52 protein-coding genes and 1 pseudogene (2 of these 53 only partly in view) are annotated in these 55752 nt (G+C 69.7%); 33 read left to right on the top strand and 20 right to left on the bottom strand.

Annotated features, from left to right (window positions below; all coding sequences use genetic code 11):
- The 3 genes and pseudogenes from ACZ5WE_RS19280 to ACZ5WE_RS19290 all read left to right on the top strand — a co-directional run.
- Positions 1-34, top strand: a pseudogene (locus ACZ5WE_RS19280) (GNAT family N-acetyltransferase); it begins 313 nt to the left of the window's first position.
- Positions 35-199: 165 nt separating this feature from the next.
- A complete protein-coding gene (locus ACZ5WE_RS19285; protein ID WP_467694569.1) occupies positions 200-400 on the top strand; it encodes a hypothetical protein in 201 nt (66 codons plus the stop codon).
- Positions 401-608: 208 nt separating this feature from the next.
- Positions 609-1508, top strand: a complete 900-nt coding sequence (locus ACZ5WE_RS19290) for a LysR family transcriptional regulator (protein WP_467693945.1) — start codon at positions 609-611, stop codon at positions 1506-1508.
- A gap of 90 nt (positions 1509-1598) precedes the next feature.
- On the opposite strand, the gene ACZ5WE_RS19295 is transcribed toward ACZ5WE_RS19290, so the two are convergent.
- A complete protein-coding gene (locus ACZ5WE_RS19295) occupies positions 1599-2369 on the bottom strand; it encodes an oxidoreductase (RefSeq protein ID WP_467693943.1) in 771 nt (256 codons plus the stop codon).
- 186 nt (positions 2370-2555) lie between these two features.
- Positions 2556-3125 carry a TetR/AcrR family transcriptional regulator gene (locus ACZ5WE_RS19300; protein WP_467693942.1) on the bottom strand — a complete coding sequence of 190 codons (570 nt, stop codon included), beginning with the start codon at positions 3123-3125 and terminating at the stop codon, positions 2556-2558.
- 70 nt (positions 3126-3195) lie between these two features.
- Between ACZ5WE_RS19300 and ACZ5WE_RS19305 the strand changes: the two genes are divergently transcribed.
- Complete coding sequence (locus ACZ5WE_RS19305) at positions 3196-4134, top strand: NADP-dependent oxidoreductase (RefSeq protein WP_467693940.1); 939 nt, start codon at positions 3196-3198, stop codon at positions 4132-4134.
- Between the two features lie 455 nt (positions 4135-4589).
- Here the strand turns inward: ACZ5WE_RS19305 and ACZ5WE_RS19310 are convergent, their stop codons facing one another.
- Positions 4590-5474: an NAD(P)-dependent oxidoreductase gene (locus tag ACZ5WE_RS19310; RefSeq protein ID WP_467693938.1), complete on the bottom strand. Its 885-nt coding sequence runs from the start codon at positions 5472-5474 to the stop codon at positions 4590-4592.
- Between the two features lie 228 nt (positions 5475-5702).
- Between ACZ5WE_RS19310 and ACZ5WE_RS19315 the strand changes: the two genes are divergently transcribed.
- The 7 genes from ACZ5WE_RS19315 to ACZ5WE_RS19345 all read left to right on the top strand — a co-directional run bounded on the left by ACZ5WE_RS19315 (position 5703) and on the right by ACZ5WE_RS19345 (position 14515).
- A complete protein-coding gene (locus ACZ5WE_RS19315; RefSeq protein WP_467693936.1) occupies positions 5703-6305 on the top strand; it encodes an LmrA/YxaF family transcription factor in 603 nt (200 codons plus the stop codon).
- 243 nt (positions 6306-6548) lie between these two features.
- Positions 6549-7661, top strand: a complete 1113-nt coding sequence (locus ACZ5WE_RS19320) for a LacI family DNA-binding transcriptional regulator (RefSeq protein ID WP_467693935.1) — start codon at positions 6549-6551, stop codon at positions 7659-7661.
- A gap of 77 nt (positions 7662-7738) precedes the next feature.
- Complete coding sequence (locus ACZ5WE_RS19325; RefSeq protein ID WP_467693933.1) at positions 7739-9349, top strand: FAD-dependent oxidoreductase; 1611 nt, start codon at positions 7739-7741, stop codon at positions 9347-9349.
- Positions 9350-9435: 86 nt separating this feature from the next.
- On the top strand, positions 9436-11565 hold the full coding sequence (locus ACZ5WE_RS19330) for a hydantoinase/oxoprolinase family protein (RefSeq protein WP_467693932.1): 2130 nt from the start codon (positions 9436-9438) through the stop codon (positions 11563-11565).
- The gene (locus ACZ5WE_RS19335; RefSeq protein WP_467693931.1) at positions 11562-12170 is read left to right on the top strand and encodes a hypothetical protein; all 609 of its coding nucleotides are present in this window, start codon (positions 11562-11564) and stop codon (positions 12168-12170) included. Before ACZ5WE_RS19330 ends, ACZ5WE_RS19335 begins: the two co-directional genes overlap by 4 nt.
- Before the next feature lie 4 nt (positions 12171-12174).
- A complete protein-coding gene (locus ACZ5WE_RS19340; RefSeq protein WP_467693929.1) occupies positions 12175-13455 on the top strand; it encodes a TRAP transporter large permease subunit in 1281 nt (426 codons plus the stop codon).
- A gap of 28 nt (positions 13456-13483) precedes the next feature.
- Entirely contained in the window at positions 13484-14515 is a 1032-nt protein-coding gene (locus ACZ5WE_RS19345; RefSeq protein ID WP_467693927.1) for a hypothetical protein, read from the top strand.
- Positions 14516-14609: 94 nt separating this feature from the next.
- Here ACZ5WE_RS19345 and ACZ5WE_RS19350 read toward each other — a convergent pair whose 3' ends face one another.
- From ACZ5WE_RS19350 to ACZ5WE_RS19365, 4 genes are all read right to left on the bottom strand, one after another.
- Positions 14610-14765, bottom strand: coding sequence for a hypothetical protein (locus tag ACZ5WE_RS19350; RefSeq protein ID WP_467693925.1), 156 nt, complete (start codon positions 14763-14765; stop codon positions 14610-14612).
- Between the two features lie 112 nt (positions 14766-14877).
- Positions 14878-15318 (bottom strand): STAS domain-containing protein, encoded by a 441-nt coding sequence (locus ACZ5WE_RS19355; RefSeq protein WP_467693924.1) that lies wholly within the window; start codon positions 15316-15318, stop codon positions 14878-14880.
- Positions 15319-15404: 86 nt separating this feature from the next.
- Positions 15405-15986: a dihydrofolate reductase family protein gene (locus ACZ5WE_RS19360; RefSeq protein ID WP_467693922.1), complete on the bottom strand. Its 582-nt coding sequence runs from the start codon at positions 15984-15986 to the stop codon at positions 15405-15407.
- 123 nt (positions 15987-16109) lie between these two features.
- A complete protein-coding gene (locus ACZ5WE_RS19365; protein ID WP_467693920.1) occupies positions 16110-16781 on the bottom strand; it encodes an enoyl-CoA hydratase-related protein in 672 nt (223 codons plus the stop codon).
- A gap of 179 nt (positions 16782-16960) precedes the next feature.
- Between ACZ5WE_RS19365 and ACZ5WE_RS19370 the strand changes: the two genes are divergently transcribed.
- From ACZ5WE_RS19370 to ACZ5WE_RS19380, 3 genes are all read left to right on the top strand, one after another.
- Positions 16961-17260, top strand: coding sequence for a DUF6506 family protein (locus ACZ5WE_RS19370; RefSeq protein ID WP_467693919.1), 300 nt, complete (start codon positions 16961-16963; stop codon positions 17258-17260).
- Positions 17261-17518: 258 nt separating this feature from the next.
- The gene (locus ACZ5WE_RS19375; protein ID WP_467693918.1) at positions 17519-18040 is read left to right on the top strand and encodes a GNAT family N-acetyltransferase; all 522 of its coding nucleotides are present in this window, start codon (positions 17519-17521) and stop codon (positions 18038-18040) included.
- Positions 18041-18129: 89 nt separating this feature from the next.
- On the top strand, positions 18130-19089 hold the full coding sequence (locus ACZ5WE_RS19380; RefSeq protein ID WP_467693916.1) for a GNAT family N-acetyltransferase: 960 nt from the start codon (positions 18130-18132) through the stop codon (positions 19087-19089).
- A gap of 29 nt (positions 19090-19118) precedes the next feature.
- Here ACZ5WE_RS19380 and ACZ5WE_RS19385 read toward each other — a convergent pair whose 3' ends face one another.
- Positions 19119-20057, bottom strand: coding sequence for an oxidoreductase (locus ACZ5WE_RS19385; protein ID WP_467693915.1), 939 nt, complete (start codon positions 20055-20057; stop codon positions 19119-19121).
- A 105-nt stretch (positions 20058-20162) separates the two neighbouring features.
- Here ACZ5WE_RS19385 and ACZ5WE_RS19390 point away from each other — a divergent pair, with 105 nt between their 5' ends.
- Both ACZ5WE_RS19390 and ACZ5WE_RS19395 read left to right on the top strand, forming a co-directional pair.
- Positions 20163-20750, top strand: a complete 588-nt coding sequence (locus ACZ5WE_RS19390; RefSeq protein ID WP_467693972.1) for an acyl-CoA-like ligand-binding transcription factor — start codon at positions 20163-20165, stop codon at positions 20748-20750.
- Between the two features lie 67 nt (positions 20751-20817).
- A complete protein-coding gene (locus ACZ5WE_RS19395) occupies positions 20818-21504 on the top strand; it encodes a ribonuclease H family protein (RefSeq protein ID WP_467693914.1) in 687 nt (228 codons plus the stop codon).
- Positions 21505-21574: 70 nt separating this feature from the next.
- On the opposite strand, the gene bla is transcribed toward ACZ5WE_RS19395, so the two are convergent.
- Complete coding sequence (bla, locus tag ACZ5WE_RS19400) at positions 21575-22519, bottom strand: class A beta-lactamase (RefSeq protein WP_467693913.1); 945 nt, start codon at positions 22517-22519, stop codon at positions 21575-21577.
- A 169-nt stretch (positions 22520-22688) separates the two neighbouring features.
- Between bla and ACZ5WE_RS19405 the strand changes: the two genes are divergently transcribed.
- From ACZ5WE_RS19405 to ACZ5WE_RS19415, 3 genes are all read left to right on the top strand, one after another.
- Positions 22689-23591 (top strand): LysR family transcriptional regulator, encoded by a 903-nt coding sequence (locus ACZ5WE_RS19405; RefSeq protein ID WP_467693912.1) that lies wholly within the window; start codon positions 22689-22691, stop codon positions 23589-23591.
- 83 nt (positions 23592-23674) lie between these two features.
- Positions 23675-24577, top strand: coding sequence for a serine hydrolase (locus ACZ5WE_RS19410; RefSeq protein WP_467693970.1), 903 nt, complete (start codon positions 23675-23677; stop codon positions 24575-24577).
- 185 nt (positions 24578-24762) lie between these two features.
- Complete coding sequence (locus ACZ5WE_RS19415; protein WP_467693911.1) at positions 24763-25548, top strand: SAM-dependent methyltransferase; 786 nt, start codon at positions 24763-24765, stop codon at positions 25546-25548.
- 64 nt (positions 25549-25612) lie between these two features.
- On the opposite strand, the gene ACZ5WE_RS19420 is transcribed toward ACZ5WE_RS19415, so the two are convergent.
- Entirely contained in the window at positions 25613-25960 is a 348-nt protein-coding gene (locus ACZ5WE_RS19420; RefSeq protein WP_467693909.1) for a hypothetical protein, read from the bottom strand.
- Positions 25961-26236: 276 nt separating this feature from the next.
- On the opposite strand from ACZ5WE_RS19420, the gene ACZ5WE_RS19425 reads away from it, so the two are divergent.
- The 6 genes from ACZ5WE_RS19425 to ACZ5WE_RS19450 all read left to right on the top strand — a co-directional run bounded on the left by ACZ5WE_RS19425 (position 26237) and on the right by ACZ5WE_RS19450 (position 34744).
- The gene (locus ACZ5WE_RS19425; RefSeq protein ID WP_467693908.1) at positions 26237-27247 is read left to right on the top strand and encodes a LacI family DNA-binding transcriptional regulator; all 1011 of its coding nucleotides are present in this window, start codon (positions 26237-26239) and stop codon (positions 27245-27247) included.
- A 246-nt stretch (positions 27248-27493) separates the two neighbouring features.
- Entirely contained in the window at positions 27494-28930 is a 1437-nt protein-coding gene (locus ACZ5WE_RS19430) for an extracellular solute-binding protein (protein ID WP_467693968.1), read from the top strand.
- The gene (locus tag ACZ5WE_RS19435) at positions 28930-29889 is read left to right on the top strand and encodes a carbohydrate ABC transporter permease (RefSeq protein ID WP_467693906.1); all 960 of its coding nucleotides are present in this window, start codon (positions 28930-28932) and stop codon (positions 29887-29889) included. Before ACZ5WE_RS19430 ends, ACZ5WE_RS19435 begins: the two co-directional genes overlap by 1 nt.
- 18 nt (positions 29890-29907) lie before the next feature.
- On the top strand, positions 29908-30783 hold the full coding sequence (locus tag ACZ5WE_RS19440; RefSeq protein ID WP_467693904.1) for a carbohydrate ABC transporter permease: 876 nt from the start codon (positions 29908-29910) through the stop codon (positions 30781-30783).
- Between the two features lie 81 nt (positions 30784-30864).
- A complete protein-coding gene (locus ACZ5WE_RS19445) occupies positions 30865-32472 on the top strand; it encodes a glycoside hydrolase family 13 protein (protein WP_467693902.1) in 1608 nt (535 codons plus the stop codon).
- Between the two features lie 64 nt (positions 32473-32536).
- Complete coding sequence (locus ACZ5WE_RS19450; RefSeq protein WP_467693900.1) at positions 32537-34744, top strand: discoidin domain-containing protein; 2208 nt, start codon at positions 32537-32539, stop codon at positions 34742-34744.
- A gap of 88 nt (positions 34745-34832) precedes the next feature.
- On the opposite strand, the gene ACZ5WE_RS19455 is transcribed toward ACZ5WE_RS19450, so the two are convergent.
- Positions 34833-37064 (bottom strand): MMPL family transporter, encoded by a 2232-nt coding sequence (locus ACZ5WE_RS19455; protein WP_467693899.1) that lies wholly within the window; start codon positions 37062-37064, stop codon positions 34833-34835.
- 234 nt (positions 37065-37298) lie between these two features.
- Here ACZ5WE_RS19455 and ACZ5WE_RS19460 point away from each other — a divergent pair, with 234 nt between their 5' ends.
- From ACZ5WE_RS19460 to ACZ5WE_RS19480, 5 genes are all read left to right on the top strand, one after another.
- A complete protein-coding gene (locus ACZ5WE_RS19460) occupies positions 37299-38015 on the top strand; it encodes a TetR/AcrR family transcriptional regulator (protein ID WP_467693897.1) in 717 nt (238 codons plus the stop codon).
- A 277-nt stretch (positions 38016-38292) separates the two neighbouring features.
- Complete coding sequence (locus tag ACZ5WE_RS19465) at positions 38293-39705, top strand: family 2B encapsulin nanocompartment shell protein (RefSeq protein WP_467693896.1); 1413 nt, start codon at positions 38293-38295, stop codon at positions 39703-39705.
- Between the two features lie 31 nt (positions 39706-39736).
- Positions 39737-41014, top strand: a complete 1278-nt coding sequence (locus tag ACZ5WE_RS19470; RefSeq protein ID WP_467693966.1) for a family 2 encapsulin nanocompartment cargo protein terpene cyclase — start codon at positions 39737-39739, stop codon at positions 41012-41014.
- 14 nt (positions 41015-41028) lie between these two features.
- Entirely contained in the window at positions 41029-41913 is an 885-nt protein-coding gene (locus tag ACZ5WE_RS19475) for a geranyl diphosphate 2-C-methyltransferase (protein ID WP_467693894.1), read from the top strand.
- A gap of 193 nt (positions 41914-42106) precedes the next feature.
- Entirely contained in the window at positions 42107-43408 is a 1302-nt protein-coding gene (locus tag ACZ5WE_RS19480) for a cytochrome P450 (protein ID WP_467693892.1), read from the top strand.
- Here ACZ5WE_RS19480 and ACZ5WE_RS19485 read toward each other — a convergent pair.
- Positions 43333-43779 (bottom strand): tautomerase family protein, encoded by a 447-nt coding sequence (locus tag ACZ5WE_RS19485; RefSeq protein WP_467693890.1) that lies wholly within the window; start codon positions 43777-43779, stop codon positions 43333-43335. The two genes, ACZ5WE_RS19480 and ACZ5WE_RS19485, sit on opposite strands and share 76 nt — an antisense overlap.
- Before the next feature lie 118 nt (positions 43780-43897).
- Here ACZ5WE_RS19485 and ACZ5WE_RS19490 point away from each other — a divergent pair, with 118 nt between their 5' ends.
- Positions 43898-44773, top strand: a complete 876-nt coding sequence (locus ACZ5WE_RS19490; RefSeq protein ID WP_467693888.1) for a LysR family transcriptional regulator — start codon at positions 43898-43900, stop codon at positions 44771-44773.
- A 221-nt stretch (positions 44774-44994) separates the two neighbouring features.
- Here ACZ5WE_RS19490 and ACZ5WE_RS19495 read toward each other — a convergent pair whose 3' ends face one another.
- A complete protein-coding gene (locus ACZ5WE_RS19495) occupies positions 44995-45624 on the bottom strand; it encodes an alpha-ketoglutarate-dependent dioxygenase AlkB (protein ID WP_467693886.1) in 630 nt (209 codons plus the stop codon).
- An 81-nt stretch (positions 45625-45705) separates the two neighbouring features.
- On the bottom strand, positions 45706-45972 hold the full coding sequence (locus ACZ5WE_RS19500) for a GlsB/YeaQ/YmgE family stress response membrane protein (protein WP_467693884.1): 267 nt from the start codon (positions 45970-45972) through the stop codon (positions 45706-45708).
- A 231-nt stretch (positions 45973-46203) separates the two neighbouring features.
- Between ACZ5WE_RS19500 and ACZ5WE_RS19505 the strand changes: the two genes are divergently transcribed.
- Positions 46204-46401: a hypothetical protein gene (locus ACZ5WE_RS19505; protein WP_467693882.1), complete on the top strand. Its 198-nt coding sequence runs from the start codon at positions 46204-46206 to the stop codon at positions 46399-46401.
- A 96-nt stretch (positions 46402-46497) separates the two neighbouring features.
- On the opposite strand, the gene ACZ5WE_RS19510 is transcribed toward ACZ5WE_RS19505, so the two are convergent.
- Together ACZ5WE_RS19510 and ACZ5WE_RS19515 are read right to left on the bottom strand one after the other, a co-directional pair.
- Entirely contained in the window at positions 46498-46929 is a 432-nt protein-coding gene (locus ACZ5WE_RS19510; RefSeq protein ID WP_467693880.1) for an SRPBCC family protein, read from the bottom strand.
- A gap of 116 nt (positions 46930-47045) precedes the next feature.
- A complete protein-coding gene (locus ACZ5WE_RS19515) occupies positions 47046-47801 on the bottom strand; it encodes a hypothetical protein (RefSeq protein WP_467693878.1) in 756 nt (251 codons plus the stop codon).
- Between the two features lie 194 nt (positions 47802-47995).
- Between ACZ5WE_RS19515 and ACZ5WE_RS19520 the strand changes: the two genes are divergently transcribed.
- Positions 47996-50041: a SpoIIE family protein phosphatase gene (locus ACZ5WE_RS19520; RefSeq protein ID WP_467693876.1), complete on the top strand. Its 2046-nt coding sequence runs from the start codon at positions 47996-47998 to the stop codon at positions 50039-50041.
- Between the two features lie 103 nt (positions 50042-50144).
- Here ACZ5WE_RS19520 and ACZ5WE_RS19525 read toward each other — a convergent pair whose 3' ends face one another.
- The 4 genes from ACZ5WE_RS19525 to ACZ5WE_RS19540 all read right to left on the bottom strand — a co-directional run.
- Complete coding sequence (locus tag ACZ5WE_RS19525) at positions 50145-51668, bottom strand: catalase (RefSeq protein WP_467693874.1); 1524 nt, start codon at positions 51666-51668, stop codon at positions 50145-50147.
- 280 nt (positions 51669-51948) lie between these two features.
- A complete protein-coding gene (locus ACZ5WE_RS19530; RefSeq protein WP_467693873.1) occupies positions 51949-53679 on the bottom strand; it encodes a thiamine pyrophosphate-dependent enzyme in 1731 nt (576 codons plus the stop codon).
- A 76-nt stretch (positions 53680-53755) separates the two neighbouring features.
- On the bottom strand, positions 53756-55339 hold the full coding sequence (locus ACZ5WE_RS19535) for an FMN-binding glutamate synthase family protein (protein WP_467693871.1): 1584 nt from the start codon (positions 55337-55339) through the stop codon (positions 53756-53758).
- 68 nt (positions 55340-55407) lie between these two features.
- Positions 55408-55752: the 3' portion of an alpha/beta fold hydrolase gene (locus ACZ5WE_RS19540; RefSeq protein ID WP_467693869.1), read on the bottom strand. It continues 483 nt past the right edge of the window; 345 of the gene's 828 nt are visible here — the last part of the coding sequence; its start codon lies off the right edge, out of view; it ends in the stop codon at positions 55408-55410.

Genomic DNA, 55752 nt, shown 5'->3' on the forward strand with positions numbered 1-55752 from the left:
AGACCAGACGGTGGGCACGCTGGAGCTGGACTGAGAGAAGCCGCCAAGAACCAAACCCGCGACAAGAGATGAACCGATGGTTCGGTCCTGGTGCGTGGATCCAGCCAAGTTCGGTTCTGATCCGGCAAGTTGCTGCCCATCGTTGCCCCTCACACCTATGGTGGTGGGGAATCGACTGGGTGTCTGGGGGGTGAGACCGATGGCGTTCACCGAGATTGCCGTAGCTGTGATTACCGCCGGGCCTGCCTATATCGCGGTCTGGTTGACCGCACGCAAGGCCCAAGGCGAGCCGGCGCAAACGCAGGCCTGTGCGCAGCACGCCGTCTGTGAGCAGTGCACGGGTCGAACCTCGACGGACAAGGCGCCGGGCGGTGTGATGGTTTGGGCTTTCGCGGCCTGACCGGACCTGCCCCTCCTCTTCGGTGTACCGCGGCGGGCCCGCCACCTTCAGGGTGGCGGGCCCGCCGCCTAGTTGGAGCCGCGCGGGGCTCAGCCCCAGGTGCGCGTGGGAATCTCCGTCAGCGGAACTGAGTTGCTCACGACTGCAGCGGTTGCGACGAACATGACGGGGTGGACTGCGGTCCGCCGCGGGGAGAGGACCGGAGTCGATGAGCCTTCGTCAGTACGAGTACGCCCTTGCCGTCGCCGAAGAGGGTTCGGTGACGGCGGCGGCGGAGCTGCTGCACGTGGCTCAACCGTCGGTGTCCCAGCAGATCCGCGGCCTGGAGCGGGAACTCGGCGTGGAACTGTTCGCCCGCACGCCGACCGGCCTGGTGCCCACCGCGGTCGGCCGCGCGTTCCTCCGGGAGGCGGAGGTCGCGGTGAGCGCGTCGCGGCGGGCGAGGGCGACGGCGCGGGCCGGTGCCGATGAGCTGGTGGGCGAGCTGGTGGTCGCGGTGCAGATGGGCTTCGGCACGCGGCAGTTGCCGGGCGCGTTGGGCGCGCTGCGTCGCCGGTTCCCGCGCGTCGAGGTCAGCGTCTTCGAGGAGCCGAGCTCCGCCGAGCTGGAACGGCTCGGGCGTCGGGGCGTGCTGGACCTCGCCCTGATGGCGGCGTGCGAGCAGACCCCCGCAGACGCCCATCACCTCGGAGACGAGGAGTTCGTCGTGGTCCTGGCCGCCGGGCACCGGCAGCTCGCCGGGGACCGGGTCGAGCTGCGCGAGCTGGTGGGGGAGCCGTGGGTGAGGTTCGACCGCGACAGTGCGCTCGACGGCGTGCTGCTTGACGTGCTGCGGCACAACGACGTGCCCCCGGCCACGGCCGCCCGCGTGTCGCAGACGGCCACGGCCGTGCGGTGGGCCGCCCAAGGGCTGGGGGCGACACTCGTCCCTGCCTCCGCGGTGCCCCGCGAACACGAGCACCTCGCCCGCCCGGTGCACCCGGTCGTTTCCCAGCCCGTCATCGCCGTGGTCCGGCACGCCGCGGGCCCGGCGGAGACGGCCCTGCTCGAACTCCTGCGCAAGGAGACCTGGTCCACCGGGTCCGCTGTTTCCTCACCGGTTTCCTGACGGCTGAAGATGCCGAGCAGGCTGAAAGGGAAGGGGCGGGGCGTCCACCGAATTTCCTTTTGTCGAATTTCCCTTCCTGAATGCCTGGCGTCAGCCCCGGGGGAATTCACCTCCGTCGACTACGAGATTGCTCCCGGTCAGCCAGCTCGCCCGGTCGGACATGAGGAACAGCATCGCGTGGGCGATGTCGTTGGGCATGCCGTCGCGCCCCAGCGGAGGCCTTGTGGTGTCCTGGCCCGGCCCCGCGACCAAGCGCGCCCACTGCTCGCGCGTCGCTTCGCCGCCAGGGGTGGCGGTTCTGCCCGGAGATACGGTGTTGACCCGGATTCCGAACGGTGCCAGCTCCGACGCCAGCCCCCGGCTGTAGGCCTCCAGCGCCGCCTTCGCCGTCACGTAGTGCAGGAACGGCGGGGCCACGGTGGGGACCGCGGCCGATGAGACGTGCACGACCACCCCCGAACGCCGTTCCCGCATCCCCGGTGTCAGCAGCGAGTTCAGCCGCACCGACGCCAGAAAGTTCAGGTCCAGCGCGTTCTGCCACTCATCGTCGGGGATGGCCGAAGCGCTCTTGTACGGTTGCGCCCCACCCGCGTTGTGGACCAGGAGGTCCACCCCGCCGAGCACCTTCTGCGCGGCTGCGGCGAGCGCCTCCGCTCCGGCCCGTGTCCGCACGTCGGCCTCCACGAAAGTGGCCCCGTCCGGCACCGTGTTCGTCGCCGACCTGGCGGTCGTGAGCACCTCGGCGCCGGCGTCCAGGAGCCGGCGCACGACGGCCGCTCCGATTCCGCGAGAACCCCCTGTGACCAGGGCCCGCTTTCCCGCGAGTTCCTTCGTTTCCGATCCGTCCTCAACCGTGGTCATGCCACCGGTCCTCTCCATTGCCTATTCGTCTGTTCGACCTGTTTCACGGTAGATCCGGAAAAGAACGAGAGGCAAAGACGAAATGACAGCAGGCGCTATAGGGAATTCCTATATACGAGAGGGAGGGAGACGGAGAGGGGGAGAGACGGAGAGGGGGAGGGGGATGGGCTCGACGTGGAGGAAGGGTCAGGTGGCCTTCCAGGCCGCCTCGATCATCAGGAAGATCTCGTCCACCGCGACCTCAGGATCGGCCGCCTCGCGGGCCACCGAAAAGGCGTCGATCGCGAACCTCGCGATCGCCCGGCAGGCCGTCGCGGTCCTGGCCAGGTCGGGATCGGCCGCGATGGTCGTTGCCAGCGACTCGGCGTGGCGCAGCCTCATCGACTCCTCGTACTCCCGCAGGGCGGGTGAGCCGTCGATCATGCGCCAGATCGGGTCGGCGCCGTCCGCCGTGCAGTGTCGCACCAGGGCCAGGATCTCGCGGTGCAGCGCGGGGATGAGCGGCTCATGAGGTGCTCGGTCGGTGACCGCCTGAGAGAGGCGTTGCTCGAAGTTTTCGTCCTGCTCGAACACCAGCGCTTCTTTCGAGGCGAAGTGGGAGAAGAGCGTGGTCACGGCCACGTCGGCCTCGGCGGCCACGTCACGGATGCCCACTGCCTCGTACCCGCGCTCCAGGAAGAGCCGCAGGGCGGTGTCAGCGATCTTCTGGCGGGTCGCGGCCTTCTTGCGCTCGCGACGTCCTGGCGGCACGGTCATTCGCTGATGCTATCAGTTGCAAAGTCGTAACCGTTGTTAAACACTAACGGTTAGTGTTATGTTCGGTGGCATGAAGAGAGTGAGCTTCGCCGAGTTCGGCGGTCCTGACGTTCTGCAACTCGTGGACGCCGAGGAGCCCCATGCGGGCCCCGGCCGGATACGCATCGCTGTGCGGGCGGCGGGCGTGAACCCCGTCGACTGGAGGGTCCGCGAAGGCCAGGTCCTGGGGGCCCACCCGATCGAGTTGCCCGCCGGAGTCGGACTGGACGCCTCCGGGGTGGTGGACGAGGTCGGTGAGGGCGTCGAGGGAGTCAAGGTCGGGGACCATGTCTTCGGCGAAGGGTCGAGTACCTACGCCGAGTTCGCCGTGCTGGGGGCCTGGGCCCGCATGCCGGAAGGGCTGACGTTCGAAGAGGCGGCCGGTTACCCCTCCGTGGTGGAGACCGCCCTGCGCGTCATCGGTCAGGTCGGTGTGCGGCCCGGGCAGACACTGCTGGTCAGCGGTGCGTCCGGGGGAGTCGGTTCAGCGGTGCTGCAGATCGCCCGCGAGCGCGGCATCCACGTGATCGGCACAGCGGGGGCCACGAACCAGGACTACCTGCGCAGCCTGGGTGCCGTCCCCACGACGTACGGCGAGGGCTGGGTCGAGCGGGTGCGGCAGCTCCATCGGGTGGGGCCAGGTCGCGTGGAGACAGGAGACGACGAGCTCGGTCACGTGGATGCGGCTCTCGATCTGGCCGGATCGGGCGTCATCCGCGAACTCGTCGAACTGACCGGGGATCCACGGAAGGTGATCTCCATCGCCGACCTCGGTGCGCCGGACTTCGGTGTCCGGTTCTCCGGCGTGGCCGGGAGCGTGCCGGAAGCACTCGCCGATGCCGTCGATCTCATCTCGCGGGGAAAGCTCCACATCCCGGTCGAGAAGTCGTACACGCTCGCCGAGGCCGCGGCAGCGCACATCGACAGCCAGGCCGGCCACACGCGTGGGCGCCGGGTCCTGGTCGTCTGAGCCGATTCCTGGGTAGTCGCAGGGTCGGCGGGTTGAACTCCGCGGCGGCCGCGAACGATCTGCTCCCCTTCGCTGAGTGCGCTGAGTCGCGCCGAGTGCGCCGAGTCGCGCCGAGCAGTGATGGCTGCAGGTCTGCCAGCCGGTACTCGCGGCCTGTGATCCGCGAGATCGGCGACTCGGTCAAGTTGCCCGGCAGAGCAGTTGGTGGGGTTGCCTGGCTGACCCAGGTGTTCGCCGGTGGCGGGGCGATGGTCCTCGGCCGGGCGACCGTCGTCGACCTCCTCGCAGGGATGGTCTCTCCAGGGATGACCTCGTTTCCGGAGCCGGCTGCTGGAGCCACCCTGCTCCGGAGTCGTCTCCGGAGCCACCCTGAGCCGGCTGCTGGAGCCGCCCCGATCGGGGCTGGAGCCGCTCCGATCCAGGTGCACCCCGATCCAGGTGCACCCCGGCTCCGCTCAGCCTCGGCGCGCTCCGTCCGTCCGGGTCTCCAGCGCGCGCAGTACGGCCACCATGTCCTCGCCGCCGTGGCCCTGGGCCACCGTCTCGTCGAAGAGGGTGTGGCACACGTCGAGGAGGGGCGAGGCCAGGCCGGCCTTGCGGGCGGCATCGGCGATCAACTGGTTGTTCTTCAGGACGTCCTTGGCCGCCGCCTGGACGGCGAAGTCGCGGGCGAGCAGCTTGGGTGCCTTCCCGCGGGAGACGGAGCTGGCCATCGGGCCCGCGTCCAGGACCTCCAGGAACCGGCGTCGGTCGAGCCCGTGGCCGTCGGCGAAGTGGAAGGCTTCGGTCAGCCCGGTGACCAGCGTGATCAGAAACAGGTTCACCGACAGTTTCATCAGCAGGGCGCCTGGTACGTGACCGCAGTCGAACGTCTGTCGGCACATGGGGGCGAGCAGGGGCCGCACTGCCTCCACGGCATCGGCGTCACCCGCCAGCATCGCCACCAACTGCCCCTGCTCCGCCGGGACTCGGGAGCCGGAGACGGGGGCCTCGACGTATCGCCCGCCCGCGGCCCGGATGTCCTCCTGAAGGCCGTACGAGTACTCGGGCGACGTAGTGCCCATGGGAACGATGACGTGCCCGGCGACGCGCGCGGTGAAGTCCGGGGCTCCGCGCCCCAGGACCGCGTCGAGGGCCGTCTCGTCAGCCGGCATGAGGATCACGACGTCGGCGCGGTCGAAGACCTCTGGGAGGCTCGCCGCGACTTCGGCTCCGGCGGCACGCAGGGGTGCGCAGCGGGCCGGGGTGCGGTTCCAGACGACGAGGGGAGCGCCCGCGCGGGCGAGAAGGAGCGCCATGGGCTGCCCCATCACCCCGAGTCCGACGAAGCCTGTGTACACGAGGCACCTCCGCTTCCGGCCCACGCAGACGCGTCGCCGTCGTCGACTATGACAGTCGTCATAGTAGCCCCGCTCTATGACGGTGGTCATAGAGTGGCTTCCGGAAGTGGAGGCTTCTGGAAGTGGAGGCTTCTGGACCTGGTGGCTTCCGGAAGTGGAGGCTCCTGGACGTGGAGGCTGCCGGAACTCGGCGCCTTCCGGGGGCGCACACAACAGTGGAGGTCGAACATGGCGGTGTCAGGGCGAGGGCCGCGCGAGCGGATGGTTTTCAGCGCGGCCCAGCTCATCCGGCGCGACGGCGTCGCCGCCACGGGGATGCGCGAAGTCGCCGCCCACGCACAGGCGCCGCGCGGCTCGCTCCAGCATCACTTCCCCGGCGGCAAGGAGGAGTTGGTCAACGAGGCGGTTGGCTGGGCGGGCCAGTACGCGAGCCGTCGTGTCGGCCGCTTCCTCGCCGCTCTGCCCGAGCCGACCCCCAGTGGACTGTTCGCCGAGATGGTGCGCCAGTGGACCGACGAGTACCGCACCGCCGGGTTCGCGGGCGGTTGCCCCGTCGCCGCCGCCACAGTGGACTGCGCGGAGACCAGCGTGTCCACGCGGGAGGCCGCGTCCACCGCTTTCGCCACCTGGGGCGGCTCGGTGGCCAGGGCTCTCGCGGACATGGGTGTCCCGCAGGCGCGGGCCGAATCGCTCGCCACGCTCATGATCAGCTCCCTGGAGGGGGCGATTCTGATGGCCCGGGCCGAGCGGGATGTCCGTGCTCTCGCGACGGTGGCCGAGGAACTCGGGCCCTTCCTCGATGCCGCGGTGAGCACGCCACAGTCGCAGTGAGCACGCCAATGCCGCGGTGAGCACGCCACAGTCGCGGTGAGCACGCCACAGTCGCGGTGAGCACGCCAATGCCGTGGTGAACACCTCGATGTCGCGGTGAGCACGCCCGACTGACCTTCCTCGCGGACCTGTTCGGCCCGCGAAGAAGAAAGTTCGTTCCTCTCTCTTGACCCGTGGTCCGGTGCCGCGCACAGTACTCGTTAATGCGCATAACTAATACGCATTAACGACGGAGGGGCAGCGGTGGACGAACCCAAGAAGCGGGCCGGAAGAGGTCGTGCGTCCGCCCCCGTAGGGCGCACCGGGCGCCCGCGCCAGGCCGAGGTCGCCAGGCTCGCGGGAGTCTCGCAGGCCACGGTCTCGCTGGTCCTCGCAGGCAAGAAGCAGGGCGTAGCCATCTCCGACGAGACCCGGCAGAAGGTGCTCGACGCGGCCGCCGGTCTGGGCTACGTGCCCGACCCGGCCGCCCGCCGCCTCGCGGCGGCGCGCAACGGCTTGCTCGGTGTCTTCAGCTTCACGGCCACCTTCCCCACGGATGTGCAGCACTCGTACTACCCGTTCCTGGTGGGCGTCGAGCAGGAAGCCGCCGCGCAGGGATACGACTTGGTGTTGTTCACCGGGTCGAGTACCGGCGGCGCCGGAGCCACCGGGCCGCACGCGCTCCACCGGGCGCGGCTCGCCGACGGTTGTCTCTTCCTCGGCCGCCACGCGCCGGTTGACGAACTGCGCAGGCTCGTGGACGACGGGTTTCCCGTGGTCCACCTGGGCCGCAGGAAGGAACCGGAGGGCCTTGCCTGGGTCGGTGCCGACTACGTCAGCGCGAGTCGCGAAGTCGTCAACCGGCTCGCCGCTCTCGGACACCGTCGCATCATCCTCGTACGCGAGAACGACGACGCACCTGCTTCGACCGACCGTGAACAGGGCTTCCTGGAGGGCCTGGAAGCCGCCGGGCTGCCCGGCGGGCACGCTGCCGTGTTCCGCAGCGAGGATCCGGAACGCGAGTTGGGGCCCGAGCGCCTGCGGCAGTGGGCGGCAGAGGGTGTCACCGCGTTCGTGGCCGAAGAGACCGACAGCGGCGGGGCCTGGCGAGCGCTGAGCACGGCCGCCCGCGACGCCGGCCTGCGGTGCCCCGGCGACATCTCCCTCGCGGTGCTCGGCAGCCCGCCCCCGGACCTCGCGGACGGGCCGCAGCCCACCGGATTCGACATCCCCCGCGCGCAGTTGGGCGCGGTGGCCGTACGCCTGCTCGCCACACTCGTCGCCGGCGAGGACGCGCCCGACCCGCTGGTGGCCTGCACCTTCCGGCCCGGCGCCAGCACGGGCCCCCCGCCCGAGGTGCGCCCGGACACCGCATGACGGCCGTGGGCAGCCGCGCGCCACCGTGGGCCGGACTCCCGCAGCACGACCACGTACAGCACAGCACTAGGAGAACCGTGATCCCTGAACCGGACATCCTCATCGTCGGCGGCGGTCTGGGCGGTGTGGCCGCCGCGCTCGCCGCCTGCCGGGCAGGCCGGACCGTCGTCCTCACCGAGGAGACCGACTGGGTCGGCGGCCAGCTCACCTCCCAGGCGGTGCCGCCGGACGAGCACCCCTGGGTGGAGCAGTTCGGCACGACCGCCTCGTACCGCAAGCTGCGCGAGTCCATCCGGGACTACTACCGCCAGTGGTACCCGCTGCGCTCGGAGGCGCTGGCCCTGACCGGTCTCAATCCGGGAGCCGGCCGGGTCAGCAAGCTCTGCCACGAGCCCCGCGTCGCCCTGGCCGTCATGGAAGGCATGCTCGCGCCCCATCTCGCGTCGGGACGGCTGACGCTCCTCACCGAACACTGGGCCGTGGCCGCCGGGTCCGACAACGATGTCATCACCTCGGTGACCCTGGAGAACCTGCGCGACGGCGAGCGCACCACCCTTCACGCCCGATACGTCATCGACGCCACCGAGACCGGCGAACTCCTCGAACTGGGCAACGTGGAGCACGCCATCGGCGCCGAGTCACGTGCCGAGTTCGGCGAGCCGCACGCACCCGAGGAAGCCCAACCCCTCAACCAGCAGGGCATCACCGTCTGCTTCGCGCTCTCCCACCACGAGGGCGAGAACCACGTCATCGACCGCCCCGTCGACTACGACTTCTGGCGCTCGTACCAGCCCGGCTTCTGGCCGGGCCCGCTCCTCGGTTTCCTCGCCCCGGACCCGCGTTCGCTCGAAGCCGTCCCGCGCGGGTTCGTACCGAACCCGGAGATCGACCCGCTCGCCGTCAACGCCGACCAGAGCGCCGACGCGGGCGACAAGGAGCTGTGGGGTTTCCGCCGCATCCTCGCCCGCAAGCTGCACCGGCCAGGAGCTTTCGACTCCGACATCACGCTGGTCAACTGGCCGCTCAACGACTACTGGTTGAAGCCGCTGATCGGCGGCGGTGGGGAGACATCCGCGCAGGCGCTCGCGGAGGCGCGGCAGTTGTCGCTCTCGGTCCTGTACTGGCTCCAGACCGAGGCCCCTCGTGAGGACGGCGGAACCGGCTTCCCCGGCCTGCGCCTTCGGCCCGACATCACGGGCACGGCGGACGGTCTGGCCAAGGCGCCCTACGTGCGCGAGTCGCGGCGGATCAAGGCAGTCACCACCGTCACCGAGCAGGACGTCGCCATCGACGTCGTCGGGCCCTACGGGCGGACCGCGTACCGGGACTCCGTGGGAGTGGGCAACTACCGCATCGACCTGCACCCCTCCACCGGCGGCGACAACTACATCGACATCGGCTCGGTGCCGTTCGAGATACCGCTCGGCGCCCTCGTGCCCCGCCGGGTCCGCAATCTGCTGCCCGCGGGCAAGAACATCGGCACCACGCACATCACCAACGGCTGCTATCGCCTCCACCCCGTGGAGTGGAACATCGGCGAGGTCGCAGGCGCCCTGGCCGCGCACTGCCTGGCCGAAGGCGTCGAACCCCACCAAGTCCAGGGCGAGGACAAGCGGTTCGACGAGTTCGCCCGGCTGCTCGACCGGGACGGTGTGCAGCGCCACTGGCCCGACGTACGCGGCTACTGACCCGCGGAAGTGCCGGGTGGGACAGCTCCACCTGTCCCACCCGGCCCGCCCGCGCACCGCCAACCCGCACGAGGAGGTGCCCAACCATGACCACCCACCGCATCCGCGTCGGCATCGACGTGGGCGGAACCTTCACCGACGCCGTGGCTGTCGACGCCACGACCCTGGAACTCCTGGGACAGGTGAAGGTCCCCACCAGCCACCATCACGAGGACGGCGTGGCCCACGGCATCGTGGAAGCACTGAGCCGTCTGCTGGAAGAGACCGGCCGCGCACCCGAGGACATCGCCTTCCTGGCGCACGGTACGACACAGGCTACCAACGCCCTGTTGGAGGGCGATGTCGCCACCGTGGGTCTGATCGGCATCGGGACAGGTCCCGCCGCGGCCCTCACCCGCAGGCTCGCCGCGTTCGGCAAGCTCCAACTCACCCCGGGCAAGAGCCTTCCGCTCGTCTACGCCCACGTCACGGACCCCGAGGACGCGGCGGCCGTCCGGCGAGCCGCCGACTCGCTGGCGCAGGAGGGCGCCCAAGTCCTGGTGGCCACCGAGCCGTTCAGCGTGGACCGGCCCGAGGGGGAGCAGTCCGTGGTGGCGGCGGCGCGTTCCACCGGGCTCCCGCTGACCGCCGCCCACGAGATCACCTCTCTGTACGGGCTGCACAAGCGCACCCGTACGGCCGTGGTCAACGCGGCGATCCTGCCGCGCATGCTGGCCACCGCCGACCTCGTCGACAGTTCCATCACCAAGGCAGGCGTCGACTCCCCACTGATGGTGATGCGCTGCGACGGCGGCGTGATGTCCCTCGACGAGATGCGGCGCAGGCCGCTCCTCACGGTCCTCTCGGGCCCCGCCGCGGGCGTGGCCGGCGCCCTGATGCAGGAACGGATCAGCGAAGGCGTCTTCCTGGAGACCGGCGGCACCTCCACCGACATCAGCGTCGTGCGGCGCGGCAAGGTCGCCGTCCAGCACGCCACCATCCTCGGCAAGAAGTCCTACCTCAACGCCCTGGACGTACGCACCGTCGGAGTCGGCGGCGGTTCCATGGTCCGGATCGGCGGCGGCAAGGTGACCGGCGTCGGGCCGCGCAGCGCCCACATCGCCGGGCTGCCCTACGCGTGCTTCGCGACCCTCGACGACCTGCGCGACTCCAGGCTCACCACCATCCGCCCCATGCCCGACGACCCGGCGGACCACGCCGTCCTCGACGCGGCGGGCGGCCGCTTCGCACTCACCATGACGTGCGCGGCCAACGCGGCAGGGCGTGTCCCCGAGGGAGACTTCGCCCGCAGCGACCAGGAAGTCGCTCGGGCGGCGATGGCCCCGCTCGCCGACGCGCTCGGCGTGGACCTGACCACCGCGGCCCACCGACTCCTCGACGTGGGAACGGCCCAGGTCAAGAAGGTCGTTGACGCGATGATCCGCGACTACCGGCTCGACCACGACACCGCACTGCTCGTCGGCGGAGGCGGCGGGGCCGCGTCGGTCACCCCGCACCTGGCCGACGTCAGCGGGCTTGAAGGGCGCATCGCCCGCCACAGCGAGGTGATCAGCCCCATCGGGGTCGCGCTCGCCCTGGTCCGCGAGCAGATCGAGCGGACCATCCCCGGAGCCGGGCAGGAGCAGATCCTCGCCGTGCGGGCAGAGGCGGAGGCGGCCGTCGTCGCGCAGGGCGCCGCCGCCGACGGAGTCGAGGTCGAGGTCACCGTCGACCCGCAGACCAGCACCGTGCGGGCCGTGGCAACCGGCGCCACCGAACTGCGCACCCAGGACCGGGCACACCGGGCGGACGAGACGGAGCGCCTGCGGACCGCGGCCGCCAGCCTCAAGACCGACCCGTCCCACGTCACGGTTCTCGCCGGGACCTCCTCCCACACCGTGTACGGGACCGACGTGCGGCGCACCCTGCGCGCCACCCGGCATCCGGTACGGATCGTCGACGCCGACGGCGTCATACGCCTGCACGTCCCCGACGCCCGTGTGGAGACCACCCGGGTCGCCGACGCCCCCGACGTACTGGCCAAGCTGGTGCGCGAGACCACCTCGTACGGCGACGGCGGCGTCCGGGCCCCCGCCGTGCGGCTGCTGCTCGGCTCCCGGATCGCGGACCTGTCAGGTGTGCTCGACCCCGAGCCGCTACTCGCGCTCGCCCGCAGTGAACTCGCATCGCGGGCCGCCGACGAGCCGGTCATCGCCGTCCTTGAGGTACGCATATGAGCACGCCATCGCGCGCCTCCACGAGCACCGCCACCGCGCCCCCGCCCGAGACCCGCGACGACCTGGACCACGCGGTCGATTTCCTTGCCGCGACCCCCACCCACGAAGGCCGCGACGCGCGACTCCTTCGCCAATGGGCGCGCACGGCCGAGGAGTTCGGCGCCGCACTGGCCCCCGTCCCGTGCCGGGCCAGGATCGTCGAACGCTCCGACGGCCTGGAGCGCCGCCTCCTTGCCCGCTACACGTCACGGCCGACGCCCACGGTGGAGCTCTACACCGACACCCTCGCGGCGGCCGAAGCGCTGATCGACGAACGGGGCTGGCGGCACTGGTACCCCCCGGGATCGGTGCGCGCGGCGGCCCTCGCCCACGAATCCGTGCACGAACACCTCCACCACGGCCCGGCGAAGGAAGCGCTGAAGCGGGCCCTCGGCCACGTCGTCCTGCGCGCGGGACGGTTCCGGCTCTACGGGCACGTGGCGGGCGCGGAGGAGATCGCCGCCCACGCCCATGCCCGGACCGTCTGCGGGCTCGGCCGCAGCCCCCTTCTCCTCACGGCCGCCCTCGGCGACGCCGTGACCGACGAGACCCACAGAGAGAAGTAGCGCCATGGGCGTTGTCATCCTGATCGTCATGGCGGCGGGTGTCGCCGCGATGCTCACCCGCAAACTCCCCACCGCCTTCGCCCTGGTGCTGCTCGGCGTCGTCATCGCCCTCGTCGCCGGTGCGCCGCTGACCGGCAAGGAGAGCGTCTTCGACACCGTCCTCCAAGAGGGCGCCCCGATGCTCGCCTCGACGATGATCGCGGTCCTTCTCGGATCGTGGCTGGGCAGACTCCTCGACGAGACCGGCATCGCCGGGACCATCGTCCGCAAGATCGTGGAGTTCGGCGGAGACCGGCCCACGGTCGTGGCACTCGGCGTGCTCGCCGTGTCCGCCCTGGTCGGCACGGTCACCGGTTCGGCGCCCGCGGCCATGCTGGCCGGCATCATCGGCATCCCCGCGATGGTCGCCGTGGGCATCCCCAAGGTCACCGCGGCGGGCACCATCCTGATGGGCATCGCCGTCGGCGTGCCGTTCGAGCTTCCCATCTGGCAGTTCTTCTCGACCGCCCTGGACCTGCCGGTCGCCACGGTGCGCGGGTTCATGGTGAAGCTGTTCCCGCTGGCCCTGGTCGCGGCCGTCGCCTTCGTCCTCGTCGAGTCCCGCCGTCGCGGAGTCGAACACACCTGGGCGCTGAAGACCGCCGTCGACAACCGCCGGTCGCGCCGTGAACGTCTCGGCGACGCGCCATGGTACGCGCTCCTCACCCCCGTCGTGCCGCTGGTCCTGGCCCTCGGTTTCGAACTGGCCATCATCCCCTCGCTGCTGGCCGGTGTGCTCTACGCCCTGATCACCACGACCAGGCCGCGCGAGATGAACAAGCGCCTCCTTCGCACCCTCTACGGCGGCTTCGAGGTCGCCGCGCCCCCCATCGCGCTGTTCATCGCCATCGGGATCCTGCTCGCCGCGGTGAAACTGCCCGGCGCCATCGAGGCGCTCGAACCGCTGGTCAAGGCCGTCAGCCCGCAGAACCCGGTGCTGTTCGTCCTCGTCTTCACCCTGCTCGTACCGCTCTGCCTCTACCGGGGACCGCTGAACGTCTACGGCCTCGGCGCGGGCATCGCGGGCGTCCTCATCGCGGCCGGCATCTACCCCGCCGTCGCCGTGCTCGGCCTCGCCGCCTCCTACAACCAGGTCTTCGGCGTCGCCGACCCCACCAGCACCCAGACCGTGTGGAGCGCCCAGTACGCGGGCGTCGGCCCCCAGCAGGTCATGGTGCGCACCCTGCCCTACGTGTGGGCCGTCGCCCTCGGCGGATTCTGCGTCACCGCCGCCACCTACCTCTGACATCCAACTCCCGGGACGGAGAGCAGAAATGAACGAGCCGCGACACGACACCGAGCAGCACAACCCCCGGCCCTTCCCCCGCCGCGTCCTCCTGCGCGGGGCGGCCGCCACCGGCACAGCTCTGGCCTTCGGCGCGGGCACGGCCGGCACGGCCGCGGCTGCCCCCGGCGGCATCCCCGACTACGCCTACGTGAAGACGGTCCTGAGGCCCTCGGACCTCGCGTACAACCCCACGGGCGAGATCATCTTCCCGTGCCTGCGCGGCACCGTCGGCCGGGTCTCCGGCGCGCTCGGCCGTTACTACCTCTACTACGCACCGCACGACGCCCCCGGCGGCATCTGCCTGGCCTACGGCGACTCGATCGAGGGGCCCTTCACCGAGTACGCGGCCAACCCGATCGTCACCAACAACTGGCAGCCGCACTACAAGGTCAGCCACGTCTCCTCGCCTCACGTGCTGTGGAACGAGGACGCCAAGGAGATGTGGCTGTACTTCCACGGCGAGAACACCACCACCCGCCTCGCCCGTTCCAAGGACGGCATCCACTTCACGTACGACAAGGCGGTGCTCTCCACCTCGATGCTGCCGAGTGGTACGACCGAGACGTCCTACGCCCGCGTGTTCCGTCACGACCTGCCCTCCCGGGGCGCCCGCTACGTGATGCTCTTCATGCTGAACAACACCACCAACCACCGGGAAATCGCCTGGGGTTGGTCGGCCGACGGACGCGACTGGACCTTCGACCAGACCCCGCTGATCCGCCATGGAGAGGTCGGAGCGCAGAACGTGGGCGGGCCCCACCTGCTGACGCGCGGGGACAGCGCCTACGTCGTCTACAACACGGACAAGGGCAGCGGCGGCGACATCCTGATCACCGAGGTCGGCAAGGACTTCTCGCGCCGTGAGCACCTCGGGGTCTTCCACGACTCGATGACCGGTGCGCCGGACAACGGGCGCAGCGCGTCGCCGAGTTTCGGAACGGAGAACGGCGTGCCCTACATGATGTACGAGGCGGGGGAGCGGCTTCAGGGCGCGATAGCTCTGGCTCGGGCGAAGTAGCCCTGGCCGGAGCGGAGTTGCGCCCCCCCGAGTCCGAGGGCATCGTCCACGCTGATGATGCCCTCGGGCACATCCGGTGGAGAGCGGGCACGCCTCAGTGTGAGGTGATGGTCAACGCGGTCAGGGAGCCCCCGGAGCCGGCGATGACACGGAGCGCCACATAGCGGGCTGTGCGGTCGGTGCGCAGGATGCCGCGTGCCGACAACCGCGCGGAGCCGTCGTACGTGCGGCCGTCCAGAGTGCACTCCACCCACGCAGCCAAGGGGGTTTTCACCGGCGGGCAACTCTGTGCCGAGGGGCTGCCGGTCGAGCTGTCCGAGAACACGTCGAAGGGCAAGGCCTTCCGGCTGGCGGCGAGGTGATCAGGGGCCGGGGGGCGGGGTGTCGGCCGTCGCGCCGTCCGAGTGGGGTGAAGGCGCGGGCGGCCATGTGGGGCGGTGCGAGGGGGGCAGGGCAAGCAGAGCCTGGCCGACCGTGAGATAGCGGGGGAAGATTTCCGCGCTGCCGGTCAGCGTCAGGAGTTCGGCGAGGTGCCGCCCGGCTCCCGCGAGCAGAAGCTGGCCCTCGCGGCGCCTCAACAACCACCGCACCCCGAGCAGGCAGTTGAGTCCGCGGGAATCGCAGAACACCAGCGCCGTCACATCGAGTACGAGATGTCGGTGACCCGCCATGACGGAGGCGCCGAGCGTGCGCAGAAAGAACTTCTCGCCGCTCTGGTCGAGTTCACCGCTGACGCGCAGTACAGCGCACTCGTCGCACCGTGCGAGCTCGTGGATGATGAGGCGATGGGTCTGCGTCGACATCGCGCCTCCCTGTGGTCGCCGTACGGAAGCCCGTGTGCATGCAGGTGCACAATCTGCCCCGTCCCGGGTCCCCCGTCCATCCCTCCCTACGCCTCGCTCCTTCCATCCCGGCGCGGGACATAGCGCTGCAGCGTGATCCCGCTGCGGAAGGCCGTCGATTCTTCCAGCCGGAGCCGCGGAATCTCGTACCCCTCGGGGAAGAGACGCCGCCCGCGCCCCTGGACCACCGGGTAGACGAAGAAGCGGTACTCGTCCACGAGTCCCGCCTCGATCAGCGTGTGCGCCAGGGTGATGCTCCCGGTGAGCACGATGTCTTTGCCGCCCTGCGCCTTGAGCGTGGCCACCTCCTCGACCGCGTCACCGGCGAGCACGGTCGAGTTCGCCCACTGCGGGTCCTTCATCGACGTGGACACCACGTACTTGCGCACCTTGTTGAGGTAGTCGGTGATGCCGGTGGTGTCATCGGTCTGCTGAGGCCAGTAACCACGAAAGTCCTCGAACGTCCGCCGCCCGAGCAGCAGGGCATCGGCGCCGCTGTCCTGCTGCCGGCTCGCCTCCAGCACATCAGCCATGTCCACGTCGCCCTGGCCCTGCGGGTCGAACCAGTCGGTGATCATCTCGATCGAACCGTCGACGGTGATGTTCTCGGTAATCGCCAGCGTGCGCATGCCGTACCTCCGGTGGGAGTGCGTCTCACCCTGGGTGACTGTGCGGGAGGTCGGGAATCATCGGCGCCGGGAGCGTCGGTGTGCTGGTGGGCTGGTGTGCTGGTGGGGCCGGTGCCGTCCGTGTCACCCGAGTGGGTTGTCCTTGTCCCGCAGAGCGGTCAGGGCGGGGGCGTACATGCGGGTCTTGATGGTGCCGAGGGTGGGGCCGGCCTTGTCCAGCTGGGAGCGGGCGATCTCCACCGCCGTGCGCCGTACGGCATCCTCGTCCACCGCCCGGTCGACCACGGCGGCGGCCAGGGCGTCGTGGCCGCCGTAGCGCCGTGCGGTCGTCATGGCCTCGTGCGCGGTCTGCGGGGTCAGCCTGGCTTGGATGAGCGCGGACATGCCCGGAGTGAAGGGGATGTTGATGTCGGCTTCGGGCAGACACCAGTAGCCCCGGTCGGCACGCATCACGCGGAAGTCGTGGGCCAGCGAGAGCATCGCTCCGGCCGCGAAGGTGTGCCCCTGCAGGGCGGCCACGGTGACGACCGGCAGGGCCAGCATCCGCGCCAAGAGGTCCTGCACGCTGGTGACGTAGTCCTGGTGCTGGTCGGCGTGGGCGAAGAGCCAGTCCAGATCGAGGCCGTTGGAGAAGAACCTGCCCGTCGCGGCGGTCACCAGGGCGCGGGGCCCCTCCGCCTTCTCCACCTCGTCGAGCGCCGCCTCGACAGCCACGAGCCAGTCGGGGTGGAATCGGTTCTCGCCGTCCCCGAGGTCGAGCATGAAGACGTCGTCCTGGCGGTCGAGCGTGGGCATGGCGGCTCCCTCGGGCGTCGGGTCAGTGAGCCTTCCTGGCGTCTCCGAGCTGAGCCGACCTTGGAGTACTGATCGGTAACTTATGGGGGATGGCATAGAACATGCAAGGGGTCCGGCTGCTCGGCCGGGCACCACGTCGATGACCGATCCGGGTGACCGGGATTGAGGGGGCTGTATTCATGGCGCTCACCAGCTGGGGCTTCATCTACACCGCGGCAGGCAGCGAGGCGAGTGGTGACGTGAACGTCGTCGACACGGGGGAGTGCCGCACGGTGCTCGTGGGGGTGCCCAAGCCGGAGGACGGCATCGAGGCCGCGCGCCGTCTGGTCGGTGAGGGTGTGCAACTGATCGAGTTGTGCGGAGGGTTCGGGCCCGTGTGGGCCGGGCGCGTCATCGAGGCGATCGACGGCGCGGTCCCGGTGGGCGTCGTCGGTTACGGGCCCGAAGCGGTCGACCAGGTGCACGCGATCTTCTCCTGAGCGCGCGGGCGGGGCGGGCTCGGCCCTCCCCGCCCGGAGCGGCCGGATGGTAAGATCGTCGGCGTTCGTGTGATCCGGATCGATGATGTTGGGAGTTGGGGCTGATGACCGCGCTCAAGGCCACTGCCATGCGCACCGCCCGGACCACCCTCACGTCCCGGGCCGTGGCCTGACCTCAGCCGGATTCGCCCTCGCGGGAGCGTGAGCTCGCGGGGCGCCACCCACACGGACCCACCATGAAACGGATCTCCATCCATCATGAGCAACACCATGAGCAACCCCTGGATCACTCGCGCCGAGACCAGCGCTGACATCCCCGCCATTCGCGCCGTCGTCGTCGCCGCGTTCGACACCCCGGCGGAGGCCGACCTCGTCGAGGCGCTGCGCGCCGACGAGGCGTGGCTCGACGGACTGTCCGTCGTCGCCACCGACCAGGACGGCAAGGTCGTCGGCCACGCGCTGCTGACCCGCTGCCACATCGGGGACACCCCGGCCCTGTGCCTGGCCCCCGTCGCCGTGCTCCCCGAGTACCAGAAGACCGGCGCGGGTTCCGCGGCGATCCGCGCCGCGCTCGACGTGGCCAAGGGCAGGGGCGAGCGCTTCGTCACCGTCCTCGGGCACCCGGCGTACTACCCGCGGTTCGGCTTCAGCCGTGCATCGACGTACGGCATCGGCCTCAGCATCGACGTTCCGGACGAGGCCATGATGGCCCTCGCCCTCGACGCCGGTCACCCGCTGCCCAGCGGCACGGTGCGCTACGCCGCGCCGTTCGGTATCTAGCCGGCCCCGCCGTGCCGGGGCCCCGCGGCCCCGGCACGGCCCCGAAAAGTCCGTTGCGGCCCCACTCCCCGGCACCGGAGAGTGGGGCCATGACCCCGCCCGCCACGCTCCCGTCCGGCCTTACGCTGCGCCCTGCGACGTTCGAAGACGCGGCGGCGATGTGCGCGCTGCTCAACGAGATCGACCTGCTGGAGATAGGTCGCCCCGACGCCGAACTCTTCGAGGTCCAGGCTGACTTGAAGCATCCGGATGTCGATCTGGAGCATGACTCCTGGCTGCTTTTCGACGGCGGCCTGCTGATCGCGTACGGCCTGCTGTGGGATGACTCCGGCGGCGAACGGATCGACACGGAGTACTTCACGCTGCCCGAGCGGCCCCAGGCCTCCCAGTATCTGCTCGACCAAATGGAGACGCGCGCGGTCGAGCGTGCCGCCGCCAACGGAGCGGACCGGGCGGTGGTGCACCTGCACCTCAACATCGCCCCCACCGTGGACCTGTGCGCGCTGCGCGGACGCGGTTGGACGACGGTCCGGCGCTACAACTCGATGGTCCGCCCGCTGTCCGCGGACGCGGACCGGCTGCCCGAGCCGCCGCCCGGTGTGACCCTGCGCCCCTGCCTGGCCGAGCCGGACCGCGTGCGCGCCCACGCACTGCTGCAGGAGACCTTCGCCGATCACTTCGACTTCCACCCGCGTACGTACGAGCAGTGGATGGACGACATCGACGGCGAGTGTGCCGACTGGTCCCTCGTGTGGATCGCGCACGTCGACGGCGTGGGGGACGCGGCGGTGCTGCGCACCCGCAACGACCGCACGTCGATGGCCTGGATCGGCCACCTCGGAGTGCTGCGCCAGGCCCGGGGGCGCGGCCTGGGCAGCTACCTCCTGCGTCATGCCTTCGGCCACTACGCGGCACTGGGACGTGACCGGATCGGCCTCGGTGTGGACACCGACAACAGCACGGGCGCGCTCGCGCTGTACGAGCGCCACGGCATGACCCTCGACTTCGCCCTTCAGGCCTGGGAGTTGATCCGGCCCGTCGCGCGCTGAGGGGGCCTGCGGAGCGTGGCGGCGTCCCTCTAGACCGCTGCCGGGAACGCGAACCGTACGTCGGTCAATTGCTCCGACAGTTCCCACAGCCGCCGCCCGGTCTCCGCGTCCGCCGCCACGGGAGCCAGCCGCACCCGGGCCGGTGTCCCGCGCAGCTCGGCCATGCCGTCCGGACCGATGAAGTGGCCGCTCTCCACCTCCGGATCGGTCGCCGCGTACAGCTGGGGCAGTGCCCCGTCGGCCGGGCGCTGGGCGAACAGCGGGTTGCCGATGCGGCCGAGCAGCACGCGCCACAGACCGATCGGCGTGCCCGTCTGGAGGTTGGTGGCGGTGTAGCCGGGGTGGGCGAGCACGCTGCGTACCGGGCTGCGGGCCTCGGTGAGGCGGAGGTGGAGTTCCCGGCCGAAGACGGCGTTGGCGAGCTTCGACTGGTTGTAGTAGCCCATGGGCTTGTAGCCGCGCTCGCCGGTCAGATCGTCGAAGTGGATGCGCCCCTGCCGGTGGTTGATCGAACTCACCGTCACCACGCGGGGATCGCTCCCGGCGGCCAGCAGGTCGAGCAGCAGGCCGGTGAGCGCGAAGTGGCCGAGGTGGTTGCAGGCGAACTGCAGCTCGTGGCCCTGCCTGCTGAGCGTACGAGGCGGTGCCATCACGCCCGCGTTGTTGATCAGCACGTCGAGGCGTGGATGGTCGCCGCGCAGACGATCGGCGAAGCCGCGGACCGAGTCGAGGTCGGCCAGGTCGAGGCGGCGCACCTCCAGGCTCGCGTCCGGCTGTGCGGCGGTGATCTCCGCGACCGCCCGCCGCCCCTTCTCCTCGTCGCGTACCGCGAGGATCACGTGCCCGCCCCGTCGGGCGAGCGCACGGGTGGTCGCCAGACCGAGGCCGCTGTTGGCTCCGGTGACGACGAACACCCGCCGGGTCTGGTCGGGGATCTGCTCGGCTGTCCAGCGCTGATGCTGCGTCATGCGGCACATGTTGACGTCTGTGGCACTCAGTGTCAAGAGGAGCCTGAGTGTCATGAAAGGCATGGCGTGTACCATGGTCCGGTGAGTTCCCGCCCCGAAGTGACCATGGCCGAGCGCAAACGGCAGCTCGTCTCGAACGAGTTGACCGAAGCGGCGCTGCAGCTCCTCGCCCGAAAGGGGTTCGACGCGGTCACCATCGACGAGATCGTGACCACCGCCGGGGTCTCCCGCCGGACGTTCTTCCGGTACTTCGCGTCCAAGGAGGACGTGGTCGTCCAGTTCCTGGCCGACATGGGCGTCGGCATCCACGCGGAGTTGGCGGCGCGTCCCGCCGACGAGCGGCCCTCCGTGGCGCTGCGGCACGCGGTGTGGGTTCCGCTCGCCGCCTGTGGCGACCACTCCGAGCGAGTGCTGCCGGTGGTGCGGCTGATTCTGCGTACCCCGGCCCTGCGTGCCCGCTTTCTGGAGCACCAGGCGCAGTGGGGCGACGACCTGACGGGGGAGGTGGCGCGACGTCTGGGGTGCGACGCGGGCGTGGATCTGTACCCGCGCCTGGCCGCCGGGATGGCGCTGTCCGCCTTCGATGCCGTGCTGCAACGGTGGAGCGACAGTGACGGCGTCGAGGATCCCGCCGAGCTGACCGACCGGGCCTTCGCCGTGATCGCCCCCGCGCTGGACGCGGCCGAAGCGTAGGGTCCGGCAGGCCGGTGTCGGAGGGGCGGTGGCCCTCGAGCCTCTCGCGGGCTGGCATCATCGAGGGATGTCTGACTTGATCATCGCCGCCTGTGACGGAGCCGCGAAGAAGAACCCTGGCCCCGCGGCCTGGGCCTGGGTGGTCGCCGATGCCGATGAGCGCCCGCAGCGGTGGGAAGCGGGTCCGCTCGGCGACGCGACCAACAACGTCGCCGAACTGACGGCGCTGGCCGAGCTGTTGGAGTCCACCGACCCGGTCGTCCCGCTGGAGGTCCGCATGGACAGCCAGTACGCGATGAACGCGGTCACCAAGTGGATCGCGTCCTGGAAGCGCAACGGCTGGCTGACCGCGGCGAAGAAGCCGGTGGCCAACAAGGACCTCGTCGTCCGTATCGACGCACTCCTGCAGGGCCGGGCTGTGACCTTCCGGCACGTCGCGGCCCACCAGGCGGACGGTGACCACCTCAACGCGATCGCCGACGTCGCGGCCAGCGACGCCGCGACGACGCAGCAGCCCGCCGGAACCGCCCACGGGGCGCTCACGATCCCGGAGCCGCGCCCCGAGCGCATGACGGCCTCACCCGCCGCCCGGCCGCGCAAGAGCGCCACCGCGCGGGCGGGCAAGGGGAGTTCGGGCGGTGTCATCAAGGCCAAGTTCCCCGGCCGCTGCCACTGCCAGAAGCCCTACGCGGCCGGCGAGAAGATCGCGAAGAACGCCCACGGCTGGGGTCACGTGGAGTGCCGGGACGCCTGAGTCCTGGCGGGCGCGTGGCACCCGCCGTCGAGCCCGGTGGCCGGGGAGCGCGCCGGTTGCGTACCTCCCGCTACGACAGTGAGTCGACGGTCACGGAGGTCGCCTCCGCGATCAGCTCGTCGGAGGGCTCCGCGTCCCTCTTGCCGCGGTTCGACAAGATCGCCATGACGATGGGGGCACTGCCGGGGGGCCACACCACGGCGATGTCGTTGCGGGCGCCGTAGTAACTGCCCGTCCCTGTCTTGTCGCCCACCACCCAACTCTTGGGCACACCGGCCCTGATGGTCTTGTCCCCGGTGGTGTTGGTCTTCAGCCACTTGGTGAGCTGTGCGCGCTCGCCCTTGCGCAGAGCGTCCTTGAGGACGAACGCCCGCAGGTCCTCGGTCAGCGCCCGCGGTGTGCTCGTGTCCCGCTTCTCGCCCGGGACCCACGTGCTCAACTCGGGCTCGCGACGGTCCATCCGCGTGACGTCGTCGCCCATCTTCTCGAGTACGGCGTCCAGGCCCTTGGGCCCGCCGAGCTGGTCGAAGAGCAGGTTGGCGGCGGCGTTGTCGCTGTAGCGGACGGCGGCGTCACACAGCTCGCCCAGGGTCATCCCGGTGTCGACGTGCTTCTCGGTCACGGGCGAGTTGGCGACCAGATCGTCCTTGGAGTACGTGATCTTCCGGTCGAGGCCGCTCAGGGAGTACTTGCGCAGCACGGCCCCGGCGGCCAGCGCCTTGAACGTGGAGTTGTAGGCGAAGCGCTCATCGGCGTTGTAGGCCACCTCGCGGCCGGTCCCGGTGTCGACGGCGTAGACGCCGAGGCGCGCGTCGAACTTGCGCTCAAGTGCCTTGAGATCGTGGGCGAACGGCTTCGTCGCCCCAGCGGGCTTGTTGGTTCCCGCGGGCTCGGTGGTCGCCGTGGACGGCGACGACGGAGCCGAGGAGTCGCCATCCGCGCAGGCTACGAGCGGGGCGAGGCAGAACGTGGCGAGCGCGCCGAGTGCGGCGCGACGGGCACGGGTGAGCTGCATGGGCAAAACCTCCGGGACGCCCCCTGGACAGGGCGCATAGGGAACGGGGCGGCACGGCTCCGTCCCGTTACGTGGTCGTGAGTGCCGGAGCCACCCTCGCCGCCGATTGCGTATGCGGTCCAATACGCTCATGCGTGGTTCCATGCTGATCTGGCATAGGGTCCGGGGCGTGGATCTCGTGGGAGCGTGTCGCGCGTTCGTCAGCGTGAGTGAGTACGGCAGCTTCACCGACGGAGCGGCCGCGGCGCGGATGTCCCAGTCGGTGGCCAGCCGTCGCGTCGCGGCGCTCGAGGAACGCTTCGGCGAGCCGCTGTTCGAGCGCACGTCGCGGCGTGCCGTCCTCACCCCCTTCGGGCGGGACATGCTGCCCACGGCCCGGCAGCTCGTACAGGCGGCGGACGTGCTCCTCGACGAGGCGGAAGCGGTCAAGCGCAAACCCTGGCGTCTTGCGGTGCCCGGCATCTGCTCCACGGTCGGTCTCGCCCGCCTCGTCGCCGAGGCACGCGGCCACGGCGTCACCCTCGACCTGCGGGTGGCGGCGCCGGCCCGGCGCAGGGAGCTCCTCCACGCACAGCAGGTGCGCGCCGCGCTGCTCGCGGTGCCCGCGGACGAGGCGACGTGGTCCGTGCCACTGGGTCTCGCCGGTGCGAAGGTCCCCGGCGTCCGGCGCCTCTACCTCGAGACGCTGCGGGTCGGCCGCGCCTCTCCCGGCCCGGCCCGCCGCGTCTGGATCCAGCCGGAGGACGACGTGCCGCACATCCGCGACCCCCTGACGCGTCTGCGCGACGCGCTCGGTCTGCGCCCGGCGCAGCTCGTCGCCGCGGCCGACCTGACGAGCGCCGCGGCCGAAGTCCTGTGCTCGGGCGACCTGTTGCTGTGCTCCCTCGCACAGGCCGAGGAGCTCTCCCTGACCTGGCGGCCCATCGGTGAGGTGACGCTCGGCCGCGGGTTCGCCCTCGCCGCCGCGGCGGACGGCAATCCGCAGCACATCGAAGCACGCCTGGGTGACGCCATCGCCCGGTGCCTGGGGGCGGGCGTCCAGGCCGGGACCGCGGGAGGAGCGGCGCGATGAACGGTGGAATGGCCGGTGGTACGAACCCCGAAATAGGCGAGGGCGGCATGGGGGTCGGCATGAACGGATATCTGCGCGGTGGTGTGAGCACCGAGGCCCTGCTGCGCGACCTGCGCGGGCAGTTGAGCGACGGCGGCCTGCGCGGCTGTCTGCTCGTGCGGGACCTGCGCACCGGAGACGAGCTGGGGATCGACGCGGACACCCACCTGCCGTCCGCCTCCCTGGTCAAGGTCCCGCTCGCGCTCGCGACGCTCGAGCGGATCCGGCGGGGCGAACTCGACGGAGCGACGGTACTGGAGGTGCAGCCGGGACGAGTCACCACGCCCGGCCCCACCGGGCTGAGCCGATTTCGTCACCCCGCCCGGATCGCGATCGACGACCTGCTCTACCTGAGCACCTGTCTGAGCGACGGAATGGCCGCCGACGCGCTGTTCGAGCTCACGCCGCCCGCCCAAGTCACCGGCATGCTCCACGAGTTCGGCATCCGCGGCATCGCTGTCCGGCACAGTGTCGGCGAGCTCTCGGACACCCCTGTGGAACGCTTCGACGCCGACCAGGTCCATCTCGCCCACGCCCTCGCCATCGACGCCGGCACCAGCGGCCGCGGCCACCGGGTGCCGCAGCTCGACACCACCCGGGCCAACACGGGCAGCGCCCGTACCTACGTCGACCTGCTGCAAGCCCTGTGGACACCGTCGAAGATCCACCCGGACGTGGCCCAGCGGCTGCGCGACCTCATGGCTCACAACGTGCTGCGGCACCGGCTCGCCCCGGACTTCAGCTCCGACGCGAGCACCTGGTCGTCCAAGACCGGCAGCCTCCTCAACCTGCGTCACGAGATCGGCGTCGTCGAGCACTCCGACGGCCAGGCCTTCGCGATCGCCGCCCTGACCGAGTCCCTCGTACCGGCCAGTGCGCAGCCCGGCGCCGACGCCCTCATGGCCCACGTCGCCCGCAGCCTGCGCGACCACCTCCGGCAGCTCTAGCCACGGGTGTCCAGCGGCTCCGGTCGCTGTCGCGAGGAACTCCCTCACCAGCCAGAACAGTTGACCCGTCGACCTGTAGGGTCGAAAGATCCTCGGCCTGTAGGGTCGAAAGATCCTCGCCGGCCGTGTCGGGGGCACGCGCCCACCGCACAGTGAAGCCGGTCAGACACGTAGTGGAGCCATGGATGACTGCAGACGACGCCAACGTCCACATCGACACCAGCAAGCCGCACCCGGCGCGTGTCTACGACTGGCTGCTGGGCGGCAAGGACAACTACCTCGTCGATCAGGAGATGGGCGAGAAGCTGCCGCCCGAGGCTCGCGCGAACGCGGCGCGGAACAGGGCGTTCATGCACCGCGCCGCCGCCTGGCTCGCCGACAACGGTGTCAGGCAGTTTCTCGACATCGGCACCGGCATCCCCACTGCGCCGAACCTCCACCAGATCGTCCAGGCCATCGCCCCCGACGCCCGGGTCGTGTACGCCGACAACGACCCGATCGTGCTGCGGCACGCCGAGGCCTTGCTGGTCAGCAGCACGGAAGGCGCCACGGACTACGTCCAGGCGGATGTGCGCCGACCCGAGGTGATCGTCGACCACGCTCGCGAACTCCTGGACTTCAAAGAGCCCATCGCGCTCTCCCTCATCGCCCTGATGCACTTCGTCACCGACGAGGAGGACCCCTACGGCCTTACGCGCACCCTGGTGAACGCGCTGCCGTCCGGGAGCTATCTGGTGCTGTCCCACGGCACCACCGACGAGCACCCCGAGCTCGCGGATTCCGTCACCGACACCTACAAGAAGGGTCAGGTGCCCCTGAGGATGCGGGGCCGCGCGGAGGTCGAGCGCTTCTTCGAGGGGCTGGAGCTGGTTGAGCCAGGCCTGGTGACGGCGACGCACTGGTACAAGGAATCGCCTGCGCCGAAGGCCGAGTTGAGCGGCTTCTACGTCGCGGTCGCCCGCAAACCCTGAGGTGTGGCGAGGGCGCCGTCCTGCCCGAGGTCACGGTCGGGCAGGAGGGGGGCACTGCCCAGGATCAGGAGAACAGAACCGACCGCAGCTTCAATCGCTCGCTCGCGCCACCGGTGTGGGGGCGCAACGTGAAGGTGTCACCGGAGCAGTCGGCGTTCGTGAAGACGATCGCGAAGGAGTCGGTGCGGTTCCTGGGGGAGTGGGCCGGCGGCTGGTGGTACTCCTGGGCAGCCTCGGGGAGCATGATGCACTCGCCGCCGGCCGGGTCGTGCAGGGTGGCCTGCTCTTCCTCACCGTCGCTGTCGATGTACGTGTACGCGAAGTCGCCCTCGGCCGCGGAGGCGGAGCCGGGCAGGGCCAGGACCAGGGCGGCGGCACCGGCTGCGGCGGCCAGTGAGTGACGAAGAGGCATGGATCGTTTTCCTTTGCTGGGAACGGCATCAGTGCTGGGAACGGCACAGTGCTGGGAACGGCACAGTGCTGGGAACGGCACAGTGCTGGGAACGGCACGTGAACGCATCCCGCATTCCCGGCCTGACCAGCAGTGATACCTCAATGCGCGGCTACCGACCGCCGAAACGATCCGCCCTCACCCGTTCGGGCCCGGTCGCCGGGCCATGCGGGATGATTCCGAACGGATTCAGCAAGCACGCAAGCAGCACGCAAGAATTGCACTATTCTTGCGTGCATGACGCGACGACTTGCTCAGGTGGCGCGGAAGGTCGGGGTCAGCGAGGCCACGGTCAGCCGGGTGCTCAACAACAAGCCGGGGGTCTCCGACGCGACCCGGCAGTCCGTGCTCTCGGCCCTGGATGTGCTGGGGTATGAGCGGCCCACCCAGCTGCGTGGTGAGCGGGCCCGGCTCGTGGGGCTCGTGCTGCCCGAGCTGCAGAATCCGATCTTCCCGGCATTCGCGGAAGTGATCGGCGGAGCGCTCGCCCAGCAGGGTTTGACTCCCGTGCTGTGCACCCAGACCAAGGGGGGCGTCTCCGAGGCGGACTATGTCGAGTTGCTGCTGCAACAGCAGGTATCCGGCGTCGTGTTCGCCGGTGGGCTGTACGCGCAGGCGGACGCCCCGCACGAGCACTACAAGCTGCTCGCGGCGCGGAAGATCCCGGTGGTCCTCGTCAACGCGGCCATCGAGCGGCTCGGTTTTCCCGCGGTGTCCTGTGATGACGCGGTCGCGGTCGAGCAGGCCTGGCGGCATCTGTCCACGCTCGGCCACCGCCGCATCGGTCTGGTGCTCGGCCCCGCCGACCACATGCCGTCGCAGCGCAAGCTCGCCGCCGCCCGTGCGATCGCCGAGCAGGCCGGCGGCGAGCTGCCGGAAGAGCATGTCTCGCGGGGGATGTTCTCGATCGAGGGCGGTCAGGCCGCAGCCACACGGCTCCTAGACGCGGGAGTCACCGGCATCGTCTGCGCGAGCGACCCCCTCGCGCTCGGCGCGGTGCGCGCCGCGCGCCGCCGGGGTCTCGGCGTCCCGCAGGACGTCTCGGTCGTCGGCTACGACGACTCGGCGTTCATGACCTGCACCGAACCACCGCTGACGACGGTGCGTCAGCCCATCGAGGCCATGGGACGCGCCACGGTCGAGTTGCTCGCGCTCCAGATCGCGGGGAGCGCGGTGCCCACCGAGGAGTTGCTCTTCGAACCGGAGCTGGTGGTGCGCGGCTCGACGGGGCAGCCGTCGCGGGAGTAGGTGCGGGAGCAGGCGGCGGAGAAGCCGCAGGGTGGGCCGCTTCGGCTGCCGGACGACCATGTGGATTCGTGCTGTCAATTTCTTTCAATCATCACGCGAGATATTGCGCAGATCTGTCGACGGTGCTTGAGTAAGCGCCGCCACACAGTCCGCGCAGCTGTGGGCTTCCCTGCTCCTGCCATGCCGTCCCTGCCCGCACGGGCAGGTGGCGCTGTCCAAAGGGGTCCACCGATGAGCAGCTCCTGGATGCCACGTCCACGTATCCGCCGCACCACCCGCCGTACGACCCGAACTCACCGCCGTACGGCCGCGGTCTCCGTCGCCTCCGCGCTCGCCCTCACCGCCCTGGCGGCCTGCGGGACCAGCAGCAGCGAGAGTGACTCCGACGGCGACGACGGTGCCGACGCGGCCACCGCGGCCGCCCCGCTGGACCCGAAGACCAAGGTGACGCTCACCATCGACTGCATGCCGCCGGGCGCCGAGAAGGCCGAGCTCAAGCAGTGGAAGGAGGACGTCAAGGCGTTCAACAAGAAGTACCCGAACGTCACGATCAAGGGAAAGCAGACCGACCCCTGCCTTGAGCCTCCCCGCTTCACGGCGATGCTGAAGGCGAAGTCCCAACCGGACGTCTTCTACACCTACTTCACCGATCTCCAGCAGGTCCTGGACAACGACGGCGCCCAGGACATCAGCGCCTACGTCAACGACAAGTCCGTACCGGCGCTGAAGGACATGGACCCGAACGTCCTGGGCGTCCTGAAGAAGGACGACAAGCTCTACGGCCTGCCCTTCAGCAACTACACGATGGGCCTGCTCATCAACCGCAAGCTCTTCGAGAAGGCCGGACTCGACCCCAACTCGCCGCCCCGGACATGGGCCGAGGTCCGCACGGCCGCCAAGAAGATCGCCGCCCTGGGCGACGGCGTCTCGGGCTTCGGCGAGTACAGCGCGGGCAACAACGGCGGCTGGCACTTCACCGCCACCACCTACGGCCTCGGCGGCGACATCGTGAGCAAGGACGGCACCAAGGCCGCCTTCAACAACGACACCGGCAAACAGATCGTCGACAACCTCAAGGCCATGCGCTGGGACGACAACAGCATGGGCAAGACCCAGCTGCTGAAGTGGGGCGACCTGCAGAAGCAGATGGCCGCCGACAAGCTGGGCATGTTCCTCGCCGCGCCCGACGACATCACGTACATGGTGCAGAACCTCGGCGCGAAGTACGACGACTTCGGGATGGGGCCGATACCCGGCCAGAAAGCCACCCTCTTCGGCGGCAACGACTACATGATCAAGAAGGGCAGCTCGCCCGACCAGATCAAGGCCGCGATCGCCTGGATCAACTTCAAGTTCCTCAGTGTCGGCAAGGGCCAGTTCGACTGGGCCCGCACCAAGGCGGACGGCCTGCCCGTCGGTCTGCCGCAGCCGAACTTCTGGACCGGTGACAGCAAGGCCAAGGACGACAAGGCCCGCGAGGGCAGTGCGACCATGCCCGTCGAGAACTTCCAGGTGTTCACCGACAAGCCCGTCACGGGCAAGGCCGAGCCGCCCAAGGCCCAGGAGATCTACAAGGTCCTCGACACGCTGATGTCGGCCGTCCTCACGAACAAGGACGCCGACGCGGACAAACTCCTCGAGACCGCCGAGCAACAGGTCAACCAGGTCCTGGCCAACCAGTGATGTCCGCGCCCACCCTCCACAAGAACGAGGCCCGCAGGCCCGCACCGCCGTCAGGCGGCCGGGCCTCCGGCCCCGAACAGGGCTCGTTCCGCCGGGCGTTGAAGCGCAACCTCACCGCCCACGCCTTCCTGATCGGAGCGCTCCTGTGCTTCTCGGTCTTCTCCTGGTATCCGATGGTCAGGGAGTTCATCCTGGCCTTCCAGAAGACCGAGAACGGCGAGACGGTCTGGGCCGGCTGGTCCAACCTCACCTACATCTTCAACGACCCGGCGTTCTGGCAGGCCTGGCGCAACACCCTCCTGTTCACCGGCCTCGCGTTGCTCCTCGGCTTCGCCCTGCCCTTCGCCATCGCCCTGATCCTCAATGAATTCCGGCACGGCCGCGGCTACTTGAGGCTGCTCGTCTACCTGCCGGTGATGCTGCCTCCGGTGGCATCGGTGCTGCTCTTCAAGTACTTCTACGACCCCGGATACGGCCTGTTCAACCGCATCCTGGAAGCCGTCGGCCTGCCAGGACAGGCCTGGCTGCAGGACACCGACACCGCGATGCTCTCCGTGGTCGTCGCCGCCACCTGGATGAACATGGGCGGCGCGACGCTGATCTACCTGGCCGCGCTGCAGTCCATACCCGGAGAGCTGTACGAGGCGGCCGAGCTGGACGGCGCCGGAATCTTCCGCCGCATCTGGCACGTCACCATCCCGCAGACCCGGCTGATCCTCTCGCTGATGCTGCTCCTGCAGATCATCGCCACCATGCAGGTGTTCGTGGAGCCGTTCCTGCTCACCGGAGGCGCGGGCCCCGAGGGCGCGACCCTGACCGTCGTCCACCTCATCTACCAGTACGCGTTCACCTTCAACAACTACGGCAGCGCGGCGGCGCTCGGCCTGGTCCTGCTCGTACTGCTCGCCGGCTTCTCGGCGGCGTACGCACGACTGAGCCGCGCCGGCAGCGAAGACTAGCCGGGGGAGACGACGGACATGAGCACACGCACCCTGATCTCCCCGGCCCAACTCGCCCGCCCGCGCGGCAAGTTCCTGTACTGGACGGCCTTCACCGTGGTGACGGTCCTCTTCACCCTGGTCTTCATCGGCCCGCTGTACTGGATGGTCACCAGCGGCCTCAAGTCTCCGCAGGAATTCGCACAGACACCGCCCAGCCTGATCCCCGACGCCGTCCATCCGCAGAACTACGCGGACGCCTGGGGCGTGATGGACCTCGCCAGACTCCTGTTCAACACCCTGTACTACGCGTTCGGCGCGCTCGCATTCCAGCTCATCTTCGACGTGGCCGCCGCCTACTCGCTCTCCAAGCTGCGGCCCGTCTTCGGCAAGGCGATCCTCGGCGCGATGCTGCTCACCCTGATGATCCCGGCCACCGTCCTGGTCGTACCGCAGTACCTGACCGTCCTTGACGTGCCGGTCGTGGAGCGCAACCTCATCAACTCGCCCTGGGCGATCTGGCTCCCGTCGGTCACCAACGCCTTCAACATCTTCCTGCTCAAACGGTTCTTCGACTCCATCCCGCGCGAGCTCCTCGACGCCGCCGCCATCGACGGCGCCTCGTCCCTGCGCACCCTGCGCTCCGTGGTCCTGCCGCTGTCCCGGCCGATCCTCGGCGTCGTGTCCATCTTCGCGGTGGTCGCGGTCTGGAAGGACTTCCTCTGGCCGATGCTCACCCTGCCCGACCCCGCCAAGCAGACCGTCAACGTCGGCATCTACTCCCTGGCCGCCAGCGTCTCCGAGAACTGGCTCCTCGCCGCCCTCGCCATCGCCTCGCTGCCGACCCTGATCATCTTCCTGATCTTCCAGCGCAACATCATGAGCGGCCTGACCGCAGGCAGCCTCAAGGGCTGACGCTCAGGGCCCACCCCACACACCCCGCCACCGCACCGAGCCACGGCGACGGGGTCCCACCTGCCCGAAAGGAACCCTCACGTGGCAGTCACCTCCCCGACCGATGCCTCCTGGTGGCGCTCGGCCGTCATCTACCAGGTGTACGTACGCAGCTTCGCGGACGGTGACGGCGACGGCACCGGCGACCTCGCGGGCGTCCGCGCCAAGCTGCCCTACCTCGCCGAACTCGGCGTCGACGCCCTGTGGTTCAGCCCCTGGTACCTCTCGCCCATGGTCGACGGAGGCTACGACGTCGCCGACTACCGCGTCATCGACCCGGCCTTCGGCACCGTCGCCGAGGCCGAGAAGCTGATCGCCGAGGCCCGGGCGCTCGGCATCCGCACCATCGTCGACATCGTCCCCAACCACGTCTCCGACCAGCACATATGGTTCAAGGCGGCCCTGGCCGCAGGCCCCGGCGCCCCCGAACGCGAACTCTTCCACTTCCGCCCCGGCCGCGGCGCACACGGCGAACTGCCACCCAACGACTGGCCGTCCCAGTTCTCCGCCACCGCGTCGACCTGGACCCGTGTCGGGGACGGCGAGTGGTACCTCCACCTCTTCGCCCCCGAGCAGCCCGACCTCAACTGGGCCCACCCGGCGGTCCGCGAGGAGCACGAGGACGTCCTGCGGTTCTGGTTCGAGAGGGGAGTGGCAGGCGTACGGATCGATTCCGCCGCCCTCCCCGCCAAGGACCCCGCCCTGCCGGACTTCACCGAGGGAGTCGACCCGCACCCCTTCATCGACCGCGACGAACTCCATGACATCTACCGCTCGTGGCGGGCCGTCGCCGACGAGTACGCGGGCGTCTTCGTCGGAGAGGTCTGGCTCCCCGACGCCGAACGCTTCGCCCGCTATCTGCGCCCCGACGAGATGCACACCGCCTTCAACTTCTCTTTCCTGTCGTGCCCTTGGGAACCGAAGCAGCTGCGCACGTCCATCGAGGCGACCCTCGCGGAGCACGCACCGGTCGGCGCACCCGCGACCTGGGTGCTGTGCAACCACGACGTGACTCGCACGGTCACCCGCTACGGGCGCGACGACACCGGCTTCGACTTCGCCACGAAGGTGTTCGGCACCCCCACCGACCTGGCGCTCGGCACCCGCCGCGCACGAGCCGCCGCCCTCCTGGCCTTCGCCCTGCCCGGCGCGGTCTACGTCTACCAGGGCGACGAACTGGGCCTGCCCGAGGCCGACATCCCCCGCGACCGCATCCAGGACCCCATGCACTTCCGCTCCGGCGGCACCGACCCCGGCCGCGACGGCTGCCGGGTTCCCCTGCCCTGGACGGCCGCCGAACCGCACGCGGGCTTCGGGTCGATGACCGGCCCGTGGCTGCCCCAACCCGAGGGCTGGCCCTCGTACGCCGCCGACCTGCAGGCGGCGGACCCCCGCTCCATGCTCACGCTCTACCGCGCCGCCCTGCGCCTGCGCCGCATCGAACCGGGTTTCGGCGACGGCCCGTTGACCTGGCTGCCGGCCGCCGAGGGTGTGCTGGCCTTCGTACGCGAACCGGGCCTGGCCTGCGTCGTCAACCTCGCCCCCACGCCGTGCGAACTCCCCGCCCACACACGCCTCCTGCTGGCCAGCGGCCCCCTGGACAAGGCACGCCGTCTGCCGCAGGACACGGCGGTCTGGCTGCGCCTCTGACAGCGGGGGCCGCACCCCGGACCGAGCACTGACCTCCCCACTCACAAGGAAGGTGCACCACTCCATGACCAGACATGACAGGAGCACTACAAGAACGAGAACCACGCGCAAGTGGTCCGCCGCTGTGGCCACCGCGGGCCTCGTCGGCACCCTCGTCACCGGCCTCACGGTCACCGGCGCGCAGGCCGCCGATGCGGCAGCGGGCGCCACCTTGCCCTTCACCTCCATGGAGGCGGAGAGCGCGACCACGAACGGCACCAAGATCGGCCCCGACTACACCCAGGGCACGGTCGCCTCCGAGGCCTCCGGTCGGCAGGCGGTGCGTCTCGCGGCCGGCCAGAGCGTGGAGTTCACGCTCGCCAAGGCGGCGAACGCGCTGAACGTCGCCTACAACGTTCCCGACGGCCAGTCGGGCTCCATGTCCGTGTACGTCAACGGACAGAAGATCTCCAAGACGCTGCCCGTCACGTCGAAGTACAGCTACGTCGACACCTCCTGGATCGCGGGCTCCAAGACCCACCACCTCCTCGACAACGCACGGCTGCAGCTCGGTCAGAACCTGCAGTCCGGCGACAAGGTGAAACTGGAGGCCACGTCCACCCAAGTCACGGTCGACGTGGCGGACTTCGAGCAGGTCGCGGTTGCCGCGGCCAAGCCGTCGGGAGCTCTCTCGGTCACCGACAAGGGCGCCGACCCCACCGGCCAGGGCGACTCGACGCAGGCCTTCCGCGAGACCATCGCGGCGGCCAAGGGCGGCACCGTCTGGATTCCGCCGGGCGAGTACAAGCTCACCCAGTCGCTCAACAACGTCGACAACGTCACGATCCGCGGGGCGGGCAACTGGCATTCCGTCGTGCGTAGTTCACGCTTCATCGACCAGTCGAGCGCACCCAACGGCAAGGTGGGCCTGCACGACTTCGCGGTGATCGGCGAGGTCACCGAGCGGGTCGACAGCAGCCCCGACAACTTCGTCAACGGTTCACTCGGGCCGAACTCCACCGTCTCCGGCATGTGGCTGCAGCACCTCAAGGTCGGCCTCTGGCTGACGGGCAACAACGACAACCTGGTCGTGGAGAAGAACCGCATCCTCGACATGACCGCCGACGGCCTCAACCTCAACGGCACGGCCAGGGGCGTCAACGTACGCGACAACTTCCTGCGCAACACCGGCGACGACGCCCTGGCCATGTGGTCGCTCAACACCACCAACAGCGACTCGACCTTCGCCGGCAACACCATCTCGCAGCCCAATCTCGCCAACGGCATCGCCATCTACGGCGGCCGCGACATCACCGTCAAGGACAACCTCATCCTCGACACCAACGCCCTGGGCAGCGGCATCGCCATCTCCAACCAGAAGTTCCTCGACCCGTTCTTCCCGCTGGCCGGCACCATCACCGTATCCGGGAACACCCTCGTGCGCACCGGTGCCATGAACCCCAACTGGCAGCACCCGATGGGCGCGCTGCGCGTGGACGCCTACGACAGCGCCATCGAGGCCACGGTGAACATCACCGACACGACGATCACCGACAGTCCCTGGAGCGCGTACGAGTTCGTGTCGGGCGGCGGAACGGGCAAGGCAGTGAAGAACGTCAACATCGACCGCACAACCATCGACAAGGTGGGCACGGTCGTCGTCCAGGCCGAGACTCCCGGCGCCGTGAAGATGTCGAACGTCAAGGCCACCGGGGTGGGCGCGGCCGGAATCTACAACTGCCCCTACCCGGCAGGGTCCGGCACCTTCACCCTCACCGACGGCGGCGGCAACTCCGGCTGGGACAGCACCTGGGACGACTGCTCGACCTGGCCGGAGCGCGGCGGCGGCAACCCCGGCCCCGATCCGGACCGCAACCTCGCCCAGAGCCGTCCGGCCACCGCGACCGGCTCCGCCGACGTCTACACGCCCGCCAAGGCCGTCGACGGCGACGCGGCGACGTACTGGGAGTCCACCAACCAGGCCTTCCCGCAGTCGATCACCGTCGACCTCGGCAAGACCGAAGCGGTGCGCAGACTCGTCCTGAAACTGCCGCCGCCGGCTGTCTGGGCGGCCAGGACCCAGACGCTGTCCGTCCAGGGCAGCGCCGACGGTGCCACCTTCAGCACGCTGGCCGAGTCGAAGGACTACCGCTTCGACCCGGCGAGCGGCAACAAGGTGACCGTCACCCTGCCCGCCTCCGCTCCCGACATCCGTCACCTGCGGCTGCGCGTCACGGCCAACACGGGCTGGCCCGCGGCGCAGTTCAGCGAGGTGGAGGCGTACCTGTCCTGAACCACGCGCGCCCCGCTCGCTCCCGGCCGTGGCCGAGGGCGAGCGGGGTGTTCCTGTGGCGGACGGCCCGCGGGTGCCGGGCTTGCCTCTAGTTCCTCACATAGGGCGACTCGGCCGCGGGCTCCGTCGCGACGGTGGGCGCGGGCGCCGGGCCTCCTTCGCTGAGGCCGAACCGTGCGTGGAACGTGCGCAGGAAGCCGGGCGCGTACCAGGCCGAGCGGCCGAGCAGACGCATCGCGGCCGGCAGGAGCACGCCGCGAACGGCGAGGGCGTCGATGAGGATGGCGAGGCCGCTGCCCAGGCCGAACAGCTGCAGGAAGCTGATCTTGGCGACACCGAACGCGAAGAAGCTCACCGCGAGCAGGAAGGCCGCCGCGCTGACGATGCGCCCGGTGTGCCCGAGGCCGTTGGCCACGGCGGACTCGTTGTCCTCGCCGAGCTCGTGGTGTTCCTTGATCCGGCTGGTGACGAAGACCTCGTAGTCCATCGAGAGGCCGAAGGCGACGCAGAACATCAGCACGGTCATCGACGTCTCCATCGGCTGCGGGGTGAAGCCGAGCAGCGAGGAGAGATGGCCGTCCTGGAAGATCCAGGTCATGACCCCGAGGGTCGCGCCCAGGCTGATCATGTTGAGGACCAGCGCACGCAGCGGATGCACGATGCTGCCGGTGAACAGGAACAGCAGCAGGAAGGTGGTGACGGCGATCAGGCCTATGGCGAGGGGGAGTTTGCTGCCGATGGAGTCGTTCGAGTCGAGCATCTCGGCCTCGGCGCCGCCCACCAGCGGTTGTGTCCCGGAGGGCGGTGCGGCCGCCCTGACCTCCTCGACCAGACTCTGGGCCTTCTCCGACTTCGGTGTCAGGGTGCTCACCACGTTGAGCTGCTGCGCGGCGGGGCGGCCGAGCGCCGCGTTGCCGGGGCCCGTCGTCTTGGACTGTCCGTCGGCGTAGACCCCCGTGCTGGCCTCGACGCGGGCGACGCCCTCGAGCTTGGAGAGCTCGGCCGCGTAAGTCCCCAACGGTCCCTTGTCCACGGCCTTTTCGATGACGACGTGCAGGGCAGAGGCGTCGTTGCCGTTGAAATTCTCCCGCAGTGCCGTCGAGACCTGGCGGCTCTCGGCGCCCTCGGGCAGCACGCGCTCGTCCGGCGTGCCGAAGGTGATGCCCAGGAGCGGGCTCGCCGCGAGCAGCAGGATGGCGAGCACGGGCAGCGCGGTGAGCGCGGGCCGCCGCATGACGGTGCGGGCGAGTCGGCCCCACACGGGTGCCCCCGATCGCGGGCGCCCCGGCTTCGCCCACGGCATCCGCCCGCTGTTGACCCGGTGCCCGAGCACGGTCAGCAGGGCCGGCATCACGAACAGGGTGGCGAGGGCCGCGATGACGACGACACCGACTCCGGAGTACCCGAACGAGCGCAGGAAGTACTGCGGGAACACCATGAGCGCAGCGAGAGCGGCTGCCACGGTCGCCGCGGAGAACGCGACCGTGCGGCCCGCTGTGCTCATCGTCGTCCGGACGGCGTCCTCCACACTCGCCCCCGACGCGAGTTGCTCCCGGAACCGGCTGATCATCAACAGGCCGTAGTCGACGCCGAGTCCGAGCCCGAGAGCCGTGGTCAGGTTGATCGCGAAGATGGAGACGTCGGTGACACCGCCGAGCAGGGAGAGCTGTGCGAACACCCCCACGATGCCGATGAGCGCGATGGCCAGCGGAAGGAGCGCGGAGACCACGGTGCCGAAGACGACCAGGAGCAGCAGGAGGATCAGCGGCACGGCGATGGACTCCGCCAGGACGAGGTCCTTGCCGATCTGCGGGCCCATCTCATGGCTCACGCCGGTGGTGCCTCCGGCCCTGACCGTGAGCCCGCCCTTGTACGTGCCGGCGTAGTCGTCGATGACGCCGTTGGCGTTGTCCTGACGCTCCTTCTCGGCACCCTTCACCCGGGCGAGCACGACGGCCTCGCGGCCGTCCTTGGAGCGGAGGTCGGGGCTGTTCGTGTCCCAGTACGAGACCACGTTCTCCAGATCCCGCTCGTCCTTGAGGTCGGACACCAGGTCCTGGCCGCTCTTCTTGGCGGCCGGAGCGTCGATGCGGCCTTCGGGGGCACGGACGAGGAGCACCAGGTTCGTCTCGCCGCCGAACTTCTCGTCGATGGCCTCCCTGGCCCGGGAGGACTCGGACGCCGGGTCGTTGAAACCGCCGTCCTGCAACTTGCCGAAGGCGCCGGCACCCAGGACACCCATGAGGGCCACAGCGACCGCGGCGACGATGAGTATCAGCCGGGACCGACGTATCGCCAGTTCAGCTATGCGTTCAAACACGCGCTGTCTCCTTTGGTGTCCCACATGGTCTCGATGTTCATACGGTGAATGCGGCGCGGAGCGGCCGGAGTTGAGCTCAGGACGCGTGCGGTGTCGCACTCTTCGTCGCCGCGATCGACGTTAGTGAGACACCAAGAAATTTGGCAGTGTTAGATTTTCTTCACACCCTGCAACTCCGGCTGCCCACACGGGTGATCGTCGTCCGGTCACCGCACACCCGCGGAGGAACACGCCATGGCCGCACCCTCCCTGCGCGAGCGGCGCCGTGCCGCCGCCACGCGCGAGATCCTGGACGCCGCCGAGCACCACATCACCGAACACGGGCCCGCGGCGCTGTCCCTGCGAGCGGTCGCCCGCAGCCTCCAGATGACCGTGCAGGCGCTCTACCACTACTTTCCGAGCCGCGACGCGCTTGTCACCGCGCTCGTCACCAAGGCGTACGTCGACCTGGCCGATGCCGTGCAGGCCGCCGTCGACACCCCGGCGGACGACTCGGACCCGCCGCGCCTGGTCGTCGCGGCCGAGGGCTACCGCCGGTGGGCCATCGACCGGCCCGAGCACTTCCAGCTGCTGTACGGAACGCCACTGCGGGGCTACGCGGCGCCCGCCGAGGGCCCGACCACCCTGGCGATGCGCAGGATGAGCACCATCTTCGAGCGCGAGCTGTTCCACGGGCTCAGCGCGGAGCAGCTCGCCGCGGCCGAGGCACCCTCGCTCTCGCCCGCGCTGAGGGGACACCTGGAACAGCTGGCGCACTTCGGCGGGGGGCACCTGCCGCCCCCCGCCACCGCTCTTTATCTGAGCGCGTGGGGACATTTGCATGGACTCGTGGTTCTGGAGGTGTTCGGACACACCTCCTTCCTCGGCGAGCACCAGGCCGAGATCTTCCGCGTGGCGATGCGGAACCTACTGGAGGACATTCGCCGCCGCATTCCCGGCGCGACGGCCTGACGTGCCATCACATAGTGCTGGAGTGGCGGCGGATGCGTGAGGCGAGCACCCTCTCGGCCAAGTGGCCAGAACCCTGTGGGTTGTTCAGATAAACCCCGCGCTGAGCAAGATCACTGCTTCGAGTGCTGCCGCCGGTCTTATCGGGCGAGGTGGGCGCAACAGCCGTTAAATGGTCTCTGGATCTGGACGAAATCCCTGAGATTACCCCTCTACTTCCACTTTCGCCGGTTGGCGTGCCTATGCCGGTTACCACCCCCTGCGAAGGAGACCTCACCCGATGACCGTTGAGACCAGCCCGGAAGCGCAGCTGGAGCCACCCCGGCAGTCCAGCCTCGGCACCACGGCCGCCCGCAACCTCGCCACCACGACCAAGTCCGCCCCGCAGATGCAGGAGATCACCTCTCGCTGGCTGCTGCGGATGCTTCCCTGGGTGGAGACCAAGGGCGGCACCTATCGCGTGAACCGCCGCCTGAGCTACACCGTCGGCGACGGGCGCATCGAGTTCGTCCAGGACGGCGCGGACGTCCGGGTGATCCCCCGGGAACTCGGCGAACTGGCCCTCCTGCGCGGCTTCGACGACGTGGAGGTGCTGACCGAGATCGCCGGCCGGTGCGTCCAACGTGACTTCCGCGCCGGAGAGGTGCTGGTCGAGCGCGGCACCCCGGCGGGGGAGCTCCACCTGATCGCCCACGGCAGGATCAACCAGAACTCCGTGGGTCAGTACGGGGACGAGGTCGGCCTGGCCGTGCTCGCCGACGGTGACCGCTTCGGGGAGAACGCCCTTCTGGACGCCGACGCCCGATGGGACAGCACCGCCACCGCCGAGACCTCCGGCACCCTGCTCACCCTGTCCCGTGCCGACTTCGCCTCCGTGCTGTCATCGGCGCCCAACCTCCGTTCCCACGTCGACGAGTTCAGCAGGCTCCCCCGGCAACGCCAGAACAAGTACGGTGAGGCCGAGATCGCGATGTCGGCCGGTCATGCCGGCGAGGTCGCGCTGCCCGGCGCCTTCGTCGACTACGAACTCAAGCCGCGCCAGTACGAACTCTCCGCCGCCCAGACCATCCTGCGGGTGCACACAAGGGTCACCGACCTCTACAACGGGCCGATGAACCAGATGGAGGAGCAACTCAGGCTCACCGTCGAGGCGCTGCGGGAGCGCCAGGAACACGAGATGATCAACAACCGCGATTTCGGCCTGCTCCACAACGCCGACTTCAAGCAGCGGATCCAGCCGCACTCGGGGCCGCCGACCCCGGACGACCTCGACGAGCTGCTCTGCCGCCGCCGCGGTACCAAGCTCTTCCTCGCCCATCCCAGGACGATCGCGGCGATCGGGCGTGAGCTCAACTCCCGCGGGATCTACCCCGATCACGTCGACCTCGGCGGGCAGCAGGCACCGGCCTGGCGCGGGGTCCCGATCCTGCCCTGCAACAAGATTCCCATCACCAAGGAACAGACCAGCTCGATCCTCGCCATGCGCATCGGCGAGGACAACCAAGGCGTCGTCGGTCTGCACCAGACCGGACTGCCGGACGAGTACGAGCCGGGTCTGTCGGTGCGCTTCATGGGCATCAGCGAGCAGGCCATCACCTCGTACCTGGTCAGCACCTATTACTCCGCCGCCATCCTGGTGCCCAACGCCCTCGGCGTGCTGGAGAACGTGCAGATCGCGCGCAGGCCCGCGTAGTCGCGCGCAGGCCCGCGTGATCCTCGTAGGCCTGCCTGATCGCTCTCGCAGCCCGCCCGGAGGATCCGCCGGACGGTCACGACAGCCCGGACCGCCCCGGGCCTGGCGACCATGCCCGGATCCGGGCGAGCACACCCATCTCACCAAGGAGCCACGGATGCCCGAACCCGGGTCTTCCCCTCTGCCGTCGAGCCCGCCCGCGATCCCTGCCCTGGAACGCATTCTGCGCGGCCCCAGCGGTCTGGGCACGGCGGGCCTCCACCTGGGTCGGCACGATGATCCGAAGCCGCCGGAGCGCGAGGCCGAGCCCGAGACCGAGGCGCCGACGGAGGCCCTTCAGATCCCGGGCCTCTACTACCACCCCGTTCCGGAGCCCGACCCCGCCCGCGTGGAGGAGGTCAGCCGCAGAATCAAGGACTGGGCGGTGGACGAGGTCGAGTTGTACCCCGATGAGTGGGAAGGCCAGTTCGACGGCTTCCTGGTCGGACGCTACATGGTCGCCTGCCATCCGGACGCCCCGACCGTCGACCACCTGATGGTCGCCACCCGGCTCATGGTCGCCGAGAACGCGGTCGACGACTGCTACTGCGAAGACCACGGCGGCTCGCCCATCGGCCTCGGGGGGCGCCTTCTTCTGGCCCACACCGCGCTCGACCCCCTGCACGCCACGAAGGAGTACCAGCCGCGGTGGGCGGAGTCGCTCCACGCGGACGCCCCGCGGCGTGCCTACCGCTCCGCCATGGAGTACTTCGTCCGACAGGCCACCCCCTCCCAGGCCGACCGCTTCCGGCACGACATGGCGCGACTGCACCTGGGGTATCTCGCGGAGGCCGCCTGGGCCCAGACGGACCACACCCCCGAGGTGTGGGAGTACCTGGCGATGCGGCAGTTCAACAACTTCCGGCCGTGCCCCGCCATCACCGACAGCGTCGGGGGCTACGAACTGCCCGCGGACCTGCACGCCCGGCCCGAGATGCAGCGGGTCATCGCGCTCGCCGGGAACGCCAGCACCATCGTCAACGACCTGTATTCGTACACCAAGGAACTCGCCAGTCCCGGCAGGCACCTGAACCTGCCCGTGGTGATCGCCGATCGCGAGGACGTCTCCGACCGGGAGGGCTATCTCAAGGCGGTCGAGGTCCACAACGACCTCATGCGCGACTTCGAGACCGAAGCCGCCGCCCTGGCCGCCGCGTGTCCCATCCCGAGCGTGCTGCGCTTCCTGCGAGGCGTGGCCGTGTGGGTCGACGGCAACCACTACTGGCACCAGACCAACACCTACCGCTACAGCCTGCCCGATTTCTGGTAAGGACGGAATCATCTGTGACCAGCACTGAACTCACCACCGTCAGCGGTGCCTCCGCGTTCGTCCCCGCCCCGGCGACGCCCTACCAGGGCGACATCGCGCGCTACTGGAACAACGAGGCGCGGCCCGTGAATCTGCGCCTCGGCGATGTCGACGGGCTCTACCACCACCATTACGGCATCGGGGACGTCGACCACACGGCCCTGGGGGACGCGGGCGACAGCGAGCACGAGAAGAAACTGATCAGCGAGCTCCACCGCCTGGAGTCGGCGCAGGCCGAAGTCCTCCTGGACAATCTCGGCTCCCTCGGGCGAGACGACACGCTCGTGGACGCGGGGTGCGGGCGCGGCGGCTCGATGGTGATGGCCCACCAGCGCTTCGGATGCAAGGTCGAGGGTGTCACCCTGTCGGCCAAGCAGGCCGACTTCGCCAACCAGCGCGCCCAGGAACTCCGCATCCAGGACCACGTCCGCGCCCGCGTGTGCAACATGCTCGACATGCCCTTCGAGACCGGGCAGGCCGCCGGCTCGTGGAACAACGAGTCGAGCATGTACGTCGATCTGCACGACCTCTTCGCCGAGCACGCGCGCGTCCTCGAGGTCGGCGGCCGCTATGTGACCATCACCGGCTGCTGGAACCCGCGGTACGGCCAGCCCTCGAAGTGGGTCTCCCAGATCAACGCGCACTTCGAGTGCAACATCCACTCCCGCCGGGAGTACCTGCGCGCCATGGCCGACAACCGTCTCGTACCGCAGGCTGTCATCGACCTGACGCCCGCGACCTTGCCCTACTGGGAGTTGCGGGCCACGTCGTCGCTGGTCACCGGCATCGAGGAGGCATTCATCAACTCGTACAAGGACGGCTCTTTCCAGTACGTCCTGATCGCGGCAGACCGCGTCTGACCGTCCGGCGTCGCGAGGGCCGGGCCCCCAACCAGGGGCCCGGTCCTTCGGCTCTCCAAGTGCGGGCGTGAGGCGCCCTGTTGCGTGCCGCTACGGCTCGCCTACAGTGCGTGTCGCCAGCCCGTCCTTGATGACGACGTACAGCCGACGACGTACAGCCGACGACGTACACCCGCCGATCAGGAGCAGCCCTGTGGCCACCCGCCGCGTCCCCGAGCTCGACCCTGCCCAGGTCTCACAGTGGCAGGCCGGCGGAGGGGAACTCATCGATCTCCTCACTCGGGCGCGCGAGCACCTCGGCGGCGTCGCCGCCTTCCGGCTCGGCCCGCGTCCGACTGTCCTGATCACCGACCCGGATGCCGTGCAGCACGTACTCGCGCTCCATCCCGACCGGTACGTGAAGCGTTCGCACCGTGCCCGCATGCTGATCGGTGACGGAGTCCTGGCCGCGACGGGTGAGGCGTGGCAGCGTCAACGGCGGCTGCTGCAGGCCCAGTTCACCGGCCGGGGCATGCGCCGCTACGAGCAGCGGATCACGGATGCCGCCCGGACCTCGGCGGCGCGCTGGGCCGGGTACGCTCGCACCGGGCAGGTCTTCGACGTCGGCGACGAGATGCGCCGCTTCGCCCTGGACACCATCTGGCGTTCCCTGACCGGCCACCCTCTCGACCCGGCGACGGAGCGTGAACTGGCCGCCGTGCCCGCCGTGGTGGCCGCCATGCCCGAACTGCCCGCCGACAGCGCCACCGCCCGAGGAGCGGTCGCCGCCGAGCTGGCCGGCATCGACGCGGTGGCGAGCCACGCCATCGCGGCGGCGCGCGACAACGCGGCCGGACCCGATGGTCCCGGCCTGCTGCACGTCCTGCTCGGCGCGGCCGAAACGCGTCCCGAGTACACCGACGGGCTGATCCGCGACGAGCTGGTCACCCTGCTCGTCGCCGGGCACGAGACCACCGCAACGACCCTGACCTGGCTCTACCTCCTGCTGGACCGCAACCCGGAGGCGCGGGCAAATGCTCTCGCCGCGGGCGCCGATGGCTCGCCCGAGCGACGGCAGGCCATCCAGGCGCTCGTCCACGAAGTGCTGCGGTTCTACCCGTCCGCCTGGATACTGCCGCGCTGCGCGGCGCAGGACGACATCCTCGCCGGGTACGAGATCGAGGCGGGCACCGACGTACTGGTCTGTCCCTACCTCACACACCGGGACCCCGAACTCTGGTACGCCCCGGGCCGGTTCGACCCGGCGCGCTTCACGGCCCCCGGGCGACGCCCGGCCCACCCGGGAAGCTACTTCCCGTTCGGTATCGGGCCCCGGGCATGCCTGGGCCTGCAGTTCGCCCTCCGGGAGTCGACCGTCCTCCTCGAACACCTGCTGCCCGCCCACACCCCGCGCTTCCGCTCCACCCCGGAAGGGGCCGCCTACAGCATCACCGTCCGCCCCGACGGCCCGACCCCCGCGGTACTGGGTGCCGCGGCGGCGGCGGCCCGACGGTAGTAGTCGAACTGGGTCACCCCGTTGTAGCCGTAGCTCTCGGGATGCAGTTCGTGCAGCGCGACCCCGGACCGGGCGAGCGGCCCGAGGACGTCCGTCAGGAGTCGATCTGCCTCGGCGATGAAGGCCGCCTTCTCCGCGGCGCTGTTGGTGCCGAGGGTGATGCTGACCTCGACGTGCGCGTCGAGCCCGCCGGTCAGCGGCTTGCCGTCGACGAAGTAGCGCGCGGCGGGAACCACGTCGATGTGGACGATGGTCCGCGCACGGGATTTGCCGAGCGCAGACACCGCGAGGCCGGTGAGACCCTCGGCAAGGGTGCGCTGCGTGGCGGTGGGGAGGTCGGCGTCGGTGACGGTGACGCGGATGTACGGCATGGCTCTCCTCGGTACGCGCTCGGCGGGTGCCGGCCGGAGTCGGCGGCACGGAGCAACCCTCGCCAACCTGCGACGATGGATCCAACGCACCGAAGTCATAGCTCTATGAGGCCGCCGCATGACCGTGAATCTGCCCCAGCTGAGGGCCTTCATCGCCGTAGTCGAGGCGGGCGGTTTCAGCGCGGCCGCCGACGAGCTGGGCATGAGCCAGTCCGCGGTGTCGCACGCCGTCGCATCCCTCGAACGTGAGCTGACGGCACCGCTGCTGGTCCGTGCCACGCCGGTACGGACCACGGCGCTGGGGGAGCGGATCCTGCCGCACGCCCGTAGCGCCCTGTCGGCGGCCAGGTCCGTGGAGCGGATCGCGGCCGAAGCCGCCGAGACGATGACCGGTACGGTGCGCCTTGCCTGCACGCCGACGGTCTGCCAGGGGCTGATCCCGGGCCTGCTCCGGCTCTGGGCCGATGACCAACCGCGGGTCACGGTACGGGCCTTCGAGGGCGACAGCACGGAAGTGTCCGCCTGGCTGGCGGCCGGTGTGGCCGACGCGGCCATCGTGATCGATCCGCCGCCCGGTCCCGGCATCCACCTGGCCGAGGACCACTACCGGGCCGTGCTGCCCCGTGACCACCCCCTGGCGGATGAACCGCGCCTGGACATCGGGGACTTGGCGGACGACCGGTTCCTGATATCGCCCAACAACTGCGAGGAGCGCATCCGTACGATCCACACGCGGGCCGGGCTGCGCTTCACTCCCGCCCACCGAGTGCGCGACGTGACGACGCTGATCAGCATGGTGCGGGAAGGCATCGGGGTGACCATCCTGTCGGAGGTCTCCCGTTCCCTGCTCCCACCCGACCTGACCTTGCTGCCCCTGAACCCCGAGATGTCCCGCACTCTCGTACTGACAGGGCCCCGCGCCCGCCCCTGGCACCCGGCGATCCGGACCCTGGCGGAGTCAGCCGCCACCCACCTGGGGCGGGCTCGGTTCTGAGGGCAGAAAAAACCCCGGTCCCGCACGAGGGACCGGGGCTTGCTGTGAGCGCTGGGCAGGCCTTGCACCTGCATTTCCCCGCAGGAAGCGGGGCGTCTTTCCTTGGACGACCAACGCCGGGTCCGTTGCCAGGAGTTCCTGGCCGCAGACGCAAGATCAACTGTAGCGCACGCGGCGGGCTCGTCGCACGCCGCCGCTTCCGTACGACGACGGGTGATCGGTCACCGCACGCCGTGCGGCCGGAACTGGATGCTGATGCGTCCACCGGCGGCCCGGGTCGACTTGGGGATGGCGTGTTCCCAGGTGCGCTGGCAGGAGCCGCCCATCACGATCAGGTCGCCGTGCCCGAGCGGCCGTCGGACGACCTCTCCGCCGCCGCGCGGGCGCAGCAGCAGATCGCGAGGCGCCCCCACGGAGAGGATGGCGACCATCGTGTCCTCGCGGGCGCCCCGGCCGATACGGTCGCCGTGCCAGGCCACGCTGTCGCGCCCGTCGCGGTAGTGGCACAGGCCGGCCGTCGTGAAGGCCTCGCCGAGCTCGGAGGCGTAGTAGGCGGAGAGGGCCTGTCGGGCCTCGTCTAGCACGGCGTGGGGGAGCGGTTCGCCGGCGCGGTAGAAGGCGAGCAGGCGCGGGACGTCCACGACCCGTTCGTACATCTGCCGGCGCTCCGCCTTCCACGGGACGTCCGCGGCCAGCCGTTCGAACAGGGCGTCGGCGCCGCTGAGCCAGCCCGGCAGGAGGTCTGTCCACGCGCCGTCGCCGAGGGCCGTTCTACGGATTCCTTCCAGGGGGCCAAGGCGCACGTCATCGCTCTGATCGAAGAGCGATCCCTGGAGCTGGTGCGTTGCCATGCGGCCAGTGTATCGAATGATTCGAACATGCGAGCTAATCCGAATGGCGGGTCGCCGACGTCGCGTGACGGGAGCGCGGTCCTAGCGGCTCCGCGCTCCCGTGAGCAGGCGGTAGATGATCAGGACGATCACCGAGCCGATGACGGCGGCGAGCCAGGTCGACAGGTGGAAGAACCCGTTGATCGAGTGGACGCCGAAGACCACCTTGCCCAGCCAGCCGCCGAGCAGCCCGCCCACGATGCCGATCAACATCGTCACCAGGCAGCCTCCCGGGTCCTTGCCAGGAGTGAGGGCCTTGGCGATGGCCCCCGCGATAAGACCGATCAGGATCCAGGCGATGATGCCCACGAGGTTGTTCCTTTCCCTTGTGCGAGTGGCGGAGTGTGCCCCGCCGTCCGACACTGGGACCACTGTCCGTTCGGGGGCCCCGCACACGGGACCAAGGTCATCGACCACAGGACCAAGGTCACTCCGCTCAGGAGATGTGAAGAGAGCTTCGCAGTCTCTCCATAACTTCGGGACCGTGAGCATGTCAGTCAGGGGCAGGCGAGGAGAGAAGCCGCGAGGAGGACGCAGCCGATGCTAGTTGTCGCTCTTTTGCTCCTGCCGGTCATGGGGCTCCTGATCATCGCCATGGACCGCATCGAGGACGGGATGAACGGGGAAGCGTGGCCGAGAACCGATCGGCGCGTACGCCACCTTCGCCTCGTCCACGGGCACGGGCGCGCGGAACGTCACCGAGCGTCGGCCGCCGAGCAGCACAGCGACGCGGCCTGACACACGGCGCGACGACGCGGCACAACGGGAGGGCGCCGGGCCCGCTTCCGTGGAAGCGGGCCCGGCGCCCTCCCGTCAGTGGGTCCCGCCAGGGGGCTACCCTGCCGTCTTCGCCGTCTTCTCGGCGAGTTTCTGGAACTCACCCAGGTCGTAGTTGGCCAGGGTGGAGTCGAGATTGGTGAGAGCGCCGAGGTGTTCGACGAAGCCCTTGGGGTCGTACTCGATCTGGAGCGTCACCCGGCTCGTCGTGTCGCTGAGGCGGTGAAAGGTCACCACACCGGCGTGGTCCACACCCTCGATGGTGTGCCAGGCGATCCGGTTCTCGGGCACCACCTCGGTGAGCTCGGCGACGAAGTTCTTCTCCGCGCCGGGCAGTTCCAGCTGCCACGCGAAGCGTCGCTCGTCCATCGGCTCGACCAGCCGAACGTGGCTGAGGAACGCGGGCCAGTGGGTCACATCGCTCCACAGCTCCCAGGCGACGGAAACCGGCGCCCGGACGTCGACGGACTCGAGCAGGGACGCGGACATACGCACCTCTTTCTGGACGGGGGAGTGGCCACGGATTCTCCGGGCCGGTGAGGCATGGCACTCCGGTACCCCTCACGGGGCGGGCCATGCGAGAACGTCACTCGGCCGATCGGGTGTCACGCCTTCTGGGCGGATGCGGCCAGCTTCTTGAGATCGACGGTCTCGCCGGGCGCGGGCGCCTCGGGGCTGACCGACTTCCCGTAGTCGCTGAAGGTGGCGGTGTTGGGTTTCTCGCCGCCCGTCGACGTCGTGCGCAGGATGTACGGCTTGCCCTCGGTGGCCACGTACATGGTGAGGGTCTCGCCGCCGGAGGTCTTCTTCGTCAGCCGGATCGTCTCGGTGCCGTCGACGTCAGCCGTCGAGCCCTTCTTCATTCCCTTGCGTTCCGACTTGTCCTCGTCCATGGAAGCCATGAGTGCCTTCTTGTCGCACAGGCTCTTCGTCGTCGTGTCGTCGGCGGGTGCCTTCACCCACTTGTCGGCCACCTTCGGCACGATCTTGTCGCCACCGGCCTGGCCCTTGAGCGTCTGCTGCCAGTACTTCTCGTCGCCCCGCAGGTAGAACGTCCCCTTCGTGTTCCGGACGTCAGCCGAGGCGCCCTCCGCCCGGAAGCTGCCGTCGCAGTTCTTGCTGTTGTCCACCGACAGGTCGACGGTCATCGTGGTACCCGCCGACTGCTGCACGGTTCCCTTCATGTGCATCGAGTCGGCCTGCTCCGTGGCCTTGACCGCGTCGGCCGCGATCTGATCGGCGCTCTTGCCCGCGAACGGCTTGTCCCCCGAGCCCTCGCCCGAGTCGTCGCCACCGCACCCTGACAGGGCCACTAACGCCGCCCCGGTGACCACGGCTGCCATCGTTCTGCTGCCCTTCACCACGTCTGCTCCTTCCCGAGGACGCGCCTGCGCCCTGTGCTCTCGCCCGCGGCCGTCGGGGCCGCGGAACACCCGGTTACCCCGTTGCTCGGAGAGATCACCGGAAGGGCGATGTCCACTTTTGAGAGGACGAGACGGCCGCGCGCTCGGGGCTCCTGGCGCTTATGGTGACCGAGCGGCATACGGAGACAGCCATGACGTCAGCCAAGAAGTCATCCATCGACCTGGAACAGTGCCTGCTCCTGACCGGCATGGGCAGTTTCGACTGGGACCTGGAGAGCGGTGAGCTGGGGCTCGATGCCAGTGCCCTGACGGTGCTCGATCTGCGTCCCGACGAGTTCCACGGCCGGGTCACCTCCTTGCGGGGACGAGTGCCCCCCGAGGAGGCCGTGCGCATCAGCTTCGCCGTCACGGAGGCGGACACCACGGGCGCCGACCTCTACGGCGTCTACTTCCGTGTCCGTCACCGCGACGGCTCGGTGCACCTCACACACGTCCGTGGACGCATCCTGCGCGACGACGCGGGCCGCGCCGTGCGCGCTGTCGGAATCGTGCGGACGGCCTCCGGCGACGGGGCCCAGCTCGCGGCCACCGACCCCAGGGAGGAGCGTCGGCAGGGCGTCGCCCTGATGGTGCAGGGCACCACGCAGGCCCTCTCGAGGGCCGTCACCGTCGACGACGTGGTGGCCGTGCTGTCCGGCGCGAGCGGCCTCGACCGGTTCGCTGCCGACGGCCTGGTCCTCGGCCTGGTCGAGGGCGAGAACCTGAAGCTGATCGCTCTGGTCGGCCAGACGATGCAGGCCCTCGACGAACTCAAGCTGCACAAGGTCGACGAATCGCTGCCGCTTGCCGAGGCCGTCCTGACCCGGCAACCCCGCTTCGTGGGGTCGCTGCCCGACCTGGGCCTGCGCTTCACCCGCCTCGGGCCCTACATCGAGCACATGGAGCTCGACTCCGCGGCGTTCCTGCCGCTCGTCGCGCAGGACCGCGCCATCGGAGGACTCGCGCTCTTCTACCGCGGCCGGAAGGATTTCACCGACGCGGACCGCAACCTGTGCATCGGGCTTTCCGGCATCGTCGCCCAGTCCCTGCAGCGCGCCATGCTGTTCGACGAGGAACGGGACCTCGCCAAGAGTCTGCAGGCCACGATGTTGCCGCGCGGGATCCCCGACGTCGCGGACGCCGAGGTCGCCGTGCGCTATCACGCCGCCTGGGGCGGTCGCGACGTAGGAGGCGATTTCTACGACGTCATCACCCTGCCCCGTGGACGCATCGGCGTGGTCGTCGGCGACGTACAAGGGCACGACACCCACGCCGCGGCCATCATGGGGCAGCTTCGCATCGCCCTGCGGGCCTTCGCCGGCGAGGGGCACCCACCCGCGACGGTGCTCTCACGCGCCTCCCGCTTCCTGGCCGAGCTGGACACCGAGCGCTTCGCCACCTGCACCTATGCCCAGTTCGATCCCGCCACCGGCATCGTGCGCGCCGTGCGGGCCGGACATCTGCCGCCTCTGGTGCGGCATGTGGACGGCCGCGTGGGCGTGCCACGGGTCCGCGGCGGGCTGCCGCTGGGGCTTGCCACCGAGTTCGGCATGGAGGACTACCCCGAGGTGCGCCTCGACCTCGTGCCGGGCGAGACCATGGTGCTGTGCACGGACGGGCTCGTGGAGGACGCGGGCCTCGACCTCGACACCGGGATGCAGAACCTCGCCGAGGTGCTGTCCGGGGGCCCCGAGAGAGCCGAGGACCTGGCGGACCACCTCTCCGGCGCCCTGTGGGAGAGATGGGGCAGCAGCGACGACGTGGCGCTCCTGGTCCTGCGCCGGCTTCCCGACCCCGGAACGCTCCAGGAGCCGCGCATCCACCGGTACGTCCACCAGGCCGACCCCGAAGGACTCGCCGACGCACGCGCGGCGCTGCGGGAACACCTCGCGTCGTGGGGTCTTGGAGCGGTCGCCGACGACGTGGAAGTGGCCGCGGGCGAGCTGCTCGTCAACGCCCTGGTCCACACCGACGGAGGCGCCATCCTCACGCTCGAGGTGCTCACGGGCCCGCCTCGCCGCGTCCGCCTCTGGGTGAAGGACCGCTCGAGCACCCGCCCCCTCAAGAAGTCCCCGGTGGAGACCGCCACCTCCGGCCGAGGCCTGCTCCTGGTGGAGGCGGTCGCCTCACGCTGGGGAATCGAGCCACGAGGCGAGGGCAAGGCCGTCTGGTGCGACTTCGCGGTACCGGAGGGGTGATCGGACAGCTGACCCACTTGCCCAGGCCCCGGGCCCCGCACACGCGCGTCGGCCGCTGCCCCCCACAGGCAGCGGCCGACGAGTGCGGGTCGGTCGGGATCGGTCAGGCCTTGTCCTGCATGCTGCTGCGAGCCGGATTGGCCTGCTCCGCGGCCTTGGGGTCCTTCTCGTTCGCCTTGGCGCGCACTCCCTGCTCGATGCGCTCACCGATGGACTTGTCGATGTTCGACCAGTACTCGAAGGCCCTGACGAGCACGGGCTCGGTCACTCCGTTGAGGAGGTGTCCGACGACGTTGTCCACGAGCCGGTCGCGCGCGGCATCGTCGAGAACCTCGCGCACCATGGTGCCCGGCTGGCCCCAGTCGTCGTCCTCCGCGTGGTCGACGTAGGCGGCGCGGGTGATGTCGCCGTCCGCGTACCAGCTGGGAGGGGAGCCGTAGCGGGCCGTGTCGGCCGCCGGGCCGCCCTTGGAGTTCGGCGCGTAGACCGGATCCTGCCGCTTGTGGATCGCCATGGCCCCGTCCTTGGAGTACGTGTGGACGGGCACGATCGGGGCGTTGACCGGCAGCTGCTGGTAGTTGCCGCCGATGCGGTAGCGGTGCGCGTCGGCGTAGGAGAACAGCCGCGCGAGCAGCATGCGGTCGGGGCTCGGGCCGATGCCGGGGACCAGGTTGTTCGGCTGGAACGCCGCCTGCTCGATCTCGGCGTGGTTGTCCGTGGGGTTGCGGTCCAGGGTCATCTTGCCGACCTCGACCAGCGGGTAGTCACCGTGCGGCCAGACCTTGGTCAGGTCGAACGGGTTGAAGCGGTACGTGGCCGCGTCCTCGTACGGCATGATCTGCACGTACAGCGTCCAGCTGGGGTACTCCCCGTCCCGGATGTGCTCGAAGAGATCCCGGGTGTGGTAATCCGTGTCGGCCGCGGCCATCTGGTCGGCCTCGTGCTGGGTGAAGTGCTCGACGCCCTGGTCGGTCTTGAAGTGGTACTTCACCCAGAACCGCTCGCCCTGCGCGTTGATCCACATGTAGGTGTGCGAGGTGTAGCCGTTCATGTGGCGCCAGGTGCGCGGGATGCCCCGGTCGCCCATCAGCCACGTGACCTGGTGGGCGGACTCGGGCGAGAGGGTCCAGAAGTCCCACTGCATGTCGTGGTCGCGGAGGTTGTTGTCCGCCCTGCGTTTCTGGGACCGGATGAAGTGCTGGAACTTCATCGGGTCCTTCACGAAGAAGACCGGGGTGTTGTTCCCGACCATGTCGTAGTTGCCCTCGGTGGTGTAGAACTTCACCGCGAATCCGCGCGGGTCACGCCAGGTGTCCGGGCTCCCGCGCTCACCGGCCACGGTGGAGAAGCGGATCACCAGGTCAGTGTTGGTGCCCGGCTGGAAGAGGGCGGCCTTCGTGTACGAGCTGACGTCTCCGGTGACTTGGAAGTGGCCGAAGGCGCCGCTGCCCTTGGCGTGCGGCTGCCGCTCAGGAATCCGCTCCCGGTTGAACTGCGCCATCTGTTCGATCAGATAGGAGTCCTGCAGGAGGATGGGGCCGCCGGCGCCGACGGTGAGCGAGTGCTCATCGCTTTCGACCGGCGCACCGGCGTCATTGGTGGTCGCCTTACCTGTGACGTCGCTCATGAGGTACGAGTGCCTTTCGGTGGGGTGATATCTCTGCGCCGCGACGGCCTGGGCCTGCAGCTGCGAAGGGCTGTTCTGTCGAGAGTCGGTCTGTGGCGTGGCGGATTCGGCGGCGTGCTGGCGTCGAGTCCATATTGCGGCTTTTCCCACGGTGTGGCCATTTATTCCATCATGGTCCTCCTGGCTGGGGGTGGATCTTTCGCCGGACACTGTCCGAGTGCCCGACTTGGCGCCGCCAATACGCGACGAACGCCTCCGTTTCCCGGTGGCCGCCGGGTTCTCAGTGGCCGCCGGGGCTGGTGAGGTTCTCGCGGATCTTGGCGATGGCGAACCCCCAGCCCTGTTGGACGGTCGGCTTGCCGGGCACGGCGATCTCCTCGGGGTTGGTGAGGACGTCCAGCAGGACGGGCCCCGGCGTGGCGAAGGCCCGGCCGACGCCCTCGGCGAGATCCTCGGCCCGGCTCACCCGGATGCCGGTGATGCCGAGAGCCTCGGCGACCGCCGCGAAGTCCGGGTTGTCGAGTTCGGTGCCGAATTCCGGCAGCCCCGCCTCCTCCTGCTCGAGCTTCACCATCCCGAGCCGCTGGTTGTCGAAGACGACGAGCTTCACCGGCAGCTGCCGGCTGCGGATGGTCATGAGGTCGCCGAGGAGCATCCCCAGACCGCCGTCGCCGCAGAAGGCGACAACCTGCCGGTCGGGGTCCAGGAGCTGCGCGCCGATCGACTGCGGCATCGCGTTGGCCATCGAGCCGAGGTTGTACGAGCCGAGCAGGCGACGGGAGCCGCGCATCTCCACGAAGCGCGAGAGCCACACGGTGGCCATGCCGGTGTCCGAGGTGAACACGGCGTCGTCGGCCGCCAGGGCATCCACCGCCGAGGCCAGCGCTTCCGGACGTACCAAGTGATCCCGGTTGTCGAAGGCGGAACGCACCTTGCCGATCAGCCCGCGATCGTGTCCGGGCGAGGCAAGCCGCTGCTGTCCCTCCTGCCACTTGGTGAACTTCTCCCGGGCCCCGTCCAGGTGCGCGCGCTCCGAGCGCCGCTCGAGACGGTCCAGGAGACCGCGCACGGTCGGGCCGACATCGGCGGCGAGCGCCACGTCGACCGGGACGCGCCGGCCGATGTGCTCTGCGATCCGGTCGACCTGGACGACCTTCTTGCCATCGGGATACCAGTCCCGGTACGGAAAGTCGGTGCCGAGCAGCAGCAGGGTGTCGGCGTGGTCCATCGCGTGCGCGGCGGCCGGATTGCCGATCAGCCCCGTCTGGCCGACCTGGTAGGGGTTGTCGCCCTCGAAGCCTTCCTTCGCCTTGAGCGTGAGCACCATGGGCGCCGCCAGGCGATCCGCGAGGGCGAGGACGTCCTCGCGGGCGCCGCGCGCTCCGCGGCCGACGAGCATGGTGACCTTCCCGCCGTCGGAGAGGGCGGTGGCCGCCTCGTCGAGCACCGGATCGTCGGGCCGGTTGGCGGACTCCGCGACGGACAGCCGGGTGGGCCGGTCGTTCGGCAGCTCCTTGTCACCGATGTCGCCGGGGACCGTCAGCACGGCCACACCGCGACGTCCGATGGCGTTGCGTACGGCGATCTCCAGCAGGCCGGGCATCTGCTCGGGGGAGGTGACGGTGGCGCGGAAGACGGCGACGTCACGGAAGAGGAGGTCGTTGTCGACTTCCTGGAAGTAGTCGGTACCCACCTCCGCGAGTGGCACCTGGCCCGCGATGGCGAGCACCGGGGTGCCACTCTTGGCGGCGTCGTACAACCCATTCAGCAGGTGCACGGAGCCCGGTCCCACGGTGCCCATGCACACCCCGAGGGTGTCGGTGAGCTGTGACTGGGCGCCCGCGGCGAAGGAGGCCGCCTCCTCGTGGCGGCAGCCCACCCATTCGACGGACTTGCTGTCGCGGATGGCGTCGGTGAAGGGATTCAGGGCGTCCCCCACCACGCCGAAGACATGGCGCACTTCGAGTTCTTCCAGGGCGTCGATCACCACGCGGGCAACGGTGCGGCTCATCAGGTGTTCCTCTCGTCGATCGGCTGACAGGTATGTCTTCGTTCAGCGGCCGGGGGTGGCGGCAGGGGAATGGCCGTCAGGCTGTGAAGGTGTCCGGATCCGCTGCCCGCCAATCGGCGGCCCAGCTCTCGGGCGGCGCGGTGAGCAGTTCGCCGGGGGACAGCCACTCGTACAGCTCTGCGTAGGACCGGAACTCGCCGTGGTCCTCGCGGCGGCGCAGGAGATGCGGGCCGAGGTCCGCGCTGTCGCGGACGCCCATCGCGGCCAGGATCTGCAGCGCGCTGTGCACGGTGGCCTGTTGGTAGCGCGCGACGCGCGCGGCCTTGTCGACGACGTCGAGGGCGCGGGCACGGCGCGGATCCTGGGTGGTGACGCCGGTCGGACAGCGGTTGGTGTGGCAGCGCTGGGCCTGGATGCAGCCGACGGCGAACATCATCGCGCGGGCGGCGTTGGTGTAGTCGGCGCCGAGGAGGAGGCGCTTGACGATGTCGGAGCCCGTCGCCACCTTGCCGCTGGCGCCGAGGCGAATCCTCTCCCGCAGGCCCGTGCCGGTCAGGGCGCTGTGCACGGTGAACAGACCTTCCCGCAGTGGCATGCCGAGGTGGTCGGCGAACTCAAGCGGCGCCGCCCCCGTGCCGCCCTCCGCACCGTCCACGACGATGAAGTCCGGGGTGATCTCCTCCTCCACCATGGCTTTGCACACGGCGAGAAACTGGGTCCGGGACCCGGGACAGAGTTTGAAGCCCACCGGTTTGCCGTTCGTCAGCTCCCGCATCCGGGCGAGGAAGTGGACGAGTTCGCGCGGGGTGGAGAAGACACGGTGGTACGGCGGTGAGACGACGGTCTCGCCTTCGGGTACGCCCCGCACCGAGGCGATCTCGGCGTTGACCTTGCTGCCGGGCAGGACGCCCCCGATGCCCGGCTTCGCGCCCTGCGACAGCTTGAGCGACACGCAGCGCACGGAGGGGTGGGCGGCCTTGTCGGCGAACTGCCGCGCGTCGAACTCCCCATCACGGGTGCGGCAGCCGAAGTAGCCGGTGCCGATCTCCCAGACGAGGTCGCCGCCGGGCCGCAGGTGGTGCGTGGACAGGCCGCCCTCGCCGGTGTCGTGCGCGAACCCGCCGCGTGCCGCTCCCGTGTTCAGGGCCACGATGGCGTTGGAGGAGAGCGAGCCGAAGCTCATCGCGGAGACATTGAGCAGAGCCATGTCATAGGGCTCGGTGCAGTCGGGGCCGCCGATCCGGACGCGGGGCGGCTCGTCGGGCACCGCCACCGGCGCCATGGACGGCACGAGGAACTCGTAGCCGCGGGCGTCCATGTCGCGCTCGCTGCCGAACGGTTCCTCGGCGGCGACCCCCTTGGCCCGTTCATAGACGATGCTGCGGGTGTCGCGGTCGTAGGGCCTGCCGTCGTAGTTGCGCTCCACGAAGTACTGCTGCAGCTCCGGGCGCAGCGTTTCCATGAGGAACCGCAGATGGCCGAGCACGGGATAGTTCCGCAGCACGGAGTGCCGCCTCTGCACCAGGTCGTACGCACCGGTCAGCGCCACGGCCAGGAAAGGAGCCGCGGCGAGCCACCACCACGGGGACGTCAGGAGGGCGAGCAGCACACCGCCCACTGCGCAGGCCATCAGCAGGCCCACCACCACGAAACGCGTCATGCACCTCGTGTGACCTGATTCGAGCTGGTCACACGTCCCGATGATCACGCGTCGACGACAGGAGGCCGCTACCCCAGGAACGCCGCTGTGCTCGCCACGAACCGCCCGGCGTCGTCGAGCCAGGGATAGTGGCCCGCGCCGGACTGCACGACGAACGTCGCGTCGCGAAACAGCGCCGCGAACTCGGCCACCGCCTGCGGAGGGCTGTTCATGTCGAATTCTCCGGTGAGCAGGAGCACCGGCATCTCACAGCTCACGAGCGCGGCGCGAGTGGCCTCCGGGTCGAAGGCGCCCGCTGCCGCGAAGCCGATGACGGCTTCCTGGTTCTCCGGCTGACTCGCGGCGCGGTGGAGCTGGGCGGCGGTGTCCCACCGGCCGTAGAAGAAGGGGCTGATGGCCTCCCAGTCGGTGCC

The sequence above is a fragment of the Streptomyces sp. NPDC033180 genome (genome assembly GCF_055577645.1).

Bases quoted from the DNA above. Each gene is read 5' to 3' on its own strand.
- ACZ5WE_RS19285 (WP_467694569.1), top strand. From the start codon at position 200: ATGGCGTTCACCGAGATTGCCGTAGCTGTGATTACCGCCGGGCCTGCC.
- ACZ5WE_RS19290 (WP_467693945.1), top strand. From the start codon at position 609: ATGAGCCTTCGTCAGTACGAGTACGCCCTTGCCGTCGCCGAAGAGGGT.
- ACZ5WE_RS19295 (WP_467693943.1), bottom strand. From the start codon at position 2,369: ATGACCACGGTTGAGGACGGATCGGAAACGAAGGAACTCGCGGGAAAG.
- ACZ5WE_RS19300 (WP_467693942.1), bottom strand. From the start codon at position 3,125: ATGACCGTGCCGCCAGGACGTCGCGAGCGCAAGAAGGCCGCGACCCGC.
- ACZ5WE_RS19305 (WP_467693940.1), top strand. From the start codon at position 3,196: ATGAAGAGAGTGAGCTTCGCCGAGTTCGGCGGTCCTGACGTTCTGCAA.
- ACZ5WE_RS19315 (WP_467693936.1), top strand. From the start codon at position 5,703: ATGGCGGTGTCAGGGCGAGGGCCGCGCGAGCGGATGGTTTTCAGCGCG.
- ACZ5WE_RS19330 (WP_467693932.1), top strand. From the start codon at position 9,436: ATGACCACCCACCGCATCCGCGTCGGCATCGACGTGGGCGGAACCTTC.
- ACZ5WE_RS19335 (WP_467693931.1), top strand. From the start codon at position 11,562: ATGAGCACGCCATCGCGCGCCTCCACGAGCACCGCCACCGCGCCCCCG.
- ACZ5WE_RS19340 (WP_467693929.1), top strand. From the start codon at position 12,175: ATGGGCGTTGTCATCCTGATCGTCATGGCGGCGGGTGTCGCCGCGATG.
- ACZ5WE_RS19345 (WP_467693927.1), top strand. From the start codon at position 13,484: ATGAACGAGCCGCGACACGACACCGAGCAGCACAACCCCCGGCCCTTC.
- ACZ5WE_RS19355 (WP_467693924.1), bottom strand. From the start codon at position 15,318: ATGTCGACGCAGACCCATCGCCTCATCATCCACGAGCTCGCACGGTGC.
- ACZ5WE_RS19360 (WP_467693922.1), bottom strand. From the start codon at position 15,986: ATGCGCACGCTGGCGATTACCGAGAACATCACCGTCGACGGTTCGATC.
- ACZ5WE_RS19365 (WP_467693920.1), bottom strand. From the start codon at position 16,781: ATGCCCACGCTCGACCGCCAGGACGACGTCTTCATGCTCGACCTCGGG.
- ACZ5WE_RS19370 (WP_467693919.1), top strand. From the start codon at position 16,961: ATGGCGCTCACCAGCTGGGGCTTCATCTACACCGCGGCAGGCAGCGAG.
- ACZ5WE_RS19375 (WP_467693918.1), top strand. From the start codon at position 17,519: ATGAGCAACACCATGAGCAACCCCTGGATCACTCGCGCCGAGACCAGC.
- ACZ5WE_RS19380 (WP_467693916.1), top strand. From the start codon at position 18,130: ATGACCCCGCCCGCCACGCTCCCGTCCGGCCTTACGCTGCGCCCTGCG.
- ACZ5WE_RS19385 (WP_467693915.1), bottom strand. From the start codon at position 20,057: ATGACGCAGCATCAGCGCTGGACAGCCGAGCAGATCCCCGACCAGACC.
- ACZ5WE_RS19390 (WP_467693972.1), top strand. From the start codon at position 20,163: ATGGCCGAGCGCAAACGGCAGCTCGTCTCGAACGAGTTGACCGAAGCG.
- ACZ5WE_RS19395 (WP_467693914.1), top strand. From the start codon at position 20,818: ATGTCTGACTTGATCATCGCCGCCTGTGACGGAGCCGCGAAGAAGAAC.
- bla (WP_467693913.1), bottom strand. From the start codon at position 22,519: ATGCAGCTCACCCGTGCCCGTCGCGCCGCACTCGGCGCGCTCGCCACG.
- ACZ5WE_RS19415 (WP_467693911.1), top strand. From the start codon at position 24,763: ATGACTGCAGACGACGCCAACGTCCACATCGACACCAGCAAGCCGCAC.
- ACZ5WE_RS19420 (WP_467693909.1), bottom strand. From the start codon at position 25,960: ATGCCTCTTCGTCACTCACTGGCCGCCGCAGCCGGTGCCGCCGCCCTG.
- ACZ5WE_RS19425 (WP_467693908.1), top strand. From the start codon at position 26,237: ATGACGCGACGACTTGCTCAGGTGGCGCGGAAGGTCGGGGTCAGCGAG.
- ACZ5WE_RS19430 (WP_467693968.1), top strand. From the start codon at position 27,494: ATGCCACGTCCACGTATCCGCCGCACCACCCGCCGTACGACCCGAACT.
- ACZ5WE_RS19435 (WP_467693906.1), top strand. From the start codon at position 28,930: ATGTCCGCGCCCACCCTCCACAAGAACGAGGCCCGCAGGCCCGCACCG.
- ACZ5WE_RS19440 (WP_467693904.1), top strand. From the start codon at position 29,908: ATGAGCACACGCACCCTGATCTCCCCGGCCCAACTCGCCCGCCCGCGC.
- ACZ5WE_RS19450 (WP_467693900.1), top strand. From the start codon at position 32,537: ATGACCAGACATGACAGGAGCACTACAAGAACGAGAACCACGCGCAAG.
- ACZ5WE_RS19460 (WP_467693897.1), top strand. From the start codon at position 37,299: ATGGCCGCACCCTCCCTGCGCGAGCGGCGCCGTGCCGCCGCCACGCGC.
- ACZ5WE_RS19465 (WP_467693896.1), top strand. From the start codon at position 38,293: ATGACCGTTGAGACCAGCCCGGAAGCGCAGCTGGAGCCACCCCGGCAG.
- ACZ5WE_RS19485 (WP_467693890.1), bottom strand. From the start codon at position 43,779: ATGCCGTACATCCGCGTCACCGTCACCGACGCCGACCTCCCCACCGCC.
- ACZ5WE_RS19490 (WP_467693888.1), top strand. From the start codon at position 43,898: ATGACCGTGAATCTGCCCCAGCTGAGGGCCTTCATCGCCGTAGTCGAG.
- ACZ5WE_RS19495 (WP_467693886.1), bottom strand. From the start codon at position 45,624: ATGGCAACGCACCAGCTCCAGGGATCGCTCTTCGATCAGAGCGATGAC.
- ACZ5WE_RS19505 (WP_467693882.1), top strand. From the start codon at position 46,204: ATGCTAGTTGTCGCTCTTTTGCTCCTGCCGGTCATGGGGCTCCTGATC.
- ACZ5WE_RS19510 (WP_467693880.1), bottom strand. From the start codon at position 46,929: ATGTCCGCGTCCCTGCTCGAGTCCGTCGACGTCCGGGCGCCGGTTTCC.
- ACZ5WE_RS19520 (WP_467693876.1), top strand. From the start codon at position 47,996: ATGACGTCAGCCAAGAAGTCATCCATCGACCTGGAACAGTGCCTGCTC.
- ACZ5WE_RS19525 (WP_467693874.1), bottom strand. From the start codon at position 51,668: ATGAGCGACGTCACAGGTAAGGCGACCACCAATGACGCCGGTGCGCCG.
- ACZ5WE_RS19530 (WP_467693873.1), bottom strand. From the start codon at position 53,679: ATGAGCCGCACCGTTGCCCGCGTGGTGATCGACGCCCTGGAAGAACTC.
- ACZ5WE_RS19535 (WP_467693871.1), bottom strand. From the start codon at position 55,339: ATGACGCGTTTCGTGGTGGTGGGCCTGCTGATGGCCTGCGCAGTGGGC.